A 57,671-nucleotide genomic window follows, 5' to 3' on the forward strand; every position below is an offset into this window, starting at 1 on the left:
CGGTGGTGGCAATGCGATGGCTCGCTATGTCGTCCAGAATTATCCGCGGCGTGGGACCGTGTATCCCGTCAAGGAATTCAAAAGCGACGACGTCAATTCCGATTGGCAATGGCTACGCTACGATGTCGGTTACTGGGCGGGCGACCAAATTCACATCGAAATGACGGCCGCGCGCGACGCACCGCTGCTCACGCAACCGTCCGACCGCTCGTGGTTTGGAATTCACGACGCGGTATTGATCCCTGAGGACGGAACGCCGCCGGTCGAACCTCGCGACTTCCTCGAACCGATCTTCGCTGCCGCAAAAGAATCGCCGCCGGAATCGTTCGCCGACCTCGTTGCCATCTACATGCAAGCCTTGACGGACAGTGTCCAAGCATGGAAGCAAGGCGAAGTCGATGACGCAGTGGCGAGCTTCCTCAACGGTTGCCTCAAAGACGGGCTACTGCCCAACGACCTGCAAGAACTCGGACCGGCAACATCACTGATCAATCGCTATCGCGAATTGGAAAATGAGATTCCCGTTCCGACCCGCGTTCCCACGCTAGCGGAATGGCAGGCACACGATCAACCGCTCTATGAGCGCGGCGATCACAAACAGCCGCTTGCCCCCGTTTCCCGCCGCTTCCTCGAAGCCATCGATTCTCAACCTTATGACACCCATCTCAGCGGTCGGTTGGAACTCGCCGAGGATCTACTCCGCGACGACAATCCGTTCACCCGCCGTGTGATCGTCAATCGCGTTTGGCACCATCTGTTTGGTCGCGGGATCGTCCCCAGCGTCGACAACTTCGGCCGCATGGGCGAGAAGCCGTCGCATCCGGAATTGCTTGATTACCTCGCCACCCGTTTTGTTGAAGATGGATGGTCGCTTAAGAAATTGATCCGCCTGATCGTCACCAGCGAAACTTGGCAACAGGATAGCAAGCCATCACCAACGGCCCTCCAGACCGATCCGGAGAATCAACTTCTGTCTCACTTCAACGTACAGCGACTCGATGCCGAGTCGATCCGGGATTCGCTGCTGGTGGCGGCCGGCACGCTGGATCGCCAACTCTACGGTCCACCCGTGAATGGCCGCGCGGATCGTCGATCCGTTTACGTTCAAGTCGTTCGCAACCAGCTCGATCCTTTCCTCGGCACTTTCGACGCGCCGGTTCCGTTCGCGACCAAGGGCCGCCGCGACGTAACGACCGTACCGGCCCAATCGCTGGCATTGTTCAATGATCCGTTCGTGCTCGCCCTGGCCAATCGTGTTGCCGTGTCAAATGACGACGAGGGCAAGTTCGTTCATACAACTTGGCGTCGGTTGCTCGGTCGTGATCCGAGCCCGCAGGAACAAACACAAGCCGCCGAGTTGGTTGCCGATCTTCGAAACAAGTATGCCGAACTCAGCCGCCAACGAACGAGACTGGAATCACAGATCGCTGACCGGCGAACCGAAGTGAGCGACATCGAAGAGCGAGTTCGTGTTCAACTAGCCCGCGTTCACGGCATTCAAGAAGATGAAAAACCATCCAATTTGAAACCAATGGCTCACTGGGATTTTGAGGGCAACCTACGGGATGCGATCGGGACACTGCACGGCGAACCCCAGGGCGATGCCCGAGTCGAAAACGGCGTTCTCGTAGTCGATGGTAAAGGCTGGGTCAGCACGCCGCCGCTACCAAAAACTCTGAAAGCCAAAACGCTTCAAGCGCGTGTAATGCTGGATAACTTTGATCAACGCGGCGGTGGTGTCATCACCGTCCAGACGCTCGGCGGCGAGCAATTCGATTCGATCGTCTTCGCCGAGAGTCACCCTCAGCATTGGTTGGCCGGAAGCGATCACCACCGTCGGACTCGATCTTTTGACGGAACCGACGAACCGAAAGCGTTCGATCAACCGGTCGTCTTCACGATTGTTTATCAATCAGACGGGACGATCATCGGTTATCGAAATGGCAAACCTTATGGCAAACCCTACAAGACCGACGTTCAGGTTTTTGAACAGGACAAGGCCCACGTTGTGTTCGGCCTACGCCACGGAACTAATCTTGCGGGCAATCGAATGCTACAAGGCAAGATTCTTGACGCAGCTCTTTACGACCGTGCTTTGACGCCGGACGAAGTAACCGCTTCAGCAACCGGCGATCACCTTTTCATCTCTGCCGCACAGATCTGGGACGCGATGGCACCCTTGCAAAAGCAACGTGTCGACGAGCTGAACCAAGCGATCCAATCGTTGGAATCCGATCTCAACTCATTGGGGCAACCGGTCGCCGCCAACCAAGCTTACGCCGATCTCGCGTTGGCTATCTTCAACATGAAGGAATTCATTTATGTTCGCTGACGATCGATGTTCGCGGCGAGAATCGCTCAGACGCAGTTCGAGCGGATTTGGTTTACTCGCCCTCGCCGGTTTGAACGCCCGCAACGCGTCGGCTGCTGCTCCGCCGGCCAAAGTGAAAACCGTCATCCTGTGTTACATGTCCGGTGGTGTATCGCATGTGGATTCGTTCGATCCGAAACCCAAGCTACGGGAACTGCACGGCAAACCGATGCCGGTGGAAGTCCAACGCACCCAGTTCAACAACAACGGCAACGTGTTCGCATCACCGTTCGAGTTCAAGAAATGTGGTCAAAGCGGAATCGAGATCAGCAGTATTTTTCCCGGCTTGCGGGAAGTGGCCGACGAACTCTCCGTTATTCGCTCGATGACCACGCCAGTGAACGAACATGCCCAGGGCAACTTCGCGATGCATTCCGGGTTTCCCTTCTTGGGCTATCCCAGCGCGGGTGCCTGGCTCAGCTATGGACTGGGATCCGCGAATGAAAATCTGCCCAGTTATGTGGTTCTGCAAAGCGGCGATGCGGTTGCCCCGCACGGCGGTGTCGGACTCTTCAGCAGCGGATTCCTGCCCGCTCAGCACCAGGCTTCGATCCTGAAGGCGGACAAGCAACCCGCGATCTCCAATATCAAGCCAGCCCAAGCTGACAAGATTCAGACGCATTGGCTGGACTTCGTGCATCGCCAGGACACCGGATTCAACATCGAGTTAGGCGGCAACCAAAACGTCGAAGCGGCCATCGAGAACTACGAGACCGCCTTTCGAATGCAGTCCGCCGTGCCGGATGTTTGTGATATTTCCGGTGAAAGCCAAGCGACCAGGAAACGTTATGGCCTCGACGATTCCGACCCTGAGAAGGCCGCGTACGCGCGACAAGCGTTGTTGGCACGCCGCTTGACTGAAAAGGGCGTTCGCTTCATCGAACTCTCTTGCCTGACCAAACGCATCGGTGCCGGCGGCGCAGCCAATCCATGGGATCAGCACGGTGATCTTGAGCAGGGGCACCGGGCCATGGCCTACCAAGTCGATCAACCCATCGCCGCGTTAATCAAGGATCTGAGGGAGCGCGGATTGCTCGACCAAACGCTGATCGTTTTCACCGGTGAGTTCGGACGCACGCCGTTCACGCAAGGCTCCAACGGTCGCGATCACAACCCCTTCGGATTCAGTGTCTGGCTCGCCGGCGGTGGCGTCAAAGGTGGAACGACTTACGGTGCCACTGATGATCTCGGCTACCACGCGGTGGAGAACCCGGCATCGATTTACGACCTGTGGGCAACCGTATTGCATCAAGTCGGCATCGATCACAAAGCCTTAACCTATCGCTACGCCGGCCGCGACGTGCGACTGACCGACGTGCATGGAGAAGTCTTGCGAGACATTCTCGCGTGATCGCATCCCAACGGAGGCTCCTGGGCAAAGGTGCTAGAATTTGACCTACAGAATCAACCCAGACAAACTGGTCAAACCTGTTTGTGTCGTCAGAACTTGGCAAGAATCCAAACGACCAACATGATTCGACGGCGGAACGTTGGCAAAAAGTTCTCGGTGAGCTGAACGCCGGTGAGATGCCGCCTGAGGATGAAACGCAACCGGGCGACGACCATGCGGCGGCTCAATCGGCGCGAATACATCAACACGATGCAAAGCTTGCTGGGCGTCCGCGTCAACTCGAGCGAACTACCCGACGCTCGTCACCGGAGGCGGTGCAGGCATCCAACTCGGTCAGCACGTCGTGTTGCCAAACGAAAAGACACCCCTGTGCAACTTGTGGCTAACGCTGCTACGAGGCGTCGGCCTTAACGTCGATCGGCACGGAGACAGTACCGGAGTACTCGGGGAACTGCTGGCCTAGCTTCACGGAAGATGTCCAGGAAGTAAAATCCGATGCCGCTTGAACAAGATTAACTCTTGAGTGACAAGTCCGTGTGTTGTTTGCGGGCGTAGCCGGCCGCACCCAGATAGCCCGCGTCGGAACCCAGCGTGGCGAACGTTAACTCGGTTCCTTGGTAGACGTTGGGGAAGGTTCGAATGCGAAACTCTTCGCGAACGCCGTTGAGGAACCGTCGGCCGATCGGGCACTCGGCACCACCGAAGTTCATCGCTCCCGCCAACACGACGCTGCCCGGATCGATCACGTGGATGATCGTCGTCACTCCGACGCCGAGCCAACGCGCGGTATCGTCGACCATCGCCAAGGCGAACGCGTCCCCGGCGAGTGCCGCTTCGTAAACACATTTACTTGTCATTTTATTTTCGGGCTCCGAAAGCAGCGGGTATAAACTGCTTTCGGGGTGCTCGATCAATCGTCGCCGCGTCCGCAAGGCCACACCGGACGCGGAAGCGTAAGCTTCCAAGTGACCGCGGCCGCCGCCCCAGCGACAGATTTGGGCGTCAGATCCCGGATCGACGAGGATGTGACCGCATTCGCTTCCGAAGCTGTTCACACCGTTGACCAATTCGTTCTCGATGACCACGCCGCCACCGACGCCGGTTCCCAGAGTCAACAAAACCATCGAGCTATTTCGGGCACCGCTGCCGAGCCAGAATTCGCCGTAGGCGGCCGCGTTGGCGTCGTTGAGGAAGGAGACTTCGCGACCGGTGATTTTGGTGAGTTCGCCGCAGATGGGGAAATCCCACCACGAGGGGAGTTGCGGCGGTGCGACGAGGTATCCGCGTGGCAGGTCCATCGGCCCCGGGGCTCCCATGCCGATCCGCGGCACTTTGCCGACGACGCCGCAGCGGGTTTCGGTCTGGGCGATCACTTCGGCGATGCGTTTGACGCCGGCGATCGGGCCTTCGCTTTCGAGCGTGGGGACTTGTTCAAACGCGATCGTTTGACCGGCCGAATCGACGAGCCCGCACTTAATGCTCGTCCCGCCGACGTCGATGCCCCAGTAGTAAGGGGCGGTCGAGTTTTCTGGTGCAGTGGTGGTGGTCATCCGTTTCAACCTTTCTGTGCTTTTTCAATCTCATCGAGTAACCGCCCGGGGCTGCCCATCGCGTGGTAACCGCCGTCGACGTGCAGGATCTCACCGGAGACGCCGTTACTGTCGTCCGAAAGTAAGAATGCGCCGGTCCGCCCGACTTCTTCGTGAGTGATGTTTCGCCCCAACGGGGACATGTGTTCGTACATTTTCAACATCCGTTCCACCCCGGCGGCTCGTCCGGCGAGCGTTTGCACGGGTCCGGCCGACAGAGCATTGACTCGCACATTCCGCGCGCCCATATCGAAGGCCAAATAACGCATCGCGGCGTCCAGTGCGGCTTTACAGACGCCCATCACGTTATAGCCGGGAACGCATTTTTCGCCACCGTAATAGGTCATCGTCAGGATCGCGCCGCCCGGATTCATCACCGGTTCGGCGGCGGCGGTGATCGCCATTAATGAAAAAACACTCGATTCCATCGCAAGTTTGAAGCCTGAACGGGAAGTATGCATGGTTTCCCGGCCGAGATCGTCGCGGTCGGCGAAGGCGATCGAATGCAAAAGAAAGTCGATTTTTCCAAAAACTTTGGCGGTGTGCTCAAAAGTGGTGCGGATGTCGTCGTCGTTGTTCGCGTCCATAGGTAACAGGAATTCGGCGTTGTCGTGCGGATCAGTTAGCTTCGACACACGACGGCGATTCTTCTGTTTTTCATCGTCAGGACGATCGGGAAGGTGGGTGAAACCGCATTTCCCCCCCTGATTCATGATCTGCTGGGCGATCGCCCAGGCGATGGAGCGGTCATTGGCCACTCCGATGATCAAGCCTTTCTTACCTTCAAATTGCATCTGTTCCCTTTCCTACAAACTATCTCTTGTTCCAACGTTCCGACGACGCCGTGCATCATCGTCACGGAGAGTCATGGCAACAAGGCATCCTTGACACACAGCTGGATTTTCGCGTGATCGGAAATACCCCTTCGCATTCATCGCCCTCGACCCCCTTACGCCGCAAGGCTCACTTCATGGACGAAGCTTCCCCGCCGGACGGCCAACTGTCCGATAAAGAAATCATCCGCGAGAAAATGCCGCTTTTGTTGGGGCTTCTCACCGGCGGTCATCACTTTGGGTCATCTTCCGGTAACCTTAAAAACGACTCAAATGCGACCGACGCGAGCGAAAAAGGCATCCGCTGCGGCGTGGTCAGCCAAGTCAACGGTCGGTGGGAGACCGTTTATTGGACGGGTACTGACGTTTCGGTCGCACAAGAACGGGCCGCTCATGAATTGGCAAGCGAGGCGTTGGAAAACGGAGAAATCACCCAAAAAGGTGAATTTTCCGCCATCGGTTGTTCGGCCAAAAATCTGCTCGCGGGCATGCCGCCGGCGGGTTCTCACGACTCTTCATCAGCTCGGGATCATGATGCCAAGGTCATGCCGGGGGCTCCTCACTGTGCGATGCTGTTGTCCATCGGTGGTCGTCCCGCACCGGCGGCCGTCCTGCAAACGCTCACCGTCACGTTGTCGCGTTTCCTCGCGTTGAACCGTGACCGCCAAGAAGACAAACGCCGTCTGTGGCAGACCACGTGCATGTTGCACAACGCCGCCGCTTGGCAGCAACTCGATGACGACGCCGCGTTGTTGCAATCGGTTGCTCAGTGTGCTTGCGAAGTGCTTGGCTGCGATCGGGCAACCATTTTTTTATGGGATAGGGCTCGTCATCGTTTGGTCGGACGACCAGCGATCGGTGTTGAAGGCGGTGTGCTCGAGGTCGAAGACGACGCAGGCATCGTCGGCGAGGTGCTCAGGGAAGGATCGCCTCAATGGTGGTCCGCCGGCGGCATCGATGGCGAACGGGTTAACCGCCGGGTCGACCAATCGCAGAATTTTCAAACGAAATCATTACTCGCTGTTCCAATGTTCAACGCTCGAGATCAGATCATTGGGGTGTTTGAAGCAATCAACGCGAAAAGCGATGATCACCGAGGCGGCAAGTTCGACGCCGCCGACGTGCGGACGTTGTCGGAGTTGGCCGTGCATGCGGCCGTTGCGATCGACACACAGCGAACCCGCGCCAACCTGACGCGGACCCGCGACCGACTTGTTTCTCAAGCCGCCGATTCGAATCGATTAATCGGTGAACATGACTCGATTCGTGACGTCCGCACCAACGCAACGAAAGTCGCCCCGACAGACTTGAGCGTTCTGATCCTCGGAAAGAACGGCACCGGCAAAGAAGTCTTGGCTCAACACATTCACTATCAAAGCGAACGACGCAACGGCCCCTTCGTGGCGGTCAACTGCGCCGCGCTGGTGGAAAGCTTGCTCGAAAGCGAATTGTTTGGACATGAAAGAGGCGCCTTCACCGATGCCTCGAGCACCCGTCAAGGTAAGTTCGAACTGGCCCACGGCGGAACGCTGTTTCTGGACGAGGTCGGGGACATGAGTCCAGGCGGGCAAGCGAAGTTATTGCGAGTTCTCGAGGAGCGTGTCGTCGTCCGTGTCGGCGGTTCTCAACCGATCCCCGTGGATGTGCGGGTGATCGCGGCGACCAACCAACCTCTGCAAGAATTGATCGCGAGCAAGCGGTTCCGCGAGGACTTGTTCTTTCGCTTGAATGTCGTCTCGTTGACGTTACCGCCACTTTGTAAACGAGGCCGAGATGTGCTGCTGTTGGCCGAACATTTCTTAAGTCACTTCTGCGAAAAGATCGGTCGCGTGGTTCCAAGACTGGATCTCTCGGCTCAACAAGCCATTCTCTCCCATCCTTGGCCGGGGAATGTTCGTGAACTTCGCAACACGATCGAACGATTGTGTTACTTGACCAGTGGCCCAGATGTCAGCGCGAATGATCTGATGTTGCAAGACACCGGCGGCACATCGAATGAACCCAACCCAGCCTGGATGGAGGTCCTCGATCCCAATTTGAACGAAGCGACTCGCTTGTTTCAAATCGATCACATCGAAAAGGTGATCGCGTCACAAAACGGCAACATGACCGAGGCGGCCGCGACATTGGGCGTCCATCGTTCCAATCTTTACCGCAAGATGCGGCAGCTTGGCATGCCAACGTCTGAAACTTCAGAACGCGTTGGAAACCCGGATTGAGGACGATCCATCGCGTGAAAAAGAAGTGGTGGCGACTTTCAGTCGCCAGGACCTGAATTGGCGACTAAAAGTCGCCACCACTTGAAGAATGAATCCCGCGATGCCAAGCATTCGTATTGACGATTCGTGAACGAGACAACCAAGATGAAACGAATCACCCACGACGAAATTGACCGGTTGACTGCAGGTGATTCCTCAACCGATTGCGACACCGCATCGCAAAGTCAGCGACCTCGTCGGTTCGATAATCAGGATAGGTCCAGCGATGATGAACCCATCGCCCTTTCATGTAGTTCAATGTCACTTCGGCAAAGATGCCATCGCGCAGATAGATGCGGTGATCTCGGTCCTTGATCGTCGCCAAAACTAATTTCGCCTGCGACACGTAACCGGGGTCCAAATTCACCGGGCGAGAGTCGCTGTGGTCCGATACGGCCGCGTATTCGGCCTCCCAAGCATTGGTCGACGTTTTCCAATCGGCCAGTTCGCCGGGATCGGACAATGGTTCCATCGCGACGAGAACTTTAGTCAGTCCGTCACCCATCGTCTCTTGATAGAAACTCGCGGGAAAAATCGACGGCGCGGTGGATTCGACGATCGGCCCCCAGGTCCGAGCCAATCGCTCGATCGCCCAACGGTGCGCACCGGCGTGCCGCGAGATAATCGCGCACGTTCGTACGACGGGTTCGACTAATCGAAGTTCCGACATCAGGGCGACAACCGCTCGATGGTCCACGCATCGTTTTCGTTTCGATAGACGATGCGATCGTGGAGACGGCTTGTCCTTCCTTGCCAAAATTCGATCCAAGAAGGTACCACCGCATAGCCGCCCCAATTTTCAGGCAACGGGATTTCAGTCTCGCCTGGGTATCGGCGTCGCAACTCGTCCATCCGTTGTTCGAGCACTTCACGCGATGCGATTACCGACGATTGAGTACTCGCGTGAGCCCCCAATTGGCTGTCACGCGGCCGCGACCGAAAGTATTCCAACGAACGCTCACGATCAATCTTGGCGGCGCCCCCTTGGACCAACACTTGTCGCTGTAAATGGGGCCAATAAAAACACAGGGCGACATGTGCGTTGGCGGAAATTTGGGACGCTTTGTGGGACGCATAATTGGAATAAAACACAAATGCGTTCCGCTCGACTCCTTTGAGCAACACGATACGGCTGGAAACCGTGCCGTCCGGATCGGACGTGGATAGGGTCATCGCATTGGGTTCAAGCCACGGCGGAATCCCCGAGGCCGATCCGGGTTCCGTCGCCTCCGCAAACCAGTTCCCAAACTGAACCATCGGGTCCGAATCGACGTCTTGTTCAGAGAGCCCACCGAGTGTGTAATTCTGTCGCATTTGGTCGATGCGTGATAAGGACATCAAATTTCTCTCATCAATAAAATGGTCCGGCTCTCGGACAAACCGGTCAAATGGGGAAAATGAAAAGTTCCCGGCCGAAAAAAGGAACTTTGGCGCGCCGCTTGCCTCCATTACCTAACTCAGCGGCAGCCATGCCAAGGTGGCATGGCCGTTTTTTCTACTGTCGGATTGAATATGCGAAATTCTCAAGTGGGTGATTTATTGGTCGCCTCGACGATCGTGGAGGGGACTATCTTGGATCAGAGCGTGTGTTTGCTCGTCCATGAAGACGAAGATAACGCGATCGGCCTATTACTCAACCGTCCATTGCAAAGTGTTCAGGTAGGCGGAACCGCCGCAAACCCTGCCCCGCTCGATGCGAAAACGTCGAGTTCGGCCAACCGTCTTCCCAAACCATCGCCCACGACCAAGCATCACAAGCTTATCCAAACGCCTCCTCAGCCCATGATCATGATCGTCGGTCCCAAAGACGATCCGGCGGCAGGTCAAATGCTAACCGGTAAGTCACTGCATTTCGGGGGGCCATTATCCGGTCCTGTTGTGGCGGTACACGGCTCGCCGGAATTGGGTGAAGCGGAGGCCGGTGAAGGGATTTTCGTCGCTGCCCAGCGTGACCATTTGGAAATGCTGCTGCAAGCCGAACAGAAACTGCCATATCGACTGATCATCGGGCATCTCGGTTGGACCCAAACCCAACTGAACCATGAAATCGAAACGGGCGTGTGGCATCGAATGCCAGCCACATCGGACATTTTATCGACCGAAGATGGGTTGTTGTGGCCCGCCCTGATCCGTCGAGCGACTTCACACAGTTTATCCCGATGGTTGGGCACGGAACATGTTGCCGATGCCGCGATGCTGAATTAAGCTCCAGGGCCATTCATCAGCAGGCACCTTCGCCGTTTTCTCCTTGGATATTTGACAACGTGGCCGACCGTCCTCTTTCCGCTTTCTCCCGCAACGACGGTCGCGACGACGACGAAAAGGAAAAGCCCTTCCGCATCCAGAAGAAGCGTTTGGGCGAAATCAAGTTCATGCAGGAGAACGGCGAGTTCGGTTTCATCCGCGCTGAAGACTTCCGCGAAGACGTCTTCTTTCACAAGATGGCTTGGGAGTCCGACAAAAACTGGATCCCTCAGGTGGAGATGTTCGTCGAATTTGAACTCGATGACGATCACTTCGAAATCAACAAGAAACTCCGGGCAAAAGTCGTTCGCCCGACCGACCGACCGACCGGACGCAAGCTCAAAGCCAGCGACGCCACATTCGAGTTCACCTTCCACCACCCCAAAGCAAGACGCAAACGCCCAACCTGGCGTGATAAATCCTAGTGAAGCGACCAGTAGCTGGGTGGACCAGTAGGCTGGGTGGAGGAGTAGGCTGGGTGGAGGAGTGGGCTGGGTGGAGGAGTAGGCTGGGTGGAGGAGAGCTCTGGCGACGAACACCCGGCAGGTAGTAGCTAGCCGTCAGCGTTTAAGTTTAAGTTTAAGTTTAAGTTTAAACCTAAGCTTCCCCTAGGAGCACCGCTCGCGAGTCATTCTCAAAGACCGAAGGGGGGTTCAGATGCGGTTAAATTCACTCGTGCCGGGTCTTCGCTATTGCTGCGACCCAGCCTACATCTATATCCGATTGTTGCCTCACGCGTAGAGTTGGTACAACATCACATAGACCAACACACCGGTGACGGACACATACATCCAAATCGGGAAAGCGAATCGGACGAGTTTCTTGTGGGCAACGATGCGGCCGTTTTTGGCCAAATAAATTGCACGCAATGCCAAGAACGGAACGCTGATCGCCAGCAAAATGTGAGGGATCAAGATCGACAAATACGTGATCCGCGCCGACGACGAGGCGTCTTCAGGAAACTTTTTGTTCCACTGCCCCGTCGACTGATAGAGGGCGAACTTGTGTAGCAAGTAACACAACAAGAACGCGGCACTGACCAGGAAAGCGTTGATCATCAGCTTTTTGTGTTTCTTGGCCCGGCCGTTTTTGATGTTCCACAAACCCATCGCCAACAAGACGGTCGCGATCGTATTCAAAGCAGCGTTGAGATGCGGCAAGTTCGCCGCAAGCATATCCCACATAAAATCAATTCTTTCAATGAGAGCCTATCCGAAAAGGGGTCTGACCCTTTGGAGGCGAGGCGACAATCGTTGTTTTTTGGGTATCGCCGGAGAGGGTCAGACCCCTTTTCGGATCGGCTCTACGTAGGCTGGGTGAAGGAGGCTTTGCGACGCACACCCGGCATTTTGTCCTGACGAAAGGGAACCAGCCTACGAGCGAGCCTACGAGGCAAGCGGCGTGTTGATTTAATCGTAACCCGAAGCGTGAGCGAGGGATTCATCACCATTAAGTCCTTTGTATGTATCCCTCGCTCACGCTTCGGGTTTCGATGAGGACTAAATCAACAGCCCGCAAGCATCGACTGGATGCTTTCTTTAAGCTTCTCGAATTGCTTCGGCTCCGGCCAGTTGTAAAATCCTTCGATTTTGCCTTGCGGATCGACCAATCCGAATCGTTCGGTATGGAACTGTTTGTTAACCGGTTGGCGAAAGATTTCGGAACCGACCCGGCGAATGTAATTCAAATCGCCCGTTAGAAACAGCCACTGGTCTTCGTCCGCACCAAAACGGGCTGCGTACTCTTGCAGCACTTCCGGGGTGTCTGTTTCCGGGTCGACGCTGATGGCGACAAACCGAACGCCTTGACCTTCGAACTCCTTTTGAAGTTCCTGGAGCTTTTGATTTTGTTGAACACAAATGCTCGGGCAGGTGCTGAAGAAAAAACTGACGACGTAAGGCACACCTTTGAGGTCTTCGCTTGAGACGGTTTCGCCGCTGCGTTCGGTCAACTCAAATCGGCTGAGCCACTCTTCGTCCTCGGGCGGTTTGGTCGGCATCGCATTCTCGATGTCCGACGCCCGAACGGTTTCATTGTCAACGACCGCATTGTCATTGGTAAAGACGACGTCGCCGGACGCGGGGCCGACAGCGGGTGGGGTCGGTTGTCGCAGGGCACGAACACCCAACCCTAACAAAACACCGGTGACAAGGATCAGGACAAGATTGAAAGCGGTTTTCATGGAGATGAACTAGCTGGAAAAAACGGCATCGTGTTGGTATCGGGGCTAAACAATCGTATCAACCCGGCGACTGCCTCGCATCAGTATCCATGCAATCGACAACGTTGCGATCGTGGCGATTACGGTAACGATCCAGCATGTCATCGGAGACGGGGCGAACCCCGCGGTAGAAAGATCCACCGATGGATTGATCAATCGTCGTAGTTCGACCATCGAATAGCTCAGCGGGTTGGCTCTCATGATACCGGCCAAAACCCATCCGCCCCAGCCGGTGTTTCCGTGGGACGCGTCGGCGCCAGGCCCCGCGATGTCCCACTCGGGGATTGGAAAAAAAGTCCCTGCCAATAGCCACATCGGCATCAGTCCCAACATCATGATCGCGTGGAAGCCCTGCGTGCTTTCCATCGGCCAAGCGACGATCATGCCCAACGCGCACATCGCGACCGCGATCAACGCGAGCAGCACCAACAGCATCGGAAACGTCGCTGAAATGGATGCGGCGCCGACGACGTAAACCAACGTCAGGAAAACCAACGCTTGCACCCAAGCGATCGCTGCCCCGCCGAGTACCTTACCAAGAAGCACGGGAAACCGGCCGACCGGCGAAACGAGTACCGATTGCATGAACCCCTCTCGCCGGTCCTCGATGACGGAGATCGTGGCAAAAATGGCCGTGAACAAAACGATCAACGCGACCGTTCCGGGTAAAAAGAACTGAGAAAAGTTCTCGCCACCGGCGGATTCAAATGATCCGCTCAGGCCCGTTCCAAACAACAACCAAAACAGTATCGGTTGCAAGATCGCGGCGGTGACGCGATTGCGCTGGCGAAAAAATCGCGTCCATTCGCGTCGCGCCAGCATCCACGCGGCGCGAAATCGGCTGGACAGAGAGATTGGGTTCATATCAAACAGCCCGAAGCCGGTAGAGGTGGCAATGGCGATAAGCACCGCGTGAACATGAACTACCGCATTGTAAAAGTGGCACAGGCTTCCAGCCGTTTTATACCCCACAAGTCCTCATGTATTGCTCCCCTGCCAGCTCGTCTGGCAGGAAGCCGAGGTTGGCAAGCTTGCGAACCTTATTCACCCACGAGACGAGCTCGTGGGGGTCAAAAAAAAATGTGGGGTATAAAAAGGCTGGAAGCCAATGCCACCAAAATGTAAAGATTCGGCGATCGGGAGGCAACCGAACCGGATAAAGCTAGAACTCTTGGTCGATCACTTCGTTCGAAGCCCGCGTTCCCAACGCCCCCCACAATCCATAAGGACTCGGCGAACCGGCGGCGAGGACACTGTTGGTCCCGCTTGTCGTTGCGTCGCAATACACACAAGGGCTGCGCCGATTGCCGGCGTTGATTGAATCGGTAATGAACTTCACCGCCCCGTCGGCCATTAAGATATGAACGCCGCCTTGGTGATGGCTGCTGCTTGGTAATACGCCGTATCGTTCACTCGTGTTGACGGTACAAATTTCCGAATTGGGGGGCAATATCGTGTTGAACTGAGTATGGATGGGGTGATAGTCGGCCCATTGGAATCCACGTTGGGTGACCGCAGAGGTCGTCGCGGTATCCGTCCAAAATCGCGGTCGCGCCGGGTCTAGGTAGCCGTTCGCCATGGCGACGTCTTCACAAAGTTTGGGGTTATTGAGCATGTTCACTGTGGTGTTGCCCCCTTTGGAATTATCAAAGCCGACGGCGCGAATGTCGTTGTCTTGCAAGCCTGTGATGACTTCTCCAACCGCAATGGTGTTGGACAGTCCGTCGGTGAGGTCACGAAACTTCATCGACTTTCGGGTAACAAAGGCGCCTCGTAGCCCGCACCGGGAACGCGTCATCGCTTGGGAATCGGATTCATATAGCCATCTTCCGTTTGAAACGGACCCCTGCCATACGGTGACCCCTTCCATTGCATAGTAGAACCCGTCACCACTGCAAGCTGTGTAGTTGGTACGACCGAGCCCGGGTAAGCCGTATCCTGGATCGCTCGGGCACCGAAAGGTCGGGATGTTCGTGGCCCAAGGCGGGTAGTCTCCCTGACGCGGACGTGGGCCGAATGCCGGCCAACGATCACCGTCACTCTCGACCATCGGGTTGCTGATTTGCTCCCAAAGCGACTGCTGTTCTACGAAAGGCAATAAACCGACCAGAAAAGAAAGCTCCAACCGCGTGAATCCGGTTCCATTACTGGCATCGCCGGCGGTGGCCGAATTGACCATCTCATTGGTCGCGCCGGTCCCTTCAATCGGCAACTGATTGTAAGCGGCATGATAGTTGTGAAGGCCCAGGCCGATCTGTTTCACATTGTTGCTGCAGCTCATTCGCCGCGATGCCTCGCGGGCCGCCTGAACCGCCGGCAAAAGAAGCCCGACCAACACGCCGATGATCGCGATCACCACGAGTAGTTCGACTAACGTGAATCCGGTTCTATCGCGACGCGGGCAATCGTTCATGGCACTCGGTCCGAGTAGAAGTTTGAGATATTTATTCTTCCGCCGCCTGATCGCTCGCTGCCTCTTCGGCGTTAATTTGCGCCAGCACATCTTCGTAGCGGTAGGCATCGGTTTCCTCGACGATCGAGTTTTGAGGTTTTCCGCACCCGACAAGTAACACGGCGGCAAAGAAAGTCAAAATGCCCAACCAAGCGAATGAATCGGGACAAAAACGAATTGCAGGGTGGCGTGGTCGCATCTCAAATTCCTCCCCACAAGAATCAGGCGGCCTTGGGACAATACTCCTATGTTTTATGAGTCGGGTGTTTCCAAGACAAGTTAATTTTCGATGAGGACGCCCACTTTGCCCGTCATCCCTTTGTAAGGGTCCGCTGGCCGCTCGTAGTGGTTGTCGCAAAAACGTGGGATCTCGGGCGACGATGTGCGGGACTTGTTCGGTAGGATAGACTGATTATCCAATCTGCCGACTCCCACATCGCTAACATTCAATATGCCCATCCTTCCGAGTCGTCAGCGATTCGACGACTACCGAAGCACGGTTCGCGAACGTCACCGCCGTTCGAACTCGCAGCCGCCACCTCGTTCGCCGCATTCGGACGATGATCGCAGTCGCAAAAAGATTGGTGACCGTGAGCGGTCTTTTTTCGAATTGTTTGGTGAATTTTGGAAGTTGATCGCCGGACATCGCGGAACGATCATCGCCGCTTTGTTCTTTTTGACGATCAGCATCGCGTTGCGTTTGATTCCGCCGCTGGGCACTAAACTCGCCATCGACTCGGTATTGACTCGGCCGCCCCAACCATTGCCCGAAGCGATGGCGGACTTGCCGGGCGTGTTTGCGATTCTCGGCGATCCGATCGACACGCCCATGCGGACGCTGCTGGGGATCGGGTTGTTCGTGACGGTGATTACTCTGATCGGGACGGCGATCAATCTGATCGGACGATGGCTGGCCACCAAAGCGGTCAACAAGTCCCAAGTTTCGATCCGACGACACGTCTTTGACCACGCCGTTCGCTTGCCGCTGCATCATGTCTATTCAATGAAAAGCGGCGGCGTGGCGAGTTTGATCCGCGAAGACGCCGGTGGAGTTTCGGAACTCATCTTCAGCATGCTTTACAACCCCTGGCGGGCGATCGTTCAGTTCACGGGGTCGCTGGTGATTCTTATGTTCGTCGATTGGAAGCTGATGATCGGTGGCATGACGTTGCTGCCCATCGTATGGATCACTCACCGAACGTACATCAATCGTATCCGGCCCTTGTTTCGCGATGTTCGCAAACAACGCCAACGCATCGACAGTGGCGCGACCGAAACCTTCGGCGGCATTCGCGTCGTGCGAACGTTTTCGAGAGCCCGCAGCGAATCATCACGCTACGTCCGCGAAGGCGATTTTCTGGTCCGGCAACAACTCTTCACGTGGTGGTGGATGCGGATCATCGAAACGATCTGGGAAGTCGTCATTCCACTTGCCTCGACGGGCCTGTTGCTCTATGGCGGTTATCAAATCATCGAAGGCGAACTGACGCTCGGTGACCTGATGATGTTTCTGGTTTATTTGACGATGTTGTTGGACCCGCTCGCCACCCTCGCCGGCAGCGCCGTCACGTTCCAAAATAACCTCGCCGGCTTGGATCGCATCTTGGACGTCCTTGACGTGGACGAAGAACTACCCAGCCGCGAAGGTGCCGCCCGTTTGCCCGCCGACGTGCGGGGCGGAGCGATCGAAATGCGGAACGTATCGTTCTCATATCCCGGAACCCAAACGCGGGTCCTGCGGAACATCAACATCGACGTGCGATCCGGGCAAACGGTCGCGTTGGTCGGACGCAGCGGTGCGGGAAAAACAACGCTGACTAATTTGATCTCTCGGTTTTACGATCCGACCGAGGGCGAGGTGATCTACAACGGCGTCGACTTGCGTGACATCCAACTCTCGAGCTACCGCTCGCTGCTCGGGATCGTCGAACAGGACGTGTTTTTGTTCGACGGAACGATCCACGAAAACATCGCATACGCCCATCCCAAAGCCGACCGGGGCGAAGTGGTTCGTGCGGCGTCCGCTGCGGCGGCACACGAGTTCATCGTTAGGTTTGAGCGTGGATACGACACCGTCATCGGAGAACGAGGCGTCAAGCTCTCGGGCGGTCAACGACAACGACTCGCCATCGCCCGCGCGATCCTGGCCGACCCTCAAATCTTGATTCTCGACGAGGCAACCAGCAACCTCGACAGTGAGAGCGAACGTTTGATCCAAGAGAGCTTGACGGAGCTTCTCGAAGACCGAACCGCATTCGTGATCGCACACCGATTGAGCACGATCATGGGTGCGGATCAAATCATCGTGCTCGAAGACGGTGAGGTGATCGAAACCGGCACGCACGCCGAATTGCTTGCTCGAGGTGGACGCTACCAAGACATGATTCATTTGCAAATGAACCAAGCTCCGGTCGCTTAGCATCGTGTGAACATTAGGGGCCGCATGATAAAAGTGGCATAGGCTTCCAGCCTTTGTATACCCCACAAGTCCTCATGTATTGCTCCCCTGCCAGCTCGTCTGGCAGGAAGCCGAGGTTGTCTAGCTTGCGAACCTTCTTCACCCACGAGGCGAGCTCGTGGGGGTCAAAAAAGATGTGGGGGTATGAAAAGGCCGGAGGCCAATGCCACGATCCCGGCCTTTGCCACGATCCCGGCCTTTGCCAGCCGGCTAGGCCGCATCCGCGTAGTCGCTGTGGCATAGATTGCGATAAAAGCTATTCGTCGCGAGTAAATGTTGATGCTTGCCGATTGCGGCGACTTGACCGTGATCGAGTACCGCGACGCGATCGGCCATCGCCAACGTGCTCGCCCTGTGGGTCACCATGATTCCCGTGCGACCGACCAAGAACTTTTCGAGCGCTTCGTGGATCAATCGCTCGCTCTCGATGTCGATTTGGCTGGTCGCTTCGTCCAAGATCAAAATATCCGGATCTCGCAAGAACGCGCGAGCTAGTGCGATTCGCTGCATCTGCCCGCCGGACAAACGTACGCCGCCGTTACCTAAAAATGACTGGTATCCGTTGGGCGTTTTTCGCAAGATGAAATCATCCGCGAAGGCCAACTTTGCCGCCCGCACCACGTCATGTGAGTCCGCACTCGGGCTTCCGTAGCGAATGTTGTTCTCGATCGTATCATCAAACAAGACCGTTCGTTGAGTCACCAAGGCGATCCTCCGTCGCAGATTCCGCGTCGACAGATCAGCGATCGACGTCCCGTCAAAACAAACGCGTCCTTGATGCGGGTCATCGAAACGGCACAACAAACTAATCAACGTGCTCTTGCCGCAACCATTCGGTCCGACCAAAGCGATCGTTTCACCGTGGGCGATCTCCAGGTCAATCCCGCGCAGTACCAGAGGCCCCGATGGATACTGGAAATGCACGTTTTCAAACCGGATCTTTTCATGGGGCCGCGTTAGCGCCACCGGCGATACAGGCTCTTCAACCCGGACGGGTGCGTCAATGATTTCGTAAACCCGTGACGACGCCGCGATGCCGCGTTGCAAGGCACTCCATACGTCCGACAGCTTTCTTGCCGGATCGGAAGCGCCGATCAAGAACGCAAAGAACAACAACACCATCCCATCATCAAGAGGACGGTCGGTCATCCGGATGCCCAACAAGTGGGTTTGTTGATTGATGGTCAGATAACCGCCCGCGATGATCGCCAATCCCACCACCGTCAGTCCTAGCAACTCACTGACACCTCGGGCGGCGGTATTGTAGAACGCAACCTTCATCGAACGGGCGAAGTAACCTGCGGCATGCTGACGAAATCGAGCCCGTTCGTGAGATTGCGTGTTGGATGACTTCACGACCCGGATGCCGTTGAACGCATCGTTGAGCATCCCGTACAGACTGCTCATTTCTTCCATTACCCGGCGACTGGCGCGACGGATCGATTTGCTCAACCGCTGCATCACCACCGCAACGATGGGCGAAACCACCAACACGAGCAGTAACAACCGCGGGCACACCAACGCCGCACCGAGCAAACACACAAACATCTTCAGCGGTTCGCGAATCAATCGTCCGATCAACGTGCTCAAGCCGACGCCGATGTGCGAAACGTCATTGGTCAGTCGACTCGTCAAGTTCGCCGAACCGTTTTCGCCGAAATGATCGAGGTCCAGATGCAGCGATTTGCGAAAGAACTTTTCTCGCAGATCCATCACCGTTCCCTCGGAAATGTACTGAACCAACATCAAGTTGATCGTCAGCGCGACCAGTTTGATCGCCGTCCCCGCGACTAAAAAGCCGACGACGAGCAACAACGTATTGAACGGTCCCGTCGGTGCCCATCGGTTGACCGTCGGTGCAATCCGGTGCAACCACTGCGACGAGTACTCCGCCGCAGTCTGTTCAAATTCCAACTTCGATCGCAGCGAGGTGTCGTCCGGTGGCGTTTGAGACAACGCTTCCTGAACCTTGGCGAGTTCCTGGTCGGCTTGTTCGACCCGGACTTGCAGGTAGGACTTCAGGTCGTGGCCTTCGAACACGACCTCAACCATCGGATACAACGTTCCGATATTGCCGCCCCACATCCCAGCGATCACGAGGGATGTCAACAGGACGCCCAACAGCGACCAGCGTCGATGAGCGGCGAGACGCAAAACCCGGCGAAATGACTTCATGGCGGGAAAAACAGGGCGAAACGTGGAGTCGGGCGGAAAACCACGCTTGTATCAGCAGTCGCGAAACCACTGCCAGACGGATTTATCCGCCGAATCACCCACCGCCGCGCCCTGCGTGCTAGGTTTTACCGCCTCATAGTTACCGCGACCCCTCTTCGAGCCGCTACCGAACCGGCCGAACTATCAATCATCTCAGAATTATCGCGATGACCACACTGCCGAACCAGCGGGGCCCGGCATCCACCTCCTTCCCAAGAACCGAAAATGAGCAAAAGTCGAAGTTTCCGCGATGACCAGCGGTTGCGAACCCTTATCCGGGGTAGCCTCCTGGGCTCGCTCGGACTGATTTTCCTGGCCAGCGTCTTTGGCCTGGTTTTTTGGATCTACGCGTTCTGCCGGATCGAAGTCCCCAGCGGCCATATCGCCGTTCTGATCAAAAAGACAGGAGCGGAGATCGATAACGCGACCGAGATCGTCCGCAGCGATGAGTTCGGTAAATACAAAGGCTTGCAAGAAAAAGTCCTGACCGAAGGTCGTTACTTCTACAACCCCTGGAACTGGGAATGGGACATCGTCGAGCAAGTCGAAATCCCCGAAAACCGACTCGGGGTCCGCATTCGACTCTACGGGGAGGACCTCGGGTACGGCAATCTGATCGCCGATTCCGCCGGGCAAAAAGGCATCTCGTCGGAAGTCCTCCGCCCGGGCCGCTATCCGCTTAACGCGATCGTCTACCAAGCCGACTCCAAGCCGATCATCAATCGCGACAACTACTCCGAGTTGGTCGAACTGCACCAACCCGTCGTCGTCCCGGCCGGCTTCAAAGGTGTCGTGACATTGCTGTCCGCACCGATGGCCGACGACCCCAACGCCTTGATCGTTCAAACCGGAAACCGAGGCGTTCAACAAGAAACACTCAATCCCGGCGTCTATTACATCAACCCCTATGTCCAACGAATCAACCTAGTCGATTGCCGTAGCCAACGCTTCAATCTTTCTACCGGCGGCGAAATGGGCTTTCCCAGCCGTGACGGCTTTTGGGTCCGTCTGGATGGACGAATCGAATTCCGCGTTGATCCCGAACGAGCCGCGGAAGTCTTCGTGACTTACAACGATGCCGACAACGACAACGGCCTCGATGCCAGGGTCGAAGAAGAAATCATCGCTAAGATCATCCTCCCCAACGCACGTTCGTTTTGCCGTTTGAGAGGCAGTGACAACTCGGGTCGCGATTTCATCTTGGGCGAGAAGCGATTGCAGTTCCAAAAAGACTTCCAAGCGACGCTCGAGGAAACATGCAAGTCCCAAGGTATCGAGATCGTCCAAGCGCTCATCACACGAATCTCGCCGCCGCAACAAATCGCCGGCCCCGTGCGTGATCGCCAAATCGCAACGCAACAGGCCCAGCAATACATCAAACAAATCGAACAGCAAACCAGCGAACAGCAATTACGAATCGAACAAGAACTCGTCAAGCAAAAAGAGGCGCTTGTCGAAGTCGAACGCGAGGTCGTGAAGTTGACCACCCAAGCACAACGCGAACAAGAAGTCGCCGTCATCGAAGCCGAACAACAACGCAAGGTCGCCGAAGTCGAACTCGAAGCCGCGATCGATCAAGCAGGAGCGATCACCGCCAAGGGTGAAGCCGACGCCGAAGTCATCAAGTTCGGCAACGAAGCCGACGCGGCCGGATGGGCCAAAGCCGTCGAGGCCTATGAAGGCGACGGCGATCAATACGCACGCTGGGTCATGCTCAAGAAAATGGCACCGAGCTTCCGGCAAATGATGGTCAATACCGCCGACAGCCCGCTGATGGACATCTTCAACGAATTCAACCAATCCGACGCCAAACCGTCCGGTCAGTCCGCTCCATCGGATGCGGCCGTCTCTGAAAAACCCGTCACCGAACCCACCAAGTAGGAATCATCATGAGCCTTCGTCGCTATCAATCGTGGGCCGGATTGGCCTTCAGCGCCCTGTGGATCGTCATCGGGTTGTACTTCATGTTCTTGTGGTTCGTATGCCGCATTTATGTCCCCGAAGGACATAGTTTGCAGTTGCGTTACAAGGGGCCACTCGTGCTGCCCGCCACCGAAGCACCCCCGAACCGGCTCGCCAACGAAAATGAGATCGGTGTGCGTGACCAAATGCGCGGTCCCGGTCGTCACTTCTACAATCCGATCTATTGGCAACGAAAGATCGTTCCCGACGTCGTCATCGTGCCCGGACAAATCGGCGTCGTTACGTGCAAGGTCGGCGACGAATTGCCCCAGGGCGAATTCCTCGTCGACGGCGATTTGCAAGGTGAAAACCAAGCCCGACAAAAAGGCATCCTGCGCAAAGTGTTCGGTCCCGGTCGCTATCGTGCTAACCCTTATGCGTTTGAATTCAAAATCGTCGAGCTCGAACGACGTCGTGTCGGCAACCAAGAAAAAACCAGCGGCTGGGTCGAAATCCCGACCGGCTACGTCGGTGTGGTAACCATGCAAACGGACAACAAGGCGACCGGCTTGACAGCCGGCATCCAATCGAAGGTGTTGCAACCAGGACTCTATCCGGTCAATCCGAACGAACAGGAAATCGACATCATCAACGTCGGTTACTCCGAATCGAGTATCCTTAGCAGCAAGCAAACCGATCAACAAGGCAATACGCTGTTCGACGACCAAGGCGAACCGCTCGCGATTGCCGGTTCGGGAATCAACTTCCCGAGTAACGACGGATTCGACATCCAACTCGACTTCACCGCGATCTGGGGATTGATGCCCGACGATGCACCGGAGATCGTGCGTTTGTTCGGCAATCTCGACGCCGTTGAACTCAAAGTCATCGAACCGCAAAGCGAAAGCATCTGCCGAAACAACGGCTCCAAGATGGGAGCGATCGAATTGCTCGTCGGCGAAACTCGCGAGCAATTTCAAACCGACGTCAGCACCGAGTTTCAAACGGTGCTCTCGCAAAAGCGGATCTCGATGCTGTACGGTTTGGTCCGTCATATTTACATCCCGCAAGACGTTCGACTGCCGATCCAGCTCGGATACGTCAGCGACGAGTTACGTTTGACGAGGGATGAAGAAACCAAAACGGCTCGGATCGAAGCGGACCTTCGCGAAGCCGAACGCCGCGTCGAATTGGAAGCCGAACGGGTGGTCGTCGAAACCGAACGGAAACGCGCCGGTGAAATGGCCGAAGGCGAAAAACTTGCCAAAGAAATCGCCGCCGAAACCGAACGACTCGTCGCCGCGATCGATCGACAAACCGCCGATTTGGTCGCCAAGAAAACGGTGCTGATCGGAAAAGCCACCGCCGGTGCCAAACAAATGCAGGAGGAAGCCGATGCGGACAAATTCCGTTTGGCCGTCCAAGCATTCGGCTCTCCCGCCGCGTTCAACAAATGGGAGTTCGCCGAACAATTACCCGCCGACTTGGACTTGAAATTGTTCTATGCCGGCGAAGGCACCCTATGGACCGACCTAAAAACCGTCCAGCCCACGATCCCCCTCACCAAACCCTAACGCCGAACCCGGCCACAATCCTCGTAGGCTGGGTCGGAGCCGCTTCGGCGCAGACCCGGCACAAGCGGGTTACAATACCCGGCATGTTTGCATCACGTTGGCTATCGTTCGCGTGCGCGGTCTGCACGGCCGCGTCGCCTGTCCTTGCCGGTGTCACCGGCGAGAACGTTGCTGTCGTCGTCAATGCGGCGTCCATCGATTCGATCACCGTCGCCAACCATTACGTCTCGCTTCGGCATGTCCCCGCCAACAACGTGATCTGGCTCGACGACGTCCCCGAAGGAAATTCAGTATCACTGAACGACTTTCGCGATCGAATCCTGAAACCGCTTTTGGAAAAAATCAACGCAAAACAAATCGCCGCCCAAATCCAAGTCGTTGCCTACTCGGCCGGTTTCCCCACGGCGGTTCAGATCGGCGAGCACACCAAGCGTCTGACTGATCCGAACCAAAAGAAGTATCAAACTCCGACGGCGTCGATCAACTCACTCACCTATTTTTATCGGTTCGTGCTATCGGATTCATCGGACTACCTGGGGTGGGCGAGTAACCAGTACGCACGCGGGAGATTTGCACGTCACTTCGTCAATCCCTTCGCCGGCGAGAAACGCAAACAGTTCACCGCCGCCGAATCCGCCGCTCGCGATGGAGACCACACCCGGGCCGCCGAATCGTTTGAGGCACTCGCCGATGAGTACCCGACGCTATCGCCGTTACATATCCTTGCCGCCGAGCATTGGTTGGCTGCTGATGAGGAACTCAAGGCGTTGCAACAACTCGACAAGGCGGTCGCGAGCGGCTGGGCGGATCGACGCCATCTGACCGAATCGGACACCTTTCGAGACGTTTTCAACGCCGAAGATCCAGATAGCCTATCGCCGCGCAAGCAGCGTCTACTCGACGCGATGGAAGATGTGCCGGTCGTCAACCAAGGTCCGATGCCTTTCGCCGCCGCATTGGAATGGACGGCGAGTGGCCATCCTGTCCCACCGAAATCCGGTGCGATCCCGTATCTCTTATCGTGTGTGCTCGCGGTCGTTCACCCCAACGGCAATACGCTTGACGAAGCGATCGCGGTTTTACAACTCGCCGCCAAAGCGGATCATACATTCCCCAATGGCGTCTTCGGATTCGCCAAGACGGCCGACGTCCGCGTGACCACCCGCGAACCGCTCTACGGCGATGCGATCGCGTGGTTGTTGTCACGCAAACAAGACGTCGAAATCTTCCCATCCTCGCTGCCTGATTCGGACAAAACCTATGTTGGCATGATGTTGGGTTCCGCCGGCTTGTCGCTGGAGAGTCGGAAGTGGTCATTCGCCCCCGGAGCGCTCGCGGAGAACCTGACCAGCCTGGGAGGTGCCTTCGAAACCAAGTCGCAAACCAAACTAACCGAACTACTCAGCGCCGGCGCCGCGATCAGCAGCGGTGCGGTTGCTGAACCGTACGCCTTGGTCCCTAAGTTCCCGACCCCGATGATCTATCCGTATTACTGCGAAGGCGTCACCGCGATCGAGGCGTTTTATTTATCTGTCACCTCGCCTTATCAGTTATTGATCGTCGGTGATCCGATTTGCCAACCGTTCGCCCGTCCACCCAACGATCTGATTCGGATCGAAACGGCACCTCAGGTCGGAACTCAAGGAGAACCAAAGACGGCTCCCCAACCCAGCGCGATCGAGGTTCACTGGCAAGCTTTACCGGACTCTCCCGTGAGCAGTCCGGTAGCCGAATTCCAACTCTACGTGCTCGGCAAACTCTTTGCCACCGCGCCGCCGGTCCCCAACATGAAGATCAACTTGCCTGATGAGCTCGCGGGAATGGTCGATTGCCGTGTCGTGATGACCGGTCGGCACCCCACACGTCCCGCGATCGCCACGCGAGCGCAACTTAAAGTCGGCGGCGATCGGATCCTGCCGAAAATTCAACGCTTGCGAAAACAAGACCAATCACGATGGACGGTGTTCGTCGATTGCCCCGGTGCCGATCGTATGGAAGTCATGCATTTGGGCCGAACCATCGCCGAGTTTGACGGCGATGCGTCCAGGCTGACATTCACTCCCGAGAAAATCGGCAACGGCCCGGTGCGATTGCAAGCCATCGCGTATCAAGGCGAACAAACCATCTTCGGTGACGTCTTCCAATCGCCATAGCGAAAGTCGCCAGGACTTTCGGTCACGCCAACAACCGCTCATACAACCCACGATAATCATCAACCATTCTCTGCACTGAAAATTCAGATTGCATCCGTTCCCGGTTTTTCATTCCAACCCGGTCCGCCGATTCTTCGTCCGTCAAAAAACGATTCAATCGGTCCGACATCGCTGGACCGTCGTCGGGCGGAAATCCTTGCTCCGAATCGTCGCCGATCAATTCTGCACTCCCTTCGACGCGGCTGCAGACGACGGGTTTTCCCGCCGCCATCGCTTCCATCACTACGTTAGGCATGCCCTCGTAACGACTGGGCAAAACGAGGACGCGACACGCCTTCATCCATGGTGCCACATCGGACTGCCACGGCAATAAGCGAACACGATCTCCCGGCACCGATTCCGCCCAAGCCTTTAAGCGATCCTCAAGGGGGCCCTTGCCCATCAGGACTAACTTGCGGTCGCTATCGAGCGGTGCAAACTGGTCGAGCTGTTGCTGCAGAAGTTCAAGGTTCTTTTGCGGATGCAGTCGTCCCACGAACAAAGCGACCTTCACGTCGGACCACCAACCCAACCGCCCCCAATCGATCGCCGTTACGTCCTCGAATCGGCTCACCTCGACGCTGTTGCCGATCACACTGGTTCGATCCGCCGGGACGCCAAGCTGATCATGGGCAAAGGCTTCCACCGCCGCACTGACACAGACGACGTGTCGCTTGTTCCGCAGCGCCCGGCGTTCGATCCAAAGTCGCCTGGGGTTCGGATCGGCGACACGAATCCCTGCGACGTCGATTCCTTGATGTAGTTTCGGTAACGTCCATGACGCAAAACTCGACATCACGTTGGCATGAAACAGAAAACTTTGACGGACCGCGTTGGGGCGTCGGTGGACCCATTTCATTAGCGTGCGCGCCACCCTCGCTGCTTCCCAACTACTGTTCGCCTCACCCGAGGACAAATCGACGCCGGCGTCCACAAGATCCTTGACCAACGAATCACGACCATCACGTTTCGTTGAATCGGGAAGTCGACCCATCACGAAAACACGGACGTCGTCACCCGCTCGATGCAACGACGTTGCCAATCGCGTCATCGTCCGTTCGGCCCCGCCTACGTCGAGTTCGGTGATGATTAAGTCAATTTGCATGACACGAGCGTTCCTCCCGATAGTTCTCCCTCCGAATCTCGACCCGGGTCTTCGTGACATCTTAGCAGCCAGCATTAGGTTGGACATGCCTCATGACGAGGTTGGCTTGCGGAAACCGCCTCTGGCCGCCTACGCTAATAGGATGAATGCCTACCAAAAATCCGCCGGTTCGTATCCTTCACGACCGCGCATTGAAACCATCGGTTCTCTTCGCTGCATCGTCGTCGATGGTTCGGCCGAACCTCGAATCCCCGTTATCCTATGCCATGGCTATGGTGCCCCCGGCGATGATTTGGCTTCGTTGACGCCGCACCTGATCGAATGGATCGGCCGGGACGCGGCGGCGCTGCGGTTTGTTTATCCCGAGGCCCCCCATGATCTGAGCGACTTGGGAATGCCTCAAGGGCGTGCTTGGTGGCCGTTGAACATGGCGGCGATGCAGGAACTATTGCAAACCAACCGGTTCTCCGAACTTCACGACGCCGAGCCGCCCGAGATCGACGTCGCCCGTGGCGCGCTGCAAGAGACCGTCGAAGCGGTCCTCGCGAACATGCCGGGATCGCCCGCCCCGGAAACGATTCCGTATTGCTTGGGTGGGTTTTCCCAAGGTGCCATGCTGACGATGGACTTGTCACTGCGTGGCACGATGCCGCCGCCGAAAACGTTGGTTCAGTTTTCCGGCACGTTGGTGTGTGCGAACCAGTGGAAAGCGTCGCTGTCGCGGCTGAGCCGAACGAAGGTGTTGCAATCGCACGGCCGGATCGATCCGATCCTGCCTTTCAGTAGTGCCGAGGCGCTGAGGGATCTGCTCCGCGAAGGCGACGTCGACGTGGACTTTGTCGCTTTCCAGGGGCCGCACACGATTGAAACCGATGCGCTGTTTCGCGTCGTCGAGCGGTTGCGATTACAAGCCGCCGAGACGGCATGAGTTTTCTCAACGCGACGCTGTTGGCGGGTATGTTGGCGGCGAGCGTGCCGGTCATCTTGCATCTGCTCGCTCGACAAAAACCCCAGCGAGTCGTGTTCCCCGGCGTGACTTTTTTGACGTCGCGATTGACCCACCAAAAAAGTCGATTGAAGATCCGCCGCTGGTGGCTGTTGGCGTTGCGGATTTTGGCTGTGGTGGTGTTCGCGTTGGTGCTGGCACGACCTCACATCGACGTTTCCAGTGCGTCTTCATGGACCACGATCGCGGTGCTCGGATTCGTCGCGTTTGGTTTAATCGCGTTGGCTTCGGTATCGTTCTCGCGAAATCTTTCACGCGGTTTGTCATGGTCGTTGTTGATCGCGGCGATGGTCGCTCTGTCGGCGTTTGGTGTCGGTGCGATCGCGGTTTTCGCCAGCGGCAAAGTTTCCGAGTTGCGAAACGAACAGCCCGCCGCCGTCGTGATCTTGATCGACAACTCTCCTGGTTCGGCTTGGACCACCGGCGATGCCGATTCCCCCTCTCGGCTCGCCGTCGCCAACCAGCGGGCCAATGAATTGTTGCAGCGGTTGCCGGCCGGCAGCCGGGTCGGCGTCATCGACCGCTCGGCCGCGCCGGTCAGTTTTGCCCTCGACCTCGCCGCCGCCCGATCACGACTCAATCAATTCGAACCGCTCGCCGTCGTCGCTCCGATCGATCAACGGATCGAAGCGGCGATCGAACTCGTCCGAACGAGCGAATTGACCAACCGCCACGTGATCGTGATCACCGACTTGGCCGAACCGACATGGAACCGTGACGTTCCCAAGAACGTGCAGTCCTCGCGGCTGAGCGCGGCCGCTCGAGCGGACGTGCGTGTCAGTCTGCTCGACATTCTCGACGACGACGCCACCGTTGCTTTCAATCGATCGCTTTCGATACCGCGTTTCGTCGACACGGTGCCATCGGCGGGTGCCGCCATCCCGATCAGTGTCGACGTGGATCTGAGTGTCCGATCGAACGAACAGGATTCAACCGTGCAGTCCGCAACCGCGCAGTCCGCAACCGTGCAATCCGCAACCGTGCAATTGTTGCTTTACGAAAACGATTCGTCATTGCCGGTCGTTCGCGACGGCGAAACCGTATTGCCTCGATTGCGGGCGGTCGATCGCGTATCGGTCGACATCCATTCCGACCGGACGACCGAAGTGGTGCTGTCGTTGCCGCCTCTGCCCCGAGGAACCTATCACGCGGTGATCGAACTGGTCGGCGATGATTCGTTCGCATGGGACAATCGGCGGTATTTGACGATCGACTTACCCGAAGCGGCATCCGCGTTGATCGTGGGTGATCAACCCGACGAAGCCCAGGTGATCGCCGCCGCTCTGGTCGCGCCCCACAACCTCGACGATCCCTCGGCTCCTTACCGCATTGAAACGGTCAACTACCGCGACTTGACGGCGATCGATTGGAAGCCTTTTGATTTGGTCGTCATGATCGATCCCCCGGTGCATTATGACTCCACCGCAAACAGCTGGGTCGGTTCGCCGGACGGACTCAGTACCGCGATGTTGGAACAACTGACTGATCGGGTCGCTGCGGGTGCGGGCTTGTTGATTTCGTTGGGGCCGTCAACGCAGCTCGTCAATTCATCGAGGGTGGCTTCGGACACCGGCACCGCCTCGCTGTTGCCGAAGCTTGTTCGCGTTTGGCGGGTTCCCGAACCCGGGACGTTTTTTCAGGTTTCATCGCCGCCGCATCCGATGATGGAGCCGTTGACCCGTCCCTCGACGAGACCCAACTGGAGCGATTTCCGGGTTCGCCGATTTTGGCAAACCGAGCCCCTTTGGCAACCCGAGCTACAATCCGATCCCGCCGGCGATTGGAACGTCGTCGCCACGTTGGCCCAGCGTTCCGAAACCTCGACGGATGATGCGGACGAAGGGAATCCGAGGGCCGCCATCCTGACGCGATCATTCGAGCAAGGACGCATCGCCGTGACGACGACCCCCTTGCCAGCGCTCGGTCCGGTAACGCGAACCTGGAACGATCTATTCACCAGCAGTGACGCATGGCCGGCGTTCGTGACCGTGCGAAATGCGTCGTCCTGGTTGGTCGGTTCGCAGTCCGATCCGAAAACCCTCTTGGTCGGTCAAACGGCCTTGCTTAGGGTCGATACCGCGCCGAGTGAAGCCAAGCCGATCGACGCCATCGAACCTGGGCAGTGGCAAGTCTTTCCCTCGGGTCGACTTCCATTCAAACCGCAACTTCAGTCCGTCGCCGAATCCGAGGTCCTATCGATCCGTGATCTGTCGACGCCCGGAACTTATTTCCTGCGGAGGTTTGACATCTCGACAACCAAGACCACTGGCGGTGGAGTTTCGGCAAACTTACCGGTTTCTTGGTCAAGCTCGCATCGGGTTGAAATCGAAGATCTGGAAAAATGGTTCGACGTTGCCTCTGATCAAGAGACCGGCGATCAACGAGAGAGTCGCTGGGCGATCACCGATGACGTCGACGAGATTTCGCTGGTCAGCGATGGTAGTGGTAGCGGTGCCTTGGCTCTGCACGGACCGCTGATGTTGTTGGCGGTGTTTGTGTTTGTGGGCGAGCAGTTGTTGTCCAATCATTTCTACGGCAACGATCGAAGGCTTGCCAAACCCGACCGTGCTTTCGTCGGGGCGGGCGGATGAGCCTGAGCTGGGATCCGGTTTACGATTCACAGAGCGTCGCGGTCCTGTTGGCGATCGCGATCGTCGCGTTGTTGCTGTGGGTGACGCCTTCGGGGACAACGCCGTATCGTCGTCGCATCTTATTGCTACTGCGTGGTCTCGCCGCGATCGCTCTGGTGCTGACACTGGTGCGCCCGGCTTTGGTGCAAACCGACAATCGTCCCACCGTGGCGACCTTAGTCATCGCGGCGGATTCGTCACGCAGCATGACGTTGGCGTCCGGCGAACTCAGTTCCGATTCAGGATCGCAGACACGCTGGGAACAACAACGCATGTTGCTCGAATCGTTAGCGAGGCAACTCGGCTTGAACGACGAGCGATTGAACGTCGCGTTGTTCCAATACGACCAAACCACTTCGTCGATCGGCGGTGGCCCGGTCAAGGACCTCGGCGAATGGATCGAGCCTTTGTCGCAAATCGATCCGGCGGGCAATTTGACGGATTTAGCTGGTCCATTGCAGACCGCCACCGATGCGGCCCGAACGACGCCGTTGGCCGGCGTGGTGTTGTTCGGTGACGGGACACAAACCTTCACACCGGGGGCATCCGGCGAAGATGACCTGGGGTCGGTCAATATCGGCCCGATGGACGCGGCCAAACTGATCGGCGCGATGGGCGTGCCGCTGTGGACGGTCGCGCTCGGCCCCGATTCGCAAGCCGGTGCGGTCCGCGATGTGGCCGTCGTTTCGTTACCGGAAACCTACCGGATGTTTTCAGGGAACGAAACCGAAATCGCGTTCGAAGTCGCCGTTCAGGGTTATCCCGGGCGAACGATTCCGATCACGCTGACCTGGGTCAATCAGAACAACCAATCCACCATTGCGGCGTCTCGCACGCTCCCCGCGAGTGGAAACCGAGACACCGTTCCCCTGCGAGTGCCCTTGATTGCCCCCGAGGCGGGGACGTACCGATTGATCGTCCAGGCCGAATCGCCGGCGGGCGAAACCGATACGTCCAACGATCGCCAATTGGCGTTCGTCGACGTCCGCTCCGGTGGAGGAAGGGTGCTGTATTTAGAAGGCACGCCGAGGTTGGAACAGATGTTTCTCCGCCGCGCCGTTCGTCGTTTCCCCGACTTAGAACTAGCGTACCGATGGATACCACGAGATACGTCGTCCCGCTGGCCGATCGATCTTTCCGATGATTTGCAACCGGGACGCTACGACATCGTGATCCTCGGTGATTTGCATTCGGCCGCCTTGGGCGAGAAACAACTTCGAACACTTGCCGAGATGGTCAACGAAGGCACGGCCTTGTTGACATTGGGAGGCGAGCACGCTTACGGTCCCGGCGGGTATGCCGATTCGCCGTTGGCCCAAGTCTTGCCTGTCGAAATGGATGCGAGCGTGCGGCAATCTCCCGGGCCGATTGCGAGTGAAGCGGGTGCCGCATCGGATGCCACGCCGGGACAAATCAAAAAGCCTTTTCGATTGAACGTCCGACGCCCGCACCCGATCACGACGATCGTGACCGGCGATTCATCTTGGACGTCACTTCCCGAAATGCCAGGAGCCAATCGGTGGACGGGAGTCCGAGTGGCTCCCGGCGTCCAAGTCTTGTTGGATGCCGGCAAGCAACTGAACATCAACACCGCCGACGATCAGGTACAGCCGATGATGGTCATCGGTGAATACGGTCAAGGCCGCGTCGCCTCGGTCGCTTTCGATTCGACATGGACATGGTGGCGTGGCGGTGCCAACGAGTTTCATCGGCGGTATTGGCGTCAGTTGATGTTGTGGCTTTTGTCTCGTGAGGAAACCGACGAGGACCAAATCCGAATTGAAATGTCCCCGCGCCGATTCATCGCATCAGAAGGCAGCGCCTTCACCGCATCGGTCACGCGAGCGGGCGCGACGCCGACGAACGCGGACGCCGTGTCCAACCGGGTCGCTGAAATTCAATTGGAAGATGGAACCACACAGAACGTTCCGGCCCAGACGACGGTCCAGCAAAACGATCAATCGCAACTCGTTCGCATTTCCGGTTCCGTCCCGACCGGACTTCCCCCAGGCATTCATTCGTTGAAGGTTAGCATTGAGGGAACCAATCCCATGTCGTCTACCATGCCATTTCAAGTCATCGACGACACCCGAGAGTTTATCGCCGACGCCCCCAACCACGCGTTATTGGGACGACTCGCCTCCGCCACCTCCGCTGCGGGTGGCGAGTCATTCCGCGCCGATCAAATCGAACAACTCGCCGAGCGGATCACCGATCAACGTCGACGGGCTCAACGAGTCGTCATCGAGAAAAAACGCCTGGGCGATGATCCGATCACCGGTTGGATGCTGTTCGTATTGTTCGCCGGTTCCCTGTCGATCGAATGGTACCTACGACGACAATGGGGACTGGCGTGATGGCTAGGTAGTGAAATGGTTACCGGAAGTTAACTATGCATGACACAGCCACCGTCGACATTGATGGTTTGACCGGTGACTTCTTTGGCGCGGTCGGATGAAAGGAAGACGATCATCGACGCCACGTCTTCGCAAGTCTGCCAACGTCCCAACGGAACGATGTTCTTGATTTTTCGATCGGCCCAATCCTCATAGCTGAGTTGATGTTTGGGTTCGGTCCGATCGAACCAGGATTGCCAAACCGAACGATTTAGCGGCGTTTTTACCATTCCGGGGCTGACCGAGTTTACCCTTATGTTGTGCGGCGCAAGATCTTTAGCCATGCACTGCGCGAAGTTGATATTGGCCGCTTTGCTCGCGCTGTAAGGCGGATCGGTTTGAGAACCGATCTGCCCAGCGATCGAGGCTAGAAAGACGAAGGTACCTGAACGCCGTTGGACCATCGTCGGTGTCAAGGCTGCCGCGATATGGGCCATTCCAAGAATATTGACTTCCAAGGTTCGCGTCCAATCTTGGGGAGCGACATGCGTGAAGGGAAATCCATACTTCCCCGATCCGATTGCCGCACAGTGCACCACATGGTTAATGCGTCGGTGAACTGCCAAGCAGTCCGTGGTCGCCCGCATAACTTGATCTCCATCGATAACGTCGACCATCCGCGTGCTGACCGATACTCCTATTGCCCGCAGTTCGTCGGCAACCTCGTTCAAGCTCGGCGAGATGTCCCACAGTTCGAGCGAGCAACCTTCCTCGGCAAACAGCCGTGCGGTTGCCAAACCAATACCGCTCGCACCGCCGGTAATGACAGCCAAGTTGCCGGTTAGTTTTAAATCCATGTTTGTTCTCGTTGCTTGGTGGTAAAGACACCGACGGTTGATCGGCACGAGCGATTGGACGAGATTAATCTCATATAGTAACGCTCGGAATTGACGAGCTACTTGACAGGAAAGATACTCGTTTCGAAGTCAGTCCAACGCACGATCGTTCCAATCAAAGGAATTCAACATGATCCGATTCCTGACACAGTCGCTTCTTTCCCCGCGAGTTTTCAGCGGCAGCCTAGAATCCGCCGGACACCGACTACGCAAGATAGCGAATTTTGTCCTCACGGTTGGCATCGCGGTATTATCGGGCAGTTCTTTCGCGCCGCGAAGCAAAGCCGAGTCGCCCGATCGCCCGAACATTGTGTTCATCATGACTGACGATCAAGGTTATTGGGACACCGGTGCGACGGGGAATCCGCATATCGACACGCCGTTCATGGATCAGATCGCGCAACAGGGCGTGCAACTGGACCGATACTATGCCGCACCTGTGTGTGCTCCGACTCGGGCCGGATTGATGACCGGCCGGTACTATTTGCGGACCGAACTCTACAACACTCGCTTCGGCGGCGACTCATTAGGGCTCGATGAAATCACCGTCGCGGAGTTGCTTCGCGAATCAGGCTATCGGACTGGTATGTTTGGGAAGTGGCACTTGGGCAAGTACCCGGGTTATCAACCACATCAACGTGGTTTTGATGAATTCTTTGGGCACTATCACGGACACATCGAGCGTTATCAATTTCCTGACCAAATTTATCACAACGGCGTTCAGGTCGAAGCTCGCGGTTACGTTACCGATGTCTTCACCGACGCATCGATCGATTTCATCGAAGCTGCCACAAAACAAAAACAGACGCCGTTTTTCTGTGCGTTGACTTACAACGCACCGCATTCCCCGTTCTTGTTGGATACGTCTCACTTCGATCAGGCCAACGGCGACGAATTGATCGAAAAGTACCTCAAGCGGGGGCTGCCGATCCGGGAGGCACGCATCTACGGATTGATCGAACGCGTTGATGTGAACGTCGGTCGTTTGCTGGCGAAGCTAGAAGAGTTGGGAATCGCGGAAAACACGTTGGTCGTTTTCACCAGCGACAATGGCGGCGTGAGCAAGTTCTTCAAGGCCGGCATGAATGGGAACAAGTCCAGTGCCTACGAAGGAGGCGTCCGCGCACCGTGCTTTGTCCGTTGGCCCGGAACCATTCCGGCAGGAAAAGTGATCAACGCTCAAACCTCACACGTCGATTGGATGCCGACGTTTTGCGAATTGGCCGGCATTGCCGTTCCACAGGACCGCGCGATCGACGGAAAAAGCTTGGTCGGGTTGCTCAAATTGGGCCATGCTGATTCGCACCATCGTTATGTCTATCACACCTGGGACCGTTATTTCCCCAGCAAAGACCGGAGGTGGAGCATCAGTGACGACCGATGGAAGCTGCTGTGCCAGATCGGCGAGGACGTGAAGCCAGAGCGAAAGCATTGGCGACTGTTTGATCTTCAGGACGATCCGGGTGAGCAAAAAAACCTCGCCACGACGCATCCCGAGATCGTTGGTCGTTTAAGAGCGGAGTTCGTACGTTGGTTCGACGAGGTAACCGAAGGCATCCACTACGCCCCGATCCGAATCCCAGTGGCTGCAGAACCGGTGGAGATCTCCCCCAGTTGGGCGACATGGAAAGGTGAGCACATTGAGTATGTTTTTGATGGGTACGATTGGGACACGATTCAGGGTTGGAAAATGCCCGGTGAGAAGGCGGTTTGGCGTTTGGATGTCAAAACGCCCGGGATGTATCGGGTCGTCTTGACTTACGGTTGCCGACCGGTCGATCGAGGCGGGGTGATCGAGCTACGCAGCGGAGATCATGAGCCGGTCCGGCACACCGTTGATCCCACCGCCACGGCCGACCAATTCGAATCCGTCGAGGTCGGGGTGATCGAGCTGTCCGCTGGCGAACAAGAGCTCTCCGCAACCGTGGTGGATTGTCCGGGACAAGAGTTGATGCGGCTCAATCGGATCGAACTGATCCGTCGACTTCCGTGAGCTACCCCGCCCAGTTTGCCAGGCTGCTCATTTGCTGCCCTGCTTGTGCGACACAATGTCGCGTTCAGCCCGGTGGCCTTGTCGCCGTCGGCACTTACGCGTGATAATCCCTGGCCGCGATCGGTTCAACGTGACTTTTTTTGCGAGAAATGCTTTAGCATCGTCGTGGAAAAGACGCTTTGAACTGGACAGCGGACCAGCTTTGCACTCTCTTTCTCTTCTCGCTGGCGCGGTCCCTTGTTCCCGTTGGCTTCATGACGAAGTGACGGTTTCATTGTTTAGTCGCGAATCCAATTTGCTGATGAGTTATTTAGGTCGATCATGAAACGATTTTTGTTTCCCCGCTGGATCAATCCCTTCCTGGGCGTCCTCGGTTTGGCTGCCGTTGGCGGAGGCGTTTACGCTGCCGCGATGGGCGGTTTGGTAACCGATCCGAAGACCCTCAACGTCGGTTACATGCCGTCTCAGCCGGTCCCGTTCAGTCACGCGTTGCACGCGGGGCAATTGAAAATGGACTGCCGTTATTGCCACAACACGGTTTTCGAGGCGGCTCACGCGGCAATTCCGCCGACCGCCACTTGCATCAACTGTCACTCGCCCGCCGGCGAAGGCGGCCAGTCCGCACTCGGGGCCGTCCGCACCGATAGCCTCAAGCTGCAGCCGATCCATGAGAGCTGGAAGACCGGTCGCTCGATGGCTTGGAAGCGAATCCACAACCTCCCCGAGTTCGTGTACTTCAACCACGCCGCCCACGTGAATTCAGGCGTCAGTTGCAAGTCGTGTCACGGTCGGATCGATCAGATGGAAGTGGTTTACCAAGCCGAAGAACTATCCATGGCGTGGTGTATCACTTGTCACCGCAACCCCGACCCGCACCTGCGTCCTCAAGAGTTCGTTACGAAGCTGGATTGGAAGCCGAGCGAAGACGAATGGAACGACGCCAAAATTGCTGAGCATAAAGAAAAGTACAACATCAACCCGCAGGTTCACTGTGCCGTTTGCCACCGGTAGCGGATTGCCGCCGGTAAAGAAGTGCCCGACCGGACGGGCGAGTTTTTCGAATCCAATCCAAAAGCATCTCGCTAACTGTTCATAAAGATGACCCAGACTTCGCAAAAGAGTGAATCGACTTCGAAACAATCCGGGCCCCGAAAGGGCGCTGGGTTGGATCAATGCCCCAGCAGTGTGGGCCGGGTCGAAGACAACGCAAACGCAGTCAAGGCCAAGCCCGCTTATTGGCGAAGCTTGTCGGAGCTGAATCAAAGCGAAGATTTCGCAACGAACTACCTCAACCGCGAGTTCCCCAAAGCGGCTTCTGAATTTCCCGAGGGCGTTTCGCGCCGTCGTTGGATGCAGTTGATGAGTGCTTCGCTGGCGATGGCGGGCGCGGCGGGTTGTCGTTATCCCGAAGAGTTGATCGCCCCGTTCGTGATTCGTCCTGAGGGCCGAATCCCCGGCGAGTCGTACTTGCGTGCGACTAATTTCGAACTCGCCGGCGATGTCTACCATTTGCTCGTCAGTTGTGTCGACGGTCGTCCGATCAAGATCGAGCCCAACAACGAGCACCCAGCCGGTGGCGTCGCCGGGCATTACGCGCAGGCATGTGTGATCGGTCTGTACGATCCCGATCGGGCTCGCGGGGAAACCGGTGTTCCGATTCGTCGCGAAGACAAACGCCGTTTGGAATCGGATTGGGAGTCGTTTGCGAATTACGGCCAAGCCCTCCTTCGCTCGGTGGGCCAAGGTGACGGTGTGGCAGTCCTGATGCCCCCGACGACTTCGCCGACGACGTTGCGAATGATCGCCAAATTGCAAGAGAAATTGCCGGCCTCGCAGGTTTGTGTTTACAACGCGATCGACGGCGGGGTGATGGAAGCGGCGACCGCCAAAGCGTTCGGTAAATCGGCCCGCCAAACGTTCGACTTCTCGGACGCCGAAGTGATCGTTTCGCTGCAGTCGGATTTTCTCGGCAACGCGACCAGTTCACTCAACAACGCCAAGTCGTTCGCCCAAAACCGCGACCCTGTTCACGGCAAGATGAGCCGTTTGTACGTCGCCGAAGGTGGATACACGACGACCGGCGCAGCGGCCGATGCTCGGCTGGCGATTCGCCCGAGTCAAATGGCGGCAATGTTGGCCGAATTGGGCCGGCGGGTCGAGAAGGCCAAGTCAGGCAAGCTGGATGCCGCCGAGATGGCGTTGGAAACGGTGGCCGAACCGGACCAAGCCTACAGCGAAATCTCGCCCGAAGAACGGATGAACCGATTCCTTGATTCGGCCGCCGCCGACCTCGCCGCGGCGGGTGACAAGGGCGTTGTGATCGTCGGCGAACCGCTCGGTGCCGACTTGGTCGCCGCCGGTATCGACATGAACTCGAAGCTGGGTTCGCTCGGCAAAATTCAGAAGTTTGTTGCGACACAGGACGGCAAGCTGAAGAATCGAATCGATTTGAAAGAGCTGACCAAGAAAATGAGTGACGGCGTGGTTAACACGGTGTTGATTTTCGACGCCAACGCCGTACACACCGCTCCCGGCGATGTAGATTTTGCGACCGCGTTGGAACGGGTCGAGCATTCGATCTACTTGGGGATCTACGACGATGAGACCGCCGAGTTGTGCGATTGGTCGCTGCCGATGGTTCATCCGCTCGAAAGTTGGGGCGATTGCATCGGCAAAGACGGCCATTATGGGGTTTGCCAACCGCAGATCCTGCCGTTGCTCGGTGGTCAAACCTCCGCCGAAGTGTTGGCGTTGATGCTCGACGAGCCGACCACGGATATCCAACAAATTGTTCGTCGCACCGCCGACGAAGTGACCGGTGCCGCGATCAGCGATCGGCAATGGCGGAAGCTGCTTCACGACGGCTATTCGGAAGAACTTGTTGTCGAGTCCGAGCCGATGACCGCAGCGAGTGTCACGGTGGAGTTGCCTTCGGAAGGTCCCGAAGCGATCGTCGATATCGAAGATCCGACGTTCAAAGATCAGTTCGAAGTCATCTTCACGCCGAGCGAAGGTCTGTATGACGGTCGTTTCGCAAACATCGGTTGGCTGCAAGAAATGCCGCAATCGATTACCAAGTTGACCTGGGACAACGCGGCCATCATGAGCCCCAAGTCCGCGCGGGCGCTGGGGACCAAACATGGCCTGATGGTCACCATTCGAAGAGACGAAGACACGGTTAGTTTGCCCGTCTTTGAAATTCCCGGATGCGCTCCCGGCGTGATCACGGTTGCCATCGGTTACGGACGAAATCGAGTTGGCATGGTTGGCGGTTTGGCCGGCGAAGACATCCCGACCGTCGGCGTGGACGTTTCGCCGATCCGCACGACCGAATCGATGGCGTTGGCCTATCCCGTTGAGGCCCGTCCTCGCTTGAATGAATACGAGTTGTGCACGACCCAAGACCACTGGGCGATCGACGAACTCGGACGCGATGAAGCCGAGTTCCGCAGCTTCACACTCGTTCGCGAAGGCACGACGGCGCTGTTGAAAAAGCTGCCCGAGTTCACCGAAGCCAAAGGCCCGCACGTTCCCAAGGTCGGTGTCGCCGGCTCGTTATGGCTTGAACCGATCAATGAGATCGAACGCAGCGAAAGACGAGAAGATCAGATTCCCCAATGGGGCATGTCGATCGACTTGACCAAGTGCATCGGTTGCAACGGTTGCGTAATCGCCTGCCAAGCAGAAAACAACGTGCCGATCGTTGGCAAAGAACAAGTCGGTAAGAGCCGTGAGATGCACTGGTTGCGGATCGACCGGTACTTCCAAGGCGATGAAGACAACGCCGACATCGTTCAAGAACCGGTCGCTTGCATGCACTGCGAAACGGCTCCGTGTGAACAAGTTTGCCCGGTCGCGGCAACCGTTCACACCAACGACGGAATCAATGCGATGGCTTACAACCGATGTATCGGCACTCGCTATTGTGCGAACAACTGCCCATACAAAGTTCGTCGATTCAATTACTTCAATTACAACAAAGACGTCGGCGTCGGGTACGGCATCGACGCTTACCCCGGTTCGATCGAGTCGGCCAGTCGCAAATTGCAATCGTTGGTGCTGAACCCTGAGGTCACCGTTCGTGGCCGCGGAGTGATGGAAAAATGCACCTACTGCGTCCAACGCGTCGAAAAGGCCAAGATCGAAGCTCGCAAGGACGGTGGTCGTCCGATTGCTGACGGCGACGTGGTCACCGCTTGCCAAGCGGCCTGTGCCACCGGTGCGATCGAGTTCGGCAACATCGCTGACGAAACCTCACGTGTCAGCAAAGCGAAGTCGGATATTCGCAGCTACGGCATGTTGACGCAGCTCAACGTTAAGCCGCGAACGACTTATCTGTCACGGATTCGCAACACGCCGGTCGCCTTGATGACCCGTCCTCAAATCAACGACCTGCTGTTCCTCGAAGCCCCCCATCATGGCGAACATGGTGAAGGCGAGCATGGTGACCACGGTCACGATGCCCATGGACATGACGACAAAGGACATGACGACGACGCTCACGGCGACGAGAAAAAGCACTCACGTCGGATGGTCGGCAAGTTCCAGCTTCCGATCGTTTAGTACCGAATTGATTTCAAACTTCCAACTTCTCATTTCAAACTTCATCCATGTCTCTCGCAGTTCCCAACGGTCTGGATAATACGATCGAACGTCCCGGACAGCGTGCTCCGCTTGTTCTGGGCGATACGAATTATCATTCGATCACCGAAGCGGTTTGCAAGATCGCCGAAAACCCGCCGACCAAGGCTTGGATCATTGGTTTCCTGGTGGCCGTCCACTTGGCCACGATGCTGGGTTTGTGCATCGCCTACCTGATCTACACCGGTGTCGGCGTGTGGGGCAACCGGGCTCCGATCTTCTGGGGTTGGCCGATCGTCAACTTCGTGTTCTGGGTCGGTATCGGCCACGCGGGAACGTTGATTAGCGCGATTCTGTACTTGTTTCGCCAAGAGTGGCGGACGAGTATCAACCGCACCGCCGAGGCGATGACGATTTTCGCGGTGGTATGTGCGGGGACGTTCCCCGGTATCCACGTCGGTCGGGCTTGGCTGGCGTTTTGGTTGGCACCCTACCCGAGTTTGAACTTGTGGATGTGGCCGCAGTTCCGTTCGCCGCTGCTTTGGGACGTTTTCGCGGTTTCGACTTACGCAACCGTCTCGTTGCTATTTTGGTACATGGGCATGGTTCCCGACTTGGCGACGTTCCGTGACCGCAGCAAGAACCCATTCCGCCGCGCAATTTACGGTGTTTTGGCGCTCGGTTGGAGCGGTTCGTCGCGACACTGGATGCGTTATGAAAAGGCTTACGCGTTGCTGGCCGCTTTCGCCGCCCCGCTGGTTCTTTCGGTGCACACGATCGTTTCGTTCGACTTCGCGGTTTCGCAGGTGCCCGGTTGGCACACGACGATCTTCCCACCGTACTTCGTCGCCGGGGCGATTTTCTCAGGGTTCGCGATGGTGATCACGTTGATGGTGCCCGCCCGCTCGATCTTCAAAATTGAAAAGCTAATCACGATCCGGCACCTGGAGAACATGTGCAAGATCATCCTGACGACGGGCCTGATCGTGGGCCTGGCTTACGGAACGGAATTCTTCATCGCGTGGTACGGTCAAGTTCAAGAAGAAAAGTTCGCGTTCATCAACCGTGCGTTCGGCCCGTATTGGTGGGCATACTGGACGATGGTTACCTGCAACGTGATATCGCCAAATATCTTCTGGTTCAAGAAAGCCCGCACGACGCCTTGGATCATGTTCGTCGTTTCGATCTTTGTGAACATCGGAATGTGGTTCGAACGATTTGTGATCACGATCACCAGTTTGTCCCGCGACTACTTGCCGAGTGCCTGGGCCTACTTCCGTCCGACGTGGGTCGACTGGGCGATGTTGATCGGCTCGTTCGGGTTGTTCTTTACGCTGTTCTTGTTGTTCTGTCGCTTGATGCCGATCATCAACATGGCGGAGACCAAGGCCACGTTGGCGAAAGAACTGCACGCCGCCCACAAAGACCACACCGCGACGCATAGTTAGCATTACTTGATAGAGTTGTTCGAAGTCCTGTTTTCCAGACGATAGTCCGTCGGTCAGCAATCCCGACCGTTTGTTCAAACGCTTTTTGAAATCATCCTGATGGCTACCACCCTCACCCAACCGAAAACCACTCCCGCGTCGACATCGACGTCCGGCGAAGCAAAGAAAGTCCACGGCGTCGTTGCCGAGTTTTCGGATGTCGATTCGTTGTTGGCCGCCTGCCGTCGCGTGCGAGATGCGGGTTACACCAAGGCGGACGCATTCACACCGTTCCCCGTTCACGGGATCGACACGGCACTGGGGATCAAGCCAACGGTATTGCCTTGGATCGCTCTGGCCGCCGGTTTGACGGGGACCTGTATCGCGTTGACGATGCAAATCTGGATGAACGGGATCGATTACCCCTACATCATCTCAGGCAAACCCTATATCTCGTTGCCGGCGTTCATTCCGGTGACGTTCGAGCTGACCATTCTGTTGGCATCCTTCGGGACGTTTTTTGGCATGTGGGCGCTCAACGGGTTGCCCAAGTTCAGCAATCCGATGTTCACCAGTCCACGGTTCGATCGTGCGACCGACGACACATTTTTCCTTTTCCTCGATGCCAAAGACAGTCGATTTGACGAAGCCGGGGCCAAGAATCTGTTGTCCGATTTGGGCGGTGAGTTCATCGAGACGGTCGTCGAGGACGACACTCCCAAGACGATTCCCAAGGTGTTGCTGGTAGGTTTGGCGACGTTGATCGCGTTGTCGATGATCCCGGCTTTGGTGGTCGCGCGGATGCGAGTGACCAAGAGCGAATCGCCACGTTTCCATATCTTCCCAGACATGGACTTCTCGCCCGCCAAGGACGCTCAACAAACATCGACCTTGTTCGCCGACGGACGTGCCAACCGACCCGACGTACCCGGAACGGTCAGCCGCGGAGCTCTGGATTGGGACCTGGATTTCCAAACCGGGATCAACATGGAAGAACTCGCCCGCATCGATGCCCCTCGCGCTCAGCGTCTCGTTGCGATGATGCAATCGGACGAGCCGACCGGGGACGATGAAGTTGTGGAGGTAGTCGAGGAAACGACCAAGCCGGAGCCTGCCGAAGAAAAGAAGCCTGAACCGAAAAAGGAAGAGGCAGACAAGCCCGAGCCGAAGAAAGAAGAACCCAAGAAAGCTGACGCTGAGAAAGCTGGCGATGAGAAAGCAAAGGCTGACGAAGCGAAGGCCGAAGACGCTAAGTCCGAAGAAGTTAAATCTGAGGAACCGAAGTCGGATGAACCTGAGATGAAGTCGGAATCGAAGCCCGAGGCGGAAAAGTCCGAAGAGCCCAAGGCTGAAGAGAAGAAGCCTGAAGAGCCGAAGGCAGAAGAGAAGAAGGCTGAAGAGAAGAAATCCGAGGAAATGAAACCCGAGGACAAGAAGCCCGAGGACAAGAAGCCGGAAGAAGAAAAGCCAGAACCGAGCAAACCGGAACCGATGCCTGAGCCGAAGTCTGAATCGACACCGGATTCGAAACCGGCGGAGAAACCCGCGATGCCGGAGTCACTCCAGCCCGCGACCGGAGACACATCGGCAGCCGCCGCCCCCGCCGCTGTCGACAACACGCCTTGGCTGAAGCAAAACCCACTCGTATTGAGCGAAGCCGTTCTTCAACAGGGACAACAGCAATTCAATATTTATTGCTCGGTCTGCCACGGCATGAACGGGGCCGGAAATGGTTTGGTCAATCAGCGTGCCCAACAAATCCTGGCAACCACTTGGACGCCGCCATCGAACATGCACGACGTGACGCTGCACCAAGACGCCTATCCCGACGGCAAGCTATTCAGCACGATCACCAACGGCATCCGCAAGATGCCCGGTTATGCGTCGCAAATCAAAGCCCATGATCGTTGGGCGATCGTCGCTTACGTTCGCGCTCTGCAAGCGAGCCGATCGGCGTCGCTCGATGACGTGCCCGCGTCTCAGCGGGAGTCGGTGAAGCAACTTCAAGAGAAGATTCAAGCTGATTTGAAAAAGGCCGCCGAAGCCGAAGCCGCCAAGGCTGCTGCGACCTAAACCCTTATTAGAGACCCTGACGCTTCATCGGAAAGTTATCACGACTTTCGCCAACACGAACGAAACGCTCACCCCGTTTCACCACCAACACACCTCCCACGTCCTTCGATTTCAACGCTCCCATGTCACACCATGCCGTCCCTCTAAAACCCGCGGATGATCCGGCGTTTCAATTGCCGGCTAAGCTTTCGGGGTTGTCGTTTCCGTTGTGCATCGTCGGCCTGATTGCGTTGGTCGGCGGTTCGTTTCTCGGGACCGCCTCGCTCGGCGGACGCTTCGGAATGTCGTCTTACTTGACGGCATACATGTACGCGTTGACGCTTGCGTTGGGCTCGATGTTCTTTGTCCTGATCCAGCATCTCGCTCGGGCGGGATGGAGCGTTGTGGTCCGCCGGATCGCCGAGCTAATGATGATCATGATCATCCCCTTGGCGATTTTGTTTATCCCGATCGTTTGGTCCGCCTACGCCGGTTCGCTGTACTCGTGGAGTGACCCAGGCTATCAAGCCGAGCACGGTGTTCCCGCCTTGGTATGGGCCGAGAAACTGCGTTGGCTCAATCCCGGCTGGTTTGCGTTTCGGGCCGTGTTGTATTTGACGATTTGGTGCGGCATCGCGTGGTGGTATTTTTCCAAGAGCCAACTCCAAGACCAAACCGGTGAAATCACACTGACCGAACGGATGCAAGCTCGCAGCGGTCCGTGCGTGATCCTTTTCGCATTCTGCACCTCGTTCGCGGCGTTTGATTGGGTGATGAGTTTGGCCCCGATGTGGTTTTCGACCATGTTCGGCGTTTACATCTTCACCGGCAGCATCCTGTCGGCCCACTGCGCGATCGCATTGCTCAGTTTCATTCTCCAGAAACAAGGTGCGATGCGAGACGAAGTGACCGTGGAACACTACCACGATTTGGGCAAATTGATCTTCGGGTTCATTTGCTTTTGGGGCTACATCTCGTTCAGCCAATACATGCTGATATGGTACGGCAACATTCCTGAGGAAACGCACTGGTACGCCACCCGCTACCCGGGCTTCTCGGAAACCTGGGGGCCGATCTCGATCGCATTGATGGTGCTGCACTGGGGGCTTCCGTTTGCGGGCATCATGAGCCGTCACGTGCGTCGTCGACCCTGGGCGGTCGCGTTTTGGAGTGCTTACATCTTGGTTCTGCACTTCGTCGACCTGTACTGGGCGATCGTTCCCGAAGCCGGCATCGGAGCGGGCGGGGCGGTCGGTGTTGCCTCGACGTTGTTGTGTGTGGTGGGCATGATCGCACTGATGCTCGGACTCGTTCTGATCGTGGCCGGAAATTCCAAATTGTTGCCCGTGCGTGACCCCCGTTTGGGCGAGTCATTGGCGTTTGAAAACTTTTAATCTCCCTATTCTGTAGAAACAAAATGGCTGCCTACGACGACTTAAACGGCAAGCGAATTGCAACAATTAGCGTGATCTCCATCGTGGTGACTGCGGTTACCGTCTTAGCGGTTCAGGTGCTGTATTTCGCGATGGCCGGCTACGTGGACGATCAAAAAGTTCAGTCGTCCAGCTATCTCCGACAGAATCGGGTTTTGGCCGACCAAGCGGAGGAAATTTCGAAGTACGGTGTCGATCCCGAAACCGGAAAAATCACCGTGCCGATCGGCGAAGTGATGAAGAAAATGGCCGCCCAGGCATCCGACGAACCCACCAGCGACGAAGCTTAATAGCGATTCAATTCACCCACATGCTGTCTTTCACCAACTCTTACCGACTTGATTCGACCTCGGGCGTTCGCCTGGCGGTGGGGTTATGTCTGTTGGCTTGGTTCAGCCAAACCGCCGTCGCCCAGCCCAACACGGGGCCGATGCAGGAAGGTGCCGACGTCATTCTGAACGACCGCATCGATCGCGAAGTTCGCGACGTGACGGTGGAGCAGAAACTCGGTGCTCAAGTCTCGAAAGATTTGCCGCTGATCAATTCTCTCGGCCAAAAGAAGCGGCTCGGCGATTATCTCGACGGCAAGCGACCTTTGATCTTAACGCTCAATTACAGCAACTGCCCGATGCTGTGCAACGTGCAGCTGAACCAGCTCGCCCAATCACTCGAGAAAGCTGAGTTGCAAATTGGTGACGACTATCAATTACTCAGCGTGAGTATCGATCCCAAGGATACCGACCAACGACTCCGCGAGACGAAGGCCAAATACATCGAACAGGTCCCCTCGCACAAGAACGCGTCGAGCGGATGGGAATTCACCCGCACGACCGCAGCGGTGGTCAAGAAGTTGGCGGACGAAGTCGGGTTTTCCTACAAATACAATTCGACGACAAAGGAATACGCACACCCGGCGATGCTCGCGTTTCTCTCACCCGATGGCGTGATCACGCGTTACTCCCTGGGCGTGGCTTTTCCACCCGACCAGATGAAGCTCGCGTTGGTGGAAGCCGGACAAGGTGAAGTCGGCGGCATCGTCGATCAATTCGTATTGTGGTGCTACAGCTACGATCCGGCGGAAAACAGCTACGTGGCTCAGTCGTGGAAGATCATGCGACTCGGCGGCGCGGTCACAATCTTCATGATGTTCTTGGTCCTACTGCCCTACTGGGTCGGGGACAAAGGCAACCCGAACACACCAAAGAGTCGCCCCGAAGCAAACCCAACTCCCTAGCGGACCCAACGATCAACACGTCGAAGTTCTTGGCGAATTTCACGACCTATATCCCATACAACGATACGTTCCTTTGACAACCGATTTGGTTGAACGACCATGATTGCGGCAATTGAAAACCTGATGCAAGTTCCTTTCCATTCAGGAAGCCTTGGCTTCCTCGCCGACATCGAAGATAGCTTTTGGTTCCCCAAGCAAGCTTCTTCCTTCGCCGCTGAAGTGGATTGGGTCTATGACATGATCCTGTACGTTTGCCTGGTGTTCTTCATCCCGATGATGGCGTTCATGGTGTGGACGATGATCAAGTACACCAAGGCAAAGGGCACCAAGGCCGAGAGCCAACTGTCCCACCACACCGCCCTTGAACTCACCTGGTCGGTCGGGCCTTCGATCCTGTTGGTTTGGATGTTCGTTCAAGGTTCGATCTCGTACCTCGATATGCGAACGCCTCCCGAAGGTTCCTACGACGTCGGTGTCCAAGCCTTCAAGTGGGGTTGGACGATGGATTACGGTGCGGGCACGTTCCATCCGGAACTGCACATCGTCAAAGACGAACCGACCAAGCTATCGATGCGCAGCACCGACGTGATTCATAGTCTGTTCGTGCCGGCGTTCCGGGCGAAGAAGGACATCGTACCGGGCCGATACAACTACATGTGGTTCAAGCCGACCGTCGCCAGCGAGAAGGTTTCCGACGACGTCTTGGCCAAGGCAACCGAACAGAATAAGGGCGTACCATGGGACTACGACAAGCACCAGTTTACTCCCGAGGGATATACGTTCTTTGACCTGTACTGCACCGAATACTGTGGTACCAACCACTCTGAAATGCAAACCGCTGTCGTGGTCCACGAAACGCAAGAGGAACTCGATGCGTGGATCAAAGCAAACAGCGTCAAACCTCCGGATATGCCCCCGGCTACTTGGGGAAATCTAATGTACAATCGACGAGGATGTTCAGGCTGCCACTCGATCGACGGTACGAAGTTAGTTGGCCCGTCGTTCAAGGATTTGTACGGGTCGCGGCACGGGCTCACCTCCGGTGACGAAGTCGTCGTCGACGACAATTACATCCGCGAGTCGATCTTGATGCCCAAGGCCAAAGTGGTCGCTGGATACCAACCGGTCATGCCCAGCTACAAGGGGCAACTCAGCGACGATGACATTGCGTCGATCATCGAATACCTCAAAGAGCTCAGCTCGACCCAGCCCGCACCCGCCGAACCGGCGATGACGGCAAATTAGACTTTTTAAAAACTCCGAACGGCCGCCCCGTTCGATCAACCATCCAATCCAATCACAACGAACTTCGACGAAGAGGTGACTTCATGGCCACGACCACAGTGCCCTCGGGCAGCCGTGATCCCGGCTACCCAACCGACCGCGAGAACTATCTGACCAATTCATCAGGAATCTTGAGTTGGATGTTCACGCTCGATCACAAACGCATCGGACTGATGTATTTGATCGGGGTCATGACGGCGTTCGCCATCGGTGGTTTGCTCGCTCTCGGAATTCGTTTGCATTTGCTCGATCCGGAAGGCTGGATGTTCACCGGTGCCGAGGCGAACAACATCTACAACCAAGTATTCACCCTTCACGGGGCGATCATGGTTTTCTTGTTCATCATCCCCAGCATCCCGGCGGCACTGGGAAACTTCCTCGTGCCGGTGATGCTCGGAGCCAAGGACGTTGCGTTCCCTCGGTTGAACCTGAGCAGTTTTTACCTGTGGGTTTTTGGTGCGATCTTCTTCGTCTCCGCTCTGATGAGCAGCGGCCTTGATACCGGCTGGACGTTCTACACGCCTTACTCGACGACCACGGACACGTCTGTGATTTTGGCGACGTTGGGTGCGTTCATCCTCGGGTTCAGTTCGATTTTCACGGGACTGAACTTCATCGTCACGATCAACACGATGCGTCCACCGGGAATGACCTGGTTCAAGATGCCGTTGTTCCTGTGGGCGACCTACGCGACGAGCATCATTCAAGTTTTGGCAACCCCGGTTCTGGGTATCACGTTGTTGCTGTTGATCGCCGAGCGAACGATGCACATCGGGATCTTTGATCCGGAGTTCAATGGCGACCCGGTGACCTACCAACACTTCTTTTGGTTCTACAGCCACCCGGCCGTTTACATCATGATTTTGCCGGCGTTCGGCATCATCAGCGAATTGATCAGCGTTCACAGCCACAAGCACATCTTCGGATACCGCTTCATCGCTTACTCCTCGATCGCGATCGCGTTGCTCGGATTCTTGGTCTGGGGACACCACATGTTCACTTCGGGTATGAGCTCGCTGACCACGATCATTTTCTCGGCGTTGACGTTCACCGTTTCGGTGCCCTCGGCGATCAAGGTGTTCAACTGGCTCGCGACGATGTACAAGGGGTCGATCAGCCTGACGACGCCGATGTGTTATGCGATCTCGTTCATCTTCCTGTTCACGATCGGCGGTTTGACGGGCTTGTTCCTGGGAACGCTCGCGACGGACTTGCACCTGCACGACACGTACTTCGTGGTCGCTCACTTTCACTACGTGATGGTCGGCGGCACGTTGATCGCCTTCCTCGGTGGTGTGTTCCATTGGTGGCCCAAGATGGTCGGAAAGCTTTACAATGAAACGCACGGCCGGATTGCCTCGTTGCTCGTGTTCCTCGGTTTCAACCTGACGTTCCTGCCCCAATTCGTTTTGGGTAGCCGCGGAATGCCTCGTCGTTATGCGACATACGATCCCGAGTTCGCGTTCTTGCACCAAATGAGCACCTACGGTGCCTTGTTGCTCGGCGTCGGTTTGCTTTACGCCTTCGTCGTGTTGATGATGTCGCTGGCTAAAGGCAAGCGTGCTCCCGCCAACCCTTGGGGTGGTGCAACGTTGGAATGGCACTGCACGAGCCCGCCGCCGTTCTACAACTTCGAACGTCCACCGGTGGTAGGCGACCCGTACGACTTCCACAACATCGAGTGGGATGCGGCTGAAGAGAAGTACATCTCGACGGAACCGGAACGCAAACTGGTTCCCGAAGAGAAGCCCAATGAAGTGCCTGCCCACGCAGGCGGACAGAAATAGATAAGTAACTCGCCGTATGCGGCGAAATGTCTCGCTGATCGTCTCGTGCATCCATGGGACGATCGGCTATAACTTGCGTCGGCGTTCGGAATGACGTCGGCTTCCATTTTAGCTCATCCATGCAGTCGTCCCGATAATGGCAACCATCGATTCCCCGGCACCTGAATCCGAAACTCACGATTCGCACGGCCACGACCACGATCATGATCATCCGGCGTGGCTCGCCCACCATTTCGATACACCCGAACAACAGTTCGACAGCGGCAAGCTGGGGATTTGGTTGTTCCTGGTCACCGAAGTGTTGTTCTTCAGTGGGATGTTCTGCGCGTACGCCATCTTCCGCATGTTGCGGCCGGAGGTGTTCGAAGGCTGCAGCCAGTTCTTGAATACGAAACTCGGCGCGATCAACACCGGTGTTCTGCTATTTAGTTCGCTCACGATGGCTTGGGCCGTTCGTTGTGCCCAAACCGAAGAACATAAAAAATTGGTCGTTCTGATAGCGAGCACGCTGTCCTGTGCGATGGTCTTTCTCGGCGTCAAGTCGATCGAATACTCGCACAAATGGGGCATGGGTTTGCTGCCACCGGGTAGTTATTTCTACAGCGAGGCGAACCCGCACCCGACGATGGAACAGATGGTGCAGCAACACGGGTTCTCCGAAAGTGCGGCTTACTTTCTGCACAACAGTTTGTACTTCCTGTGTGCTCCGTTCTTCTTGCTGCTGGTCGGCACCGTCATTTGGGCGATTCTTGCGTTTGTGCAGAAGAAACATTTTCAGTTTGAATGTGCCAAGCCGTTGGTGGTTGTCTGCTTAAGTTTCTTCCTCGGCGTTGGACTGGGGATGATTCTGGAAAGCGGCAGTAGCGAAGGTCACGGGGCCGATCACGCCGTCGCTCATGTGGATGGCGATCATTCTGAGTACGCGCATGACGACGCCGATCACTCGCACGACGCCGCTAGCGGAGTGATTGCGGACTATGCCGAAACGAGCGACGATACCGCCGTTGAAATGCTTGCCGCCCAAGACATCAATACGGGTGCGAAGGACCTCCTGAACGCGCGACGTACCCAGGCCGAACTAGCCAGCGGTCAGGTCTTGCCTTCCGATGCGGACGCTGACATGGGCATTGAGTCAATCGAACAGGACGTGCTGACCAAACGACAAGCGGGTGTGTTCTTCGGTATCTATTACTGCATGACCGGTGTTCACGCGATCCACATTCTCGCGGGTATCGGCGTTTTGGTCTGGTTGCTTATCCGTGCGATTCGTCAAGACTTCAACAAGCAGTACTTTGGCCCGGTGGACTATGTCGGTTTGTACTGGCACTTGGTCGACTTAATTTGGATCTACCTGTTCCCGCTGCTTTACCTGATTCGTTAAAGCCTTCACCGGCTTGCCCTCGCGACTGATTCCTTTCACCTCATTTCGAACGATCCCATCCGATGTCGGCAACATCCCCTGATCACGGTCACTCCGCAGACGGCCACCACGACGAACATGATTTCGCGCACCCGATGCCGCTGCCGGTTTTGTTCGCCGTGTTCTTCGCATTGGTCATCCTGACGATCATCACGGTCGCGCAAGCGAGTTTTGACTTAGGTAGTTTTGACATCGCCGTGGTAATGGGAATCGCGACGATCAAAGCGTTGTTAGTCGGATTGTTCTTCATGCACTTGATCGCCGACAAAGCGTTCAATGTGATCGTGTTCTTGTCGTCGTTCGTGTTCGTCGGCCTGTTCGTGATCTTCACGCTCAGTGACAGCAAGATGACGTCCGACTCGTTCGAGCCCATCCGCGACGAGCCCGTCGCTGTTGGTGACTTCTAAGCTTTGTTTTTCGCCGCGATCGAGCCATCGGACGACGGTTTCACCGCTGTGGTTCGCCTGACAAAGTGGCTCAGGCTCGTCGTAAGCCTGGCGGTCTGTTGATTTAATCGTAACCCGAAGCGTAAGCGAGGGATAATTGATGTTGACTCATCCCTCGCTCACGCTTCGGGTTACGATTCAATCAACGGCTCGCTGGCCGTCGTCTGGCGAAAGTTCAAAGACCCAGCGAGTTGTTCATTTGCGTTAGAATAATTTGTCACGGACAAGGCCGGAGGATCAACCTACCGGCTGTGTACGCGGGCACCGAGACCATATGAATCGTCTCGGTCGACTGATTTTTGGAGAATCTTCAAATCGGTTAGACAAATTCTTCTCGCGTGCGCATCTGGAGATTGATGAGCGAATTTGAACCACCGCCGCAATCCCCACAAGCCCGATCGCCAATGGCGGCGAATCCGGCTAGATCGGAATTCCAGAACGCGGTCGCCATTCGCGCCGAGAATTTGGCTCGATTGGGCGAGGACGCGATCTGCGGTTTGATCGATCTAACGTCGCAACGACTCGTTCGCTTCGCGACCACGATCACCCGCAATCAACACGATGCCGAAGACGCAGTGCAAACGACATTGATTCAGGTCGCTCGCCAACCCAAGTTACTGGCCGGCTGCGACGACCCGTGGGCGTATTTACTACGAATGGTTCGGAACGAGTCGCTACTGATTGGTCGACGCAAACCACGATGGCGATTGATCGACGGATTGTGCGATTTGTTAACGCATCGCCGCGTCGACGAGATCGAACTCGAAGAACGATACCGCGAAGTCTGGTTGGCGTTACGGAAGCTGCCGATGCAACAAAGCGAAGTGGTCGTGTTGAAGATTTGGGAAGACATGACGTTCGCGGACATCGCCAACGTGCTGGAGATCACACCGTCGACGGCCGCCAGTCGCTATCGTTACGCGAAACAGAAGCTGGCACAACTCTTGGCGTCGCACGAAACCGAAAGCTCGGGAGTGGGTCATCATGAATGAACCATTCTTCGATGACACGGTGCCGCTCGATGACTTACTTCGCAATGCGGGCAATTACATCCGTCCTCGAGACGAATTGCGAGCCAGTATCTTGGAATGTGTTCGTGACGGGGTCGATCGGAAACACCGGCGGCGGCGATGGTTTTTTTCGTTCAGTGCCGCCAGTGGCGTGATGGCCATGACGTTGGTCGTCGGCGGACTGGGATTGTCGTTGGTTCCTCGCGGCCGAACCGCCGACGAACTGTTTTCGCAAGCGACCCGCCGGGCACACGTGGCGCGTCAAACCAATACGATCGGAGTGTCCGAATCGGGCACGTCGTGGCAGTGGGCACTCAGCGAAGTATTTGCGGATTGGCGTCGGGTGCAGCGATGAGTTCCGATCCAACGAGTCAATCGTCCCCGAATCCGAAACGAACGCTTCCGACGTGTCCGTTTCCGACGAGGCAACAGCACGCGGAGTTCCACGCGATCTTGCGGGCGGCCCGACTCACCGGGGTGCCGATGGACTTGGGCGGCCGATCGATCGACGAGCTGGAAATGCGGACATCGTGGACCGACGAGATGCCTGAAACGTACATGGCATCCCTGGTCGCTTTCGTGACGACCGGACGGAGTGACTTAGCGTTAGAACGATTGCAACTGAGTAATGACATCGACGCCGCGTTGACGACCGTCACTCGATCGGTGTGGCTGTATCTCTCGTTGATGTTGATCGTCGCCGCGATCGGCATGGTGGTGTTCGCGAAGTTCTCGACGCCGACTATCGAGGCGATGCGAGCGGACATGGCTTTGCTCCCCAAGGCTTCGGTCGGTATCGGCCCGACCTCGCTCAATCGAGGAATCTCGGCAACATACTTATACGCGGCGGCCTTGGTTTGCGCGTTCGGATCACTTGCCATTGTCGTCTTGATCGGAACGACCCGGTTCGCCGCCGAATCGGTCGCTTGGATCGGGGGCAACCGCTACCGATCGACGCGGAACGCCGCGTTTGCGGAAAAAATGCTGCGGTCCCGGTTGAACGATCGTTCGACGTCTGGACTTTCGCACGAGTACTTGCAAAGTCTCGCGGCTTCGCGGTTGATACGCTTGCGGGTGCTCGCGCCCATGATCCTCATCATCTTGTTGGGTGGGGGCGGAGCCATGGCTTATGGATGGCTGCTGTTCTCGCCGCTGGTTTCCTTGATTTACGACTTGTCCGAATCCGTCATTTGGTCAACTCAATGAACACCAACCAACCCTCCCCGACACCACTTTCATCGGCCGAGATGATCCGGCATCGCGACCAAGTCGTCTCGTCGCTGGCCGCAACGGCGGATTCGCTCAGTGGATCGCTTCGTCGTCGTTTGATGCGATTGGCGGATTACCTCGCATTTTGCGATCGCATCGAATCAGTTCTCGGCCAGCCGATGTTGCTCGAGATCTACCTCGGGCTGCGTGAGAAGAACGATCCGACGCAACGCGATATCGACGAAGTCGTGCAGCGGGCTGTAACGCGTGCATGGCAACAACGTTTCACCGGCACACCATGGTGGTCGTCCTTGTTGTATCCGGCGATGATTTTGGGAATCAGTGGTCTGGTGTTGATCGGAGCCTGCTGGCTGGTTGTCCCCGTGTTCGAAAGGATGTTCGACGAGTTTGGTTTGCTATTGCCGTTGCCGACGGTGGCGATCATCGGGCTCTCACATTGGATCTTGAGTCCATGGTTGTATCTCGCCGGATTGCTGTTGGCGGCGTGTGTGTTCGCTTTCGTATGGATGATTAGCGGTAACGAGCGTCGTGCCGATACGCCGCCAAAGTGGCTTGGGAGTGCGTTCGACTCGACCCGAAAAGTTTGGGCCGATTGGGCTTGGCATCTCTCGTTGTTATTGCAAAGCGGTCAGCCCGAATCCACCGCGATCGCCATCGCCGGATCGGCAACCGGTCGACGTTGGCTGCGAAGCGGCAGTGCGGCGTGGGCCGATCGCGTCCATCGCGGTGAGCAACCCTTTGCCGGTATCACGCATTTTCGTGGCCAATCATGTCACTTGCTTTCGTCGGCATTTGATTTGGATGCATCAACGGACGACAAAGCAGCAATGCTGCGAGGGGTCGCTGAGGTTTATTGGGATCGCGATCGTTTGCGATCGCGGTGGCAATTGGGATGGTTGTCACCGTTGATGGTCGTTTCAGTCGGGTTCATCGTTTGGTTTATTTTGATCGCTTTGTTCATGCCGTTGATTAATCTCATCTCGGGGTTGTCATGATCACGCATTACCTGCTCACCATCTCCAAACCGCAAGAGCGAGCCTTGATTCGGGTTCTGTTGATGGCGATCGAAATGGATCCCGGCGGCAAACTAGGCGCGGAAGATCCTCGGAACATGACCAAGCTGGTCGAAAACCTGGCTCATGAGTTTTCCGGGCGAAAGGCTCGCTCGATTCGACAAGTCGCCGGTTTGCTTTCCGAGGGAATGTCGATGGTCGACGCCCTCGAACAAACGCCGGGGGCATTGGACCCGTCGGCGGTCTTGGCATTGCGTCTTGCCAGTGAAACGGGAACGGTCCGGGAAACGCTGGCTTCATTGCTCCGCCAGGACGACTCGAGGGATAGAGCCGAGTTGGATGGTTCTACGGTGCAGCGTTTTGATTTCAGCCGAGGCGTTGATGGTCGTTTGTTTCAGATCGGATTCGGCTTTGTCGTGACGTGGTTAATCGTCTCGTTCTTGATGCTGTTCATTATTCCCACGTTCGAGAAGATGTTTGACGAATTCGAGATCGCATTGCCGACATCGATGCTGTGGCTGATTGCCATTTCACGTTATGACGCATTGATCTTTTGGTCGTTAATTTTGTTTTTGGTTTCGTTGTTTGTGATCCAACGTCGGCTCAAGGGCAAGTCGTTTTGGCGACGCGGAAAACGGCGATCACTGTCTGAACAGACCGCTCATCTATTGGCACTCTTCGCGATGATTGTTCGTCAAGGTCGTCCGCTGGCAGCAGGGATCGGGACATTGGCCCAATACCATCCCACGCCTCAATTGCGTGCCCGGTTGTCGGCAGCTTCGACAGCGATTGCCCGAGGAACTGAACCTTGGCAATCCTTGCAAGAACAGAAATTCTTGACCCATCAAGAAGCGTCGGGGCTGGTCCTGGCGGAGACCCCAGCTTCGGCCGACGGATCAACTAACGGAACGGACCAAGCCGATCGATGGGACGTTCCCGAGCACGCCCGGCGCACGCAAGCTTGGTTGTTGATGCATTTGGCGACTCGCCACCGAGACCGACGCCAGCATCGAAATGCTTGGCTGCTTCAAACGCTTTCGTTGGTCGGTTTGATCTCGCTCACGGCGGTCGTGATGTTTACCGCGATCGCCGTTTTCAGTTCCGTTTATCGTCTCGTCGAGGTGTTGGCATGAAACGCCCGGGAACCACCGTCATCGAGTGCGTCGTGGCCGCGTCCGTATTGATGGTCGCGATGGGGACCGTCACTACGATGGCGTTTCGCGCCTCGCGAATGTGGTCCGAGGTGGGACACCAACGGATCGCCATGAACGAGCTGGCCAATCAGATCGAGCGGATCACTGATGCCGCCCCTGATGAAATCGATCAGTTGATTTCGAACCTACAGCCGTCGCAAATGGCTCAAGAAAACCTTGATCAACCCACGATCACCGCGACGCGGGTTCGCGATTCGTTGGGTGACCGTGTGGACATGGAACTCACGTGGCGCTCTGCTTACCCGGTGGCTCCGGTGCGATTGACCGGATGGGTTACCGCCCCGACGCGGGAGGTTTCTCCATGACCATGATCGTGTCCGCTTTGGATCGCCGAACCGGAAAATATCGTCGCGGAACTTCGCTGGTCGAGACCATCATCATGATGACGATCGCATCGAGTTTGTTTTTGATGGCGACGGTCTGGATCCATCAATCGTTTACGCTGTCGTCCAAGATGCGTGAGAACTCGCGACATCATGACCAGTTGATGCGATTGTCACGGCAGTTTCGCGATGACGTGCATCGAACGACCTCGGTCGAATCCAAGTCCGATACAGAGTTGATCTTGGTGTCCGACGATCTTCGAATCGAGTACGGGATCGACGGTTCGGACGTGACTCGTCTTGAGCCCGGAGTGGAAGGCGATTCCCTACCGTCTCGAGAACGTTTTCGTTTCAAGGACGGTTCGGAATGGAATTGGTCCGTTGATGATCGTTCGTGGATCACGTTATCGGTAAAGCGACCGATGGCGCAGCCCGACCTCGGGTTTCCGCGTCCCTCGGACCTTGACGTCCGGGCAAGGCTCGGGCGTCTCGATCCGCTATCAGCCAATGGAAGGTGATTTCAATGCGGCTTAGCTGCCTTAGGAAAGGAGACGTCATGACTCACTCGCGTCGGTTTCGTTCTCTCCGCCCGGAGCGCCGACATCATCGCGGGATGGTGTTGATTTGCGTTTTGGTAGCGATGGGTGTCGCGATCACACTGACCGGCTTGATGATCCGGTCGAGTTTGCGTGCCCGACATCAAATGCGTAACGAATGGCAACTCGAACAAACGCGCTGGCTGCTCGATCGTGGCATCCGTTCAGTGTTGATGGAATCGCCCGAATCGGACCGAACGATCGACTTGACGGAGGCGTTGCCCCGCTACGCCAGCGGAACATTGACGATCCGGCGAGGTTCCGAATCGTCTTCTGAGTCCGACTCCTCGTCGGATGGATCGGTGACCTATCGAGTCACTGCGGTGATTGAAAGCCGTGATGGTGTGCCTGTAGTGACTCGGCGTTCTCGCGACGTTCGAGTTTCGGACGAGGCGGAGAGAGAGTGACCGCGAGGTGATGATCGGGATGCCGGGTCGTCGCGATCGCTGCGACCCAGCCTACGAGTTGTATCTATTTTGGAACGGTAACTGATTCAATGGGGAATGAACCGATGAATGATTTTGTACGCGCCCGTAGCCCGCATGATGAGAAGCGGTCACGCGGATTTACGTTGGTGGAGCTGTTGGTGGTGATCGCCATCATCGGCGTCTTGGTGGGGTTGCTGTTGCCGGCGGTCCAGGCCGCTCGCGAAGCGGCCCGGCGTTGTTCCTGCTCGAACAACCTGATGCAGATTAACTTGGCCTGCCATAACTTTGAGTTCTCACATGAGCACCTGCCCAGCGGCTCGATCAGTGAGAGCGGTCCGATCGTCAACGAACCAGTCGGGCAGCACGTCAGTTTCCTCGTGCAGTTGCTGCCCTACATCGAACAGCGGGGGGTGGCAGATCAATTCGACATCGAGCTGGGCACCTACGATCCGGCCAATGCACCGGCTCGGGCCGTGGCGATTCCCGCGTTTTTGTGCCCTTCCTTTCCTTACGCCAGAACCTCCGACGATTCATCCGGACTGAGCAACTATGCCGGATGCCATCATCA

At 56.6% G+C, this 57,671-nt stretch carries 47 protein-coding genes (2 of these 47 running past the window's edge); 34 read left to right on the forward strand and 13 right to left on the reverse strand.

The genetic code is table 11. The features are described from left to right. Positions 1-2,332, forward strand: partial view of a DUF1553 domain-containing protein gene (locus Pla100_RS17230; protein WP_146578939.1) — the 3' portion only. The gene continues 1,703 nt to the left of window position 1, outside the view; only the last 2,332 of its 4,035 coding nucleotides appear in the window; its start codon lies off the left edge, out of view; the stop codon is at positions 2,330-2,332. Then, positions 2,322-3,722: a DUF1501 domain-containing protein gene (locus Pla100_RS17235; protein WP_146578940.1), complete on the forward strand. Its 1,401-nt coding sequence runs from the start codon at positions 2,322-2,324 to the stop codon at positions 3,720-3,722. The genes Pla100_RS17230 and Pla100_RS17235 overlap by 11 nt, the downstream gene beginning before the upstream one ends. Positions 3,723-3,811: 89 nt before the next feature. Here the strand turns inward: Pla100_RS17235 and Pla100_RS31670 are convergent, their stop codons facing one another. After that, positions 3,812-3,964 (reverse strand): hypothetical protein, encoded by a 153-nt coding sequence (locus tag Pla100_RS31670; RefSeq protein ID WP_231603181.1) that lies wholly within the window; start codon positions 3,962-3,964, stop codon positions 3,812-3,814. Positions 3,965-3,971: 7 nt separating this feature from the next. On the opposite strand from Pla100_RS31670, the gene Pla100_RS31675 reads away from it, so the two are divergent. Continuing rightward, entirely contained in the window at positions 3,972-4,133 is a 162-nt protein-coding gene (locus Pla100_RS31675) for a hypothetical protein (RefSeq protein WP_231603177.1), read from the forward strand. A gap of 101 nt (positions 4,134-4,234) precedes the next feature. Here the strand turns inward: Pla100_RS31675 and Pla100_RS17245 are convergent, their stop codons facing one another. Both Pla100_RS17245 and Pla100_RS17250 read right to left on the reverse strand, forming a co-directional pair. Continuing rightward, positions 4,235-5,272 (reverse strand): ROK family protein, encoded by a 1,038-nt coding sequence (locus Pla100_RS17245; RefSeq protein ID WP_146578941.1) that lies wholly within the window; start codon positions 5,270-5,272, stop codon positions 4,235-4,237. Positions 5,273-5,277: 5 nt separating this feature from the next. Further along, the gene (locus tag Pla100_RS17250; RefSeq protein ID WP_146578942.1) at positions 5,278-6,105 is read right to left on the reverse strand and encodes an enoyl-ACP reductase FabI; all 828 of its coding nucleotides are present in this window, start codon (positions 6,103-6,105) and stop codon (positions 5,278-5,280) included. A gap of 176 nt (positions 6,106-6,281) precedes the next feature. Here Pla100_RS17250 and Pla100_RS17255 point away from each other — a divergent pair, with 176 nt between their 5' ends. Next, positions 6,282-8,363 (forward strand): sigma-54-dependent Fis family transcriptional regulator, encoded by a 2,082-nt coding sequence (locus tag Pla100_RS17255; RefSeq protein ID WP_146579093.1) that lies wholly within the window; start codon positions 6,282-6,284, stop codon positions 8,361-8,363. Between the two features lie 154 nt (positions 8,364-8,517). Here the strand turns inward: Pla100_RS17255 and Pla100_RS17260 are convergent, their stop codons facing one another. Together Pla100_RS17260 and pdxH are read right to left on the reverse strand one after the other, a co-directional pair. Next, the gene (locus tag Pla100_RS17260) at positions 8,518-9,072 is read right to left on the reverse strand and encodes a DUF4416 family protein (protein ID WP_146578943.1); all 555 of its coding nucleotides are present in this window, start codon (positions 9,070-9,072) and stop codon (positions 8,518-8,520) included. Then, complete coding sequence (pdxH, locus tag Pla100_RS17265; RefSeq protein ID WP_146578944.1) at positions 9,072-9,740, reverse strand: pyridoxamine 5'-phosphate oxidase; 669 nt, start codon at positions 9,738-9,740, stop codon at positions 9,072-9,074. Before pdxH ends, Pla100_RS17260 begins: the two co-directional genes overlap by 1 nt. A 174-nt stretch (positions 9,741-9,914) precedes the next feature. Here pdxH and Pla100_RS17270 point away from each other — a divergent pair, with 174 nt between their 5' ends. Together Pla100_RS17270 and Pla100_RS17275 are read left to right on the forward strand one after the other, a co-directional pair. Continuing rightward, complete coding sequence (locus Pla100_RS17270) at positions 9,915-10,607, forward strand: YqgE/AlgH family protein (protein ID WP_146578945.1); 693 nt, start codon at positions 9,915-9,917, stop codon at positions 10,605-10,607. Positions 10,608-10,666: 59 nt separating this feature from the next. Further along, the gene (locus Pla100_RS17275) at positions 10,667-11,071 is read left to right on the forward strand and encodes a cold shock domain-containing protein (protein WP_146578946.1); all 405 of its coding nucleotides are present in this window, start codon (positions 10,667-10,669) and stop codon (positions 11,069-11,071) included. A gap of 306 nt (positions 11,072-11,377) precedes the next feature. Here Pla100_RS17275 and Pla100_RS17280 read toward each other — a convergent pair whose 3' ends face one another. From Pla100_RS17280 to Pla100_RS17300, 5 genes are all read right to left on the reverse strand, one after another. Further along, positions 11,378-11,830 (reverse strand): DUF420 domain-containing protein, encoded by a 453-nt coding sequence (locus Pla100_RS17280; protein WP_146578947.1) that lies wholly within the window; start codon positions 11,828-11,830, stop codon positions 11,378-11,380. A 320-nt stretch (positions 11,831-12,150) separates the two neighbouring features. Continuing rightward, positions 12,151-12,828, reverse strand: coding sequence for an SCO family protein (locus Pla100_RS17285; RefSeq protein WP_146578948.1), 678 nt, complete (start codon positions 12,826-12,828; stop codon positions 12,151-12,153). Between the two features lie 45 nt (positions 12,829-12,873). Next, complete coding sequence (locus Pla100_RS17290; protein ID WP_146578949.1) at positions 12,874-13,731, reverse strand: ABC transporter permease; 858 nt, start codon at positions 13,729-13,731, stop codon at positions 12,874-12,876. Positions 13,732-14,029: 298 nt separating this feature from the next. Next, positions 14,030-15,280 carry a DUF1559 domain-containing protein gene (locus tag Pla100_RS17295; protein ID WP_146578950.1) on the reverse strand — a complete coding sequence of 417 codons (1,251 nt, stop codon included), beginning with the start codon at positions 15,278-15,280 and terminating at the stop codon, positions 14,030-14,032. Positions 15,281-15,311: 31 nt separating this feature from the next. Then, the gene (locus Pla100_RS17300; protein ID WP_146578951.1) at positions 15,312-15,518 is read right to left on the reverse strand and encodes a hypothetical protein; all 207 of its coding nucleotides are present in this window, start codon (positions 15,516-15,518) and stop codon (positions 15,312-15,314) included. Between the two features lie 252 nt (positions 15,519-15,770). On the opposite strand from Pla100_RS17300, the gene Pla100_RS17305 reads away from it, so the two are divergent. Beyond that, a complete protein-coding gene (locus Pla100_RS17305) occupies positions 15,771-17,738 on the forward strand; it encodes an ABC transporter ATP-binding protein (RefSeq protein WP_146578952.1) in 1,968 nt (655 codons plus the stop codon). Between the two features lie 249 nt (positions 17,739-17,987). On the opposite strand, the gene Pla100_RS17310 is transcribed toward Pla100_RS17305, so the two are convergent. After that, positions 17,988-19,952, reverse strand: a complete 1,965-nt coding sequence (locus Pla100_RS17310; RefSeq protein WP_146578953.1) for an ABC transporter ATP-binding protein — start codon at positions 19,950-19,952, stop codon at positions 17,988-17,990. Between the two features lie 264 nt (positions 19,953-20,216). On the opposite strand from Pla100_RS17310, the gene Pla100_RS17315 reads away from it, so the two are divergent. From Pla100_RS17315 to Pla100_RS17325, 3 genes are all read left to right on the forward strand, one after another. Then, positions 20,217-21,872: an SPFH domain-containing protein gene (locus Pla100_RS17315; protein ID WP_146578954.1), complete on the forward strand. Its 1,656-nt coding sequence runs from the start codon at positions 20,217-20,219 to the stop codon at positions 21,870-21,872. An 8-nt stretch (positions 21,873-21,880) separates the two neighbouring features. Next, complete coding sequence (locus Pla100_RS17320) at positions 21,881-23,467, forward strand: SPFH domain-containing protein (RefSeq protein WP_146578955.1); 1,587 nt, start codon at positions 21,881-21,883, stop codon at positions 23,465-23,467. Positions 23,468-23,550: 83 nt separating this feature from the next. After that, the gene (locus Pla100_RS17325) at positions 23,551-25,620 is read left to right on the forward strand and encodes a hypothetical protein (RefSeq protein WP_197168028.1); all 2,070 of its coding nucleotides are present in this window, start codon (positions 23,551-23,553) and stop codon (positions 25,618-25,620) included. A 22-nt stretch (positions 25,621-25,642) separates the two neighbouring features. Here the strand turns inward: Pla100_RS17325 and Pla100_RS17330 are convergent, their stop codons facing one another. After that, positions 25,643-26,764: a glycosyltransferase gene (locus tag Pla100_RS17330; RefSeq protein ID WP_146578956.1), complete on the reverse strand. Its 1,122-nt coding sequence runs from the start codon at positions 26,762-26,764 to the stop codon at positions 25,643-25,645. A 142-nt stretch (positions 26,765-26,906) separates the two neighbouring features. Between Pla100_RS17330 and Pla100_RS17335 the strand changes: the two genes are divergently transcribed. The 3 genes from Pla100_RS17335 to Pla100_RS17345 are packed head-to-tail and all read left to right on the forward strand — an operon-like array spanning position 26,907 to position 32,757. After that, positions 26,907-27,692, forward strand: a complete 786-nt coding sequence (locus Pla100_RS17335; RefSeq protein ID WP_146578957.1) for an alpha/beta hydrolase — start codon at positions 26,907-26,909, stop codon at positions 27,690-27,692. Next, positions 27,689-30,361, forward strand: a complete 2,673-nt coding sequence (locus tag Pla100_RS17340) for a BatA domain-containing protein (protein ID WP_146578958.1) — start codon at positions 27,689-27,691, stop codon at positions 30,359-30,361. Before Pla100_RS17335 ends, Pla100_RS17340 begins: the two co-directional genes overlap by 4 nt. Then, positions 30,358-32,757, forward strand: coding sequence for a VWA domain-containing protein (locus Pla100_RS17345; RefSeq protein WP_146578959.1), 2,400 nt, complete (start codon positions 30,358-30,360; stop codon positions 32,755-32,757). Before Pla100_RS17340 ends, Pla100_RS17345 begins: the two co-directional genes overlap by 4 nt. A 29-nt stretch (positions 32,758-32,786) precedes the next feature. On the opposite strand, the gene Pla100_RS17350 is transcribed toward Pla100_RS17345, so the two are convergent. Further along, positions 32,787-33,593 (reverse strand): SDR family NAD(P)-dependent oxidoreductase, encoded by an 807-nt coding sequence (locus Pla100_RS17350; protein ID WP_146578960.1) that lies wholly within the window; start codon positions 33,591-33,593, stop codon positions 32,787-32,789. 169 nt (positions 33,594-33,762) lie between these two features. Here Pla100_RS17350 and Pla100_RS17355 point away from each other — a divergent pair, with 169 nt between their 5' ends. From Pla100_RS17355 to Pla100_RS17455, 21 genes are all read left to right on the forward strand, one after another. After that, on the forward strand, positions 33,763-35,625 hold the full coding sequence (locus tag Pla100_RS17355) for a sulfatase-like hydrolase/transferase (protein ID WP_146578961.1): 1,863 nt from the start codon (positions 33,763-33,765) through the stop codon (positions 35,623-35,625). Positions 35,626-35,946: 321 nt separating this feature from the next. Next, on the forward strand, positions 35,947-36,636 hold the full coding sequence (locus Pla100_RS17360) for a cytochrome c3 family protein (protein WP_146578962.1): 690 nt from the start codon (positions 35,947-35,949) through the stop codon (positions 36,634-36,636). Between the two features lie 87 nt (positions 36,637-36,723). After that, positions 36,724-40,188 carry a TAT-variant-translocated molybdopterin oxidoreductase gene (locus tag Pla100_RS17365; RefSeq protein WP_146578963.1) on the forward strand — a complete coding sequence of 1,155 codons (3,465 nt, stop codon included), beginning with the start codon at positions 36,724-36,726 and terminating at the stop codon, positions 40,186-40,188. Positions 40,189-40,235: 47 nt separating this feature from the next. Beyond that, positions 40,236-41,654 (forward strand): NrfD/PsrC family molybdoenzyme membrane anchor subunit, encoded by a 1,419-nt coding sequence (gene nrfD / locus Pla100_RS17370; RefSeq protein WP_146578964.1) that lies wholly within the window; start codon positions 40,236-40,238, stop codon positions 41,652-41,654. 99 nt (positions 41,655-41,753) lie between these two features. Then, the gene (locus Pla100_RS17375) at positions 41,754-43,706 is read left to right on the forward strand and encodes a quinol:electron acceptor oxidoreductase subunit ActD (RefSeq protein ID WP_146578965.1); all 1,953 of its coding nucleotides are present in this window, start codon (positions 41,754-41,756) and stop codon (positions 43,704-43,706) included. A 122-nt stretch (positions 43,707-43,828) separates the two neighbouring features. Then, entirely contained in the window at positions 43,829-45,079 is a 1,251-nt protein-coding gene (locus tag Pla100_RS17380; protein ID WP_146578966.1) for a hypothetical protein, read from the forward strand. 23 nt (positions 45,080-45,102) lie between these two features. Next, positions 45,103-45,408 (forward strand): hypothetical protein, encoded by a 306-nt coding sequence (locus Pla100_RS17385; protein WP_146578967.1) that lies wholly within the window; start codon positions 45,103-45,105, stop codon positions 45,406-45,408. A gap of 20 nt (positions 45,409-45,428) precedes the next feature. After that, positions 45,429-46,352: an SCO family protein gene (locus Pla100_RS17390; RefSeq protein WP_146578968.1), complete on the forward strand. Its 924-nt coding sequence runs from the start codon at positions 45,429-45,431 to the stop codon at positions 46,350-46,352. Between the two features lie 123 nt (positions 46,353-46,475). Continuing rightward, the gene (locus Pla100_RS17395) at positions 46,476-47,597 is read left to right on the forward strand and encodes a cytochrome c oxidase subunit II (protein WP_146578969.1); all 1,122 of its coding nucleotides are present in this window, start codon (positions 46,476-46,478) and stop codon (positions 47,595-47,597) included. An 83-nt stretch (positions 47,598-47,680) separates the two neighbouring features. After that, on the forward strand, positions 47,681-49,423 hold the full coding sequence (locus tag Pla100_RS17400; protein ID WP_146578970.1) for a cytochrome c oxidase subunit I: 1,743 nt from the start codon (positions 47,681-47,683) through the stop codon (positions 49,421-49,423). Positions 49,424-49,559: 136 nt separating this feature from the next. Beyond that, entirely contained in the window at positions 49,560-50,804 is a 1,245-nt protein-coding gene (locus Pla100_RS17405; protein ID WP_146578971.1) for a cytochrome c oxidase subunit 3, read from the forward strand. Between the two features lie 62 nt (positions 50,805-50,866). Continuing rightward, positions 50,867-51,250 (forward strand): cytochrome C oxidase subunit IV family protein, encoded by a 384-nt coding sequence (locus tag Pla100_RS17410; protein ID WP_146578972.1) that lies wholly within the window; start codon positions 50,867-50,869, stop codon positions 51,248-51,250. 395 nt (positions 51,251-51,645) lie between these two features. Continuing rightward, positions 51,646-52,281, forward strand: a complete 636-nt coding sequence (locus Pla100_RS17415; protein WP_231603162.1) for an RNA polymerase sigma factor — start codon at positions 51,646-51,648, stop codon at positions 52,279-52,281. Further along, entirely contained in the window at positions 52,274-52,654 is a 381-nt protein-coding gene (locus Pla100_RS17420; RefSeq protein ID WP_146578973.1) for a hypothetical protein, read from the forward strand. Before Pla100_RS17415 ends, Pla100_RS17420 begins: the two co-directional genes overlap by 8 nt. Continuing rightward, the gene (locus Pla100_RS17425; RefSeq protein WP_146578974.1) at positions 52,651-53,505 is read left to right on the forward strand and encodes a hypothetical protein; all 855 of its coding nucleotides are present in this window, start codon (positions 52,651-52,653) and stop codon (positions 53,503-53,505) included. Before Pla100_RS17420 ends, Pla100_RS17425 begins: the two co-directional genes overlap by 4 nt. Then, positions 53,502-54,524: a type II secretion system F family protein gene (locus Pla100_RS17430; protein WP_197168030.1), complete on the forward strand. Its 1,023-nt coding sequence runs from the start codon at positions 53,502-53,504 to the stop codon at positions 54,522-54,524. The genes Pla100_RS17425 and Pla100_RS17430 overlap by 4 nt, the downstream gene beginning before the upstream one ends. Then, positions 54,521-55,675 carry a type II secretion system F family protein gene (locus tag Pla100_RS17435; RefSeq protein ID WP_146578976.1) on the forward strand — a complete coding sequence of 385 codons (1,155 nt, stop codon included), beginning with the start codon at positions 54,521-54,523 and terminating at the stop codon, positions 55,673-55,675. The genes Pla100_RS17430 and Pla100_RS17435 overlap by 4 nt, the downstream gene beginning before the upstream one ends. Continuing rightward, positions 55,672-56,061 carry a hypothetical protein gene (locus Pla100_RS17440; protein WP_146578977.1) on the forward strand — a complete coding sequence of 130 codons (390 nt, stop codon included), beginning with the start codon at positions 55,672-55,674 and terminating at the stop codon, positions 56,059-56,061. Before Pla100_RS17435 ends, Pla100_RS17440 begins: the two co-directional genes overlap by 4 nt. Continuing rightward, positions 56,058-56,597, forward strand: coding sequence for a hypothetical protein (locus Pla100_RS17445; protein WP_146578978.1), 540 nt, complete (start codon positions 56,058-56,060; stop codon positions 56,595-56,597). Before Pla100_RS17440 ends, Pla100_RS17445 begins: the two co-directional genes overlap by 4 nt. Before the next feature lie 38 nt (positions 56,598-56,635). After that, entirely contained in the window at positions 56,636-57,082 is a 447-nt protein-coding gene (locus Pla100_RS17450; RefSeq protein ID WP_146578979.1) for a hypothetical protein, read from the forward strand. A gap of 104 nt (positions 57,083-57,186) precedes the next feature. Next, on the forward strand, positions 57,187-57,671 hold the 5' portion of the coding sequence (locus Pla100_RS17455; protein WP_146578980.1) for a DUF1559 domain-containing protein. Its footprint extends 394 nt past the window's final position; the window shows 485 of its 879 coding nt (coding positions 1-485); the start codon lies at positions 57,187-57,189; the stop codon falls past the right edge of the window.

Source organism: Neorhodopirellula pilleata, assembly GCF_007859915.1.
Lineage (GTDB): Bacteria > Planctomycetota > Planctomycetia > Pirellulales > Pirellulaceae > Rhodopirellula > Rhodopirellula pilleata.

What these genes read in the sequence shown, in the direction of transcription:
- Pla100_RS17235 (WP_146578940.1), top strand. Translation starts at nt 2,322, where the DNA reads ATGTTCGCTGACGATCGATGTTCGCGGCGAGAATCGCTCAGACGCAGT.
- Pla100_RS31670 (WP_231603181.1), bottom strand. Translation starts at nt 3,964, where the DNA reads ATGTATTCGCGCCGATTGAGCCGCCGCATGGTCGTCGCCCGGTTGCGT.
- Pla100_RS31675 (WP_231603177.1), top strand. Translation starts at nt 3,972, where the DNA reads ATGCAAAGCTTGCTGGGCGTCCGCGTCAACTCGAGCGAACTACCCGAC.
- Pla100_RS17245 (WP_146578941.1), bottom strand. Translation starts at nt 5,272, where the DNA reads ATGACCACCACCACTGCACCAGAAAACTCGACCGCCCCTTACTACTGG.
- Pla100_RS17250 (WP_146578942.1), bottom strand. Translation starts at nt 6,105, where the DNA reads ATGCAATTTGAAGGTAAGAAAGGCTTGATCATCGGAGTGGCCAATGAC.
- Pla100_RS17255 (WP_146579093.1), top strand. Translation starts at nt 6,282, where the DNA reads ATGGACGAAGCTTCCCCGCCGGACGGCCAACTGTCCGATAAAGAAATC.
- Pla100_RS17260 (WP_146578943.1), bottom strand. Translation starts at nt 9,072, where the DNA reads ATGTCGGAACTTCGATTAGTCGAACCCGTCGTACGAACGTGCGCGATT.
- pdxH (WP_146578944.1), bottom strand. Translation starts at nt 9,740, where the DNA reads ATGTCCTTATCACGCATCGACCAAATGCGACAGAATTACACACTCGGT.
- Pla100_RS17270 (WP_146578945.1), top strand. Translation starts at nt 9,915, where the DNA reads ATGCGAAATTCTCAAGTGGGTGATTTATTGGTCGCCTCGACGATCGTG.
- Pla100_RS17280 (WP_146578947.1), bottom strand. Translation starts at nt 11,830, where the DNA reads ATGTGGGATATGCTTGCGGCGAACTTGCCGCATCTCAACGCTGCTTTG.
- Pla100_RS17285 (WP_146578948.1), bottom strand. Translation starts at nt 12,828, where the DNA reads ATGAAAACCGCTTTCAATCTTGTCCTGATCCTTGTCACCGGTGTTTTG.
- Pla100_RS17290 (WP_146578949.1), bottom strand. Translation starts at nt 13,731, where the DNA reads ATGAACCCAATCTCTCTGTCCAGCCGATTTCGCGCCGCGTGGATGCTG.
- Pla100_RS17295 (WP_146578950.1), bottom strand. Translation starts at nt 15,280, where the DNA reads ATGAACGATTGCCCGCGTCGCGATAGAACCGGATTCACGTTAGTCGAA.
- Pla100_RS17300 (WP_146578951.1), bottom strand. Translation starts at nt 15,518, where the DNA reads ATGCGACCACGCCACCCTGCAATTCGTTTTTGTCCCGATTCATTCGCT.
- Pla100_RS17305 (WP_146578952.1), top strand. Translation starts at nt 15,771, where the DNA reads ATGCCCATCCTTCCGAGTCGTCAGCGATTCGACGACTACCGAAGCACG.
- Pla100_RS17310 (WP_146578953.1), bottom strand. Translation starts at nt 19,952, where the DNA reads ATGAAGTCATTTCGCCGGGTTTTGCGTCTCGCCGCTCATCGACGCTGG.
- Pla100_RS17315 (WP_146578954.1), top strand. Translation starts at nt 20,217, where the DNA reads ATGAGCAAAAGTCGAAGTTTCCGCGATGACCAGCGGTTGCGAACCCTT.
- Pla100_RS17320 (WP_146578955.1), top strand. Translation starts at nt 21,881, where the DNA reads ATGAGCCTTCGTCGCTATCAATCGTGGGCCGGATTGGCCTTCAGCGCC.
- Pla100_RS17325 (WP_197168028.1), top strand. Translation starts at nt 23,551, where the DNA reads ATGTTTGCATCACGTTGGCTATCGTTCGCGTGCGCGGTCTGCACGGCC.
- Pla100_RS17330 (WP_146578956.1), bottom strand. Translation starts at nt 26,764, where the DNA reads ATGCAAATTGACTTAATCATCACCGAACTCGACGTAGGCGGGGCCGAA.
- Pla100_RS17335 (WP_146578957.1), top strand. Translation starts at nt 26,907, where the DNA reads ATGAATGCCTACCAAAAATCCGCCGGTTCGTATCCTTCACGACCGCGC.
- Pla100_RS17340 (WP_146578958.1), top strand. Translation starts at nt 27,689, where the DNA reads ATGAGTTTTCTCAACGCGACGCTGTTGGCGGGTATGTTGGCGGCGAGC.
- Pla100_RS17345 (WP_146578959.1), top strand. Translation starts at nt 30,358, where the DNA reads ATGAGCCTGAGCTGGGATCCGGTTTACGATTCACAGAGCGTCGCGGTC.
- Pla100_RS17350 (WP_146578960.1), bottom strand. Translation starts at nt 33,593, where the DNA reads ATGGATTTAAAACTAACCGGCAACTTGGCTGTCATTACCGGCGGTGCG.
- Pla100_RS17355 (WP_146578961.1), top strand. Translation starts at nt 33,763, where the DNA reads ATGATCCGATTCCTGACACAGTCGCTTCTTTCCCCGCGAGTTTTCAGC.
- Pla100_RS17360 (WP_146578962.1), top strand. Translation starts at nt 35,947, where the DNA reads ATGAAACGATTTTTGTTTCCCCGCTGGATCAATCCCTTCCTGGGCGTC.
- Pla100_RS17365 (WP_146578963.1), top strand. Translation starts at nt 36,724, where the DNA reads ATGACCCAGACTTCGCAAAAGAGTGAATCGACTTCGAAACAATCCGGG.
- nrfD (WP_146578964.1), top strand. Translation starts at nt 40,236, where the DNA reads ATGTCTCTCGCAGTTCCCAACGGTCTGGATAATACGATCGAACGTCCC.
- Pla100_RS17375 (WP_146578965.1), top strand. Translation starts at nt 41,754, where the DNA reads ATGGCTACCACCCTCACCCAACCGAAAACCACTCCCGCGTCGACATCG.
- Pla100_RS17380 (WP_146578966.1), top strand. Translation starts at nt 43,829, where the DNA reads ATGTCACACCATGCCGTCCCTCTAAAACCCGCGGATGATCCGGCGTTT.
- Pla100_RS17385 (WP_146578967.1), top strand. Translation starts at nt 45,103, where the DNA reads ATGGCTGCCTACGACGACTTAAACGGCAAGCGAATTGCAACAATTAGC.
- Pla100_RS17390 (WP_146578968.1), top strand. Translation starts at nt 45,429, where the DNA reads ATGCTGTCTTTCACCAACTCTTACCGACTTGATTCGACCTCGGGCGTT.
- Pla100_RS17395 (WP_146578969.1), top strand. Translation starts at nt 46,476, where the DNA reads ATGCAAGTTCCTTTCCATTCAGGAAGCCTTGGCTTCCTCGCCGACATC.
- Pla100_RS17400 (WP_146578970.1), top strand. Translation starts at nt 47,681, where the DNA reads ATGGCCACGACCACAGTGCCCTCGGGCAGCCGTGATCCCGGCTACCCA.
- Pla100_RS17405 (WP_146578971.1), top strand. Translation starts at nt 49,560, where the DNA reads ATGGCAACCATCGATTCCCCGGCACCTGAATCCGAAACTCACGATTCG.
- Pla100_RS17410 (WP_146578972.1), top strand. Translation starts at nt 50,867, where the DNA reads ATGTCGGCAACATCCCCTGATCACGGTCACTCCGCAGACGGCCACCAC.
- Pla100_RS17415 (WP_231603162.1), top strand. Translation starts at nt 51,646, where the DNA reads ATGAGCGAATTTGAACCACCGCCGCAATCCCCACAAGCCCGATCGCCA.
- Pla100_RS17420 (WP_146578973.1), top strand. Translation starts at nt 52,274, where the DNA reads ATGAATGAACCATTCTTCGATGACACGGTGCCGCTCGATGACTTACTT.
- Pla100_RS17425 (WP_146578974.1), top strand. Translation starts at nt 52,651, where the DNA reads ATGAGTTCCGATCCAACGAGTCAATCGTCCCCGAATCCGAAACGAACG.
- Pla100_RS17430 (WP_197168030.1), top strand. Translation starts at nt 53,502, where the DNA reads ATGAACACCAACCAACCCTCCCCGACACCACTTTCATCGGCCGAGATG.
- Pla100_RS17435 (WP_146578976.1), top strand. Translation starts at nt 54,521, where the DNA reads ATGATCACGCATTACCTGCTCACCATCTCCAAACCGCAAGAGCGAGCC.
- Pla100_RS17440 (WP_146578977.1), top strand. Translation starts at nt 55,672, where the DNA reads ATGAAACGCCCGGGAACCACCGTCATCGAGTGCGTCGTGGCCGCGTCC.
- Pla100_RS17445 (WP_146578978.1), top strand. Translation starts at nt 56,058, where the DNA reads ATGACCATGATCGTGTCCGCTTTGGATCGCCGAACCGGAAAATATCGT.
- Pla100_RS17450 (WP_146578979.1), top strand. Translation starts at nt 56,636, where the DNA reads ATGACTCACTCGCGTCGGTTTCGTTCTCTCCGCCCGGAGCGCCGACAT.